Below are 56,651 nucleotides of genomic sequence, written 5' to 3' on the forward strand. Positions count from 1 at the left end.
CCTGCTTTGCCCCGAGGCGGCGACGCCGCCGCTGCACCGCGACGCCTTGCGCCAGGCGCGCGAGCTTGGCACCGTGATGACCAACGTGCTCTCCGGCCGGCCGGCGCGCGCCATGGTCAACCGCTTCGTCGCCGAGGTCGGCCCTCTGTCCGACGCTGCACCGGATTTTCCGTTGCCGATGGGCGAGCTGGCACCGCTGCGGGCCGCGGCAGAGCGGAAGGGCAGCCGCGACTTCACCCCGATCTGGGCAGGACAGGGCGCTGCGCTGGCCCGCGAGCTCCCGGCCAAGGCGCTGATGCAGACCTTGGTGAAGGAGGCCGTCGAGCGTCTGAAGCATATCAGGGGCGGCTGAGATCCGCCGCATTGGCATCACGGCGTGCGTCACGCTATGATCGTCCGTCCCTGCCAATGCAAAGAGGTCTCGCCGCGTGACGTCGTTTAGGGCTATTCGGGCGCGGGCCGAGAAGCGCAAGGGCGGCGCGAAAGCGCTGGAGAAGCTGCTGCCGCCGGCGCCGAACGCGAAATCTCTGGCTAAGCTGAAAGACGATCGCGTTCTCGCCGAGATGACGAAGCGGGTGTTCTGCGCCGGCTTTGCCTGGAGCGTGATCGACGCAAAATGGCCGGGCTTCGAGGAGGCCTTCCTCGGTTTCCAGGTGGAGAAGCTCGCCTTCGAGCCGGATGAATTCTGGGAGCGGCTCACGAGCGATGCGCGCATCGTGCGCAACGGCGCCAAGATCATGTCGGTGCGTGACAACGCCCGCTTCGTGCAGGAGATCGCGGCTGAGCACGGCAGCTTCGGCAAATTCTTGGGCGATTGGCCGTCCTCCGACGAAATCGGGCTGTTGAACCTTCTGCTCAAGCGCGGCAGCCGGCTCGGCGGCAATACCGGCCAGATCCTGCTGCGTTTCCTCGGCTGGGACGGCTTTGTCACATCAAGGGATGTCGTCGCCTGCCTGCGCGACGCCGGCCTCGATATCGCGGAAGAGGTGAAGTCGAAAGGCGATCTCGCCAAGGTGCAGGCGCAGTTCAACGCCTGGGCCAAGGAGACCGAGCTGCCTTATGTGCATCTCTCCCGCATCTGCGCGATGTCGATCGGGGAGAATTACGAGCCGGCCGAGCTCACGCGACGCATGGGCGGCGATGACTGATCAGACCACCGTCCACGGCTTCTCGCCGCTCCGCTGGGACAGCGTGAAGATCTCCACGCCATCGGCGGTCACGCCGACCGAATGTTCGAACTGTGCCGACAGCGAGCGGTCGCGCGTCACCGCGGTCCAGCCGTCGGACAGGATCTTCACATGCGGCTTGCCGAGATTGATCATCGGCTCGATGGTGAAGAACATGCCTGGCTTCAACGCCACGCCTTCGCCGGGCCGGCCGACATGGATGATGTTCGGCTCGTCGTGGAACATCCGCCCGAGACCGTGGCCGCAGAAATCGCGCACCACGCTCATGCCCTGCGGCTCGACATAGCTCTGGATCGCATGGCCGATGTCGCCGGTGGTGGCGCCGGGCTTCACCGCGGCGATGCCCCGCATCATCGCCTCATAGGTCACCTCGATCAGCCGCTCGGCTTTGCGCGCGATCGGCCCGACCGCATACATGCGGCTGGAATCGCCATACCAGCCGTCGACGATGAAGGTCACGTCGATATTGACGATGTCGCCTTCCTTCAGCGGGCGGTCGCCGGGCATGCCGTGGCAGACCACATGGTTCAGCGAGGTGCAGGTCGAATAGCGATAGCCACGATACATCAGCGTCGCCGGATAGGCGCCATGGCTGAAGGCGAACTCGCGCACGAACTGGTCGATCTTGGAGGTCGGGATCCCCGGCTTGACGATGTCGGTGAGCTCATCGAGGCATTTCGACACCAGCGCGCCCGCTTTGCGCATGCCGACAAAGCCGCTTTGTCCGTGCAGCTTGATCTGGCCGGTCTTGCGTAGGGAGGTGTCGGTTGCTTCGATATAGCTCATGTTCGGGGTCATTTGGCGGGTCTGTCGGACGGGCGATAATTCACCTAATTTAATGATCGAGGCGGCCAGCGCAAGCCAAGGTTGGGGCCGAAATGGCCTTTCCCGCCATGGATTTAGCTGGAAGTCTCGATCACGGTCTCGACCGGAAGGGCGCCGCGGACCCGAAGTTCCCGCACCGGATAGGGCACGCGGATGCCCTCGCGCTTGAAGGCGTCCCACAGCGCCAGCATCACGTCGCTTTTGACGTTGTCGAGGCCATCGGGATCGCCAATCCAGAAGGTCAGCGAGAATTTCATCCCGGCTTCGGCGAATTCGGTCAGGATGCAGTTTGGCGGCTTGCCTTTCAATGCCCGCGGCGCCGCGGCGGCGATCTCGATGGCGAGCTTGCACACCAGCCGCGGATCGGCCTCGTAATTGGTGCCGAAGGGGATTTTGACCAGCGTGTTCTTGTCGGTATAGGTCCAGTTGACGACCTTCTGCGTCACCAGGTCCTCGTTCGGGATCAGAAATTCGCGGCCGTCGCCGGCGGCTACCGAGATGTAGCGGGTTTTCATCGCGCTGATGCGCCCCGAATTGTCGCCGATGGTGACGAGGTCGCCGGGCTTCACCGACTTGTCAGCGAGCAGGATGATGCCCGAGATGAAGTTGGCGACGATCTTCTGCAGGCCGATACCGATACCGACACCGACCGCGCCGGAGAACACCGCGAGCGCTGACAGGTTGATGCCGACCGCGCTCAGCGCGATGGCGATCGCGACCACCATCAGCCCGATGCGGATGATCTTGATCAGGAGCACCTGGACCGACGGCGTCAGGTCGGTGGCGCGGTTGATGCGGCTCTCGACGAAATTGCTCGCGATGTTGGTGAGCCACAGCGCCAGGATCACCAGCGCGCCGGCTTTGATCAGGAGCAGCGGCGTCAACCGCAGGCCGCCGACCTCGATCGCGACCGAATCCAGCGTCTCGGCCGTCGCATCGAGCTGGCCGATGATGCTGAGCGCCGCGACGATCCAGGCCCCCACCGACACCAGGCGGACGATGAAGGCGTTGCGGATGACCGACGCCACCAGGGAGATGACGAGCCAGGCCAGCGCCAGCTTGGCCGAGACTACGATCAGGTAGCTGCGGCTCGGCCAGGTCGAATGCGCCATGATGATGCGCGTCGCGATCATCAGGAGCGCGAACACCGCGGTCGAGGCGCTGCCGACCAGCACGCGGATGAAATGCCTGAGCGGCAGCGGCAGGTGCGACGCCAGCGAATCCATGTCGACCCGTAGGCGGATCGCGGCGTCGGCCGCATAGGCGATGCCGGCGGCGGCCAGGATGATGCCGAACTGCAGATAGAACCAGGGCGAGGTAACCTCCGCTCCGACCGACCGTGCGGCCATCTGCAGGGTCTCGATGACGTCCTTCAGCTCCATTTCCATCGGCGAAATCTCATGAAGTGCAGATTCAAGCGAATTTGATTCGAACGGTCGGCACGATCCCACAAACGCGACGCGCGGACCATCGCCACAACTGGCGTGCGAGGTGAGGCTGGGCGCAAAACCAGAAGAAAATGGGTTGGCGTCGAACTGTGGCGACGGTAAGGATGCATTGCAACTCTTCTCTTTCCTTACGGCGTATGGCTTCTCTCGATCAGGTCAGCATAGCCATCCTGCTTGGCGCAGTTCTCGTGATGGCCGGCATCCTGTCGAGCCTTTTGGCGCTGCGCTTTGGCGCCCCCCTGCTACTGGTCTTCCTCCTGATCGGCATGCTCGCGGGCGATGCCGGTCCCGGCCACCTGCAGTTCGACGACGTCCGCACCACCTATCTGGTGGGCTCGGTGGCGCTGGCGCTGATCCTGTTCGATGGCGGCCTACGCACGCGCTTCCAAAGCATCCGTGCCGTGCTGGCGCCCTCGATGGTGCTCGCGACCGCCGGCGTGCTGTTGACCGCGCTGATCACGGCGCCGGTGGCCAAATATATGCTCGACCTCTCCTGGACCGAGGCATTGCTGGTCGGGGCCGTGGTGGCCTCGACCGACGCCGCGGCGGTATTTTTGCTGGTCCACACCCAGGGGTTGCGCCTGCGCCCGCGCGTCGGCGCCACGCTGGAGGCCGAAAGCGGCACCAACGATCCCTTCGCGATCTTCCTGACGCTGATGCTGGTGGAATTCATCTCCCTCGGAGAAAGCTCGGCGTCGCACATCGTTCTGGAGTTCGTCCGCGAGGCCGTGCTTGGGGCGATCGTGGGCGTGATCGGCGGCCGGCTGGTTGTGATCGCCATGAACCGCGTCGCTCTGCCGCAGGGCCTGCACGCGCCATTCGTGACCACGGCGGCGCTGGTGATCTTCGGCGCGGCGCAGATCGCCCATGCCTCCGGCTTTCTCGCCGTCTATCTCGCCGGCATCATCATCGGCAACCGGCCGACGCGCGCGCACAGCTCGGTGGTCGCGTTCCTCGATGCCGCGACCTGGCTCGCGCAGATCGTGATGTTCGTGCTGCTCGGGCTCCTGGTGTCGCCGCACCGCGTGCTCAGCAGCCTGGGCGCTTCGGTCGTGGTGGCGCTGGCGCTGATGCTGCTGGCGCGGCCGCTTGCCGTATTCGCCTGCATGGCGCCGTTCCGCTTCAACTGGCGGGAGAAGGTGTTCATTGCCTGGACCGGGCTGCGCGGCGCGGTTGCGATCTTCCTTGCCTCGATCCCGATGCTGGTGGGCCTGTCGAAGGCCTATCTCTATTTCGATGTCGCCTTTGTCGTCGTCATCATCTCGCTTTTGCTGCAGGGCTGGACCCTGGCGCCGGCGGCGCGTCGGCTGCACGTGGCGCTGCCGCGCGTCGACCGCGGCCCGCGGCGCGTCGAACTGGACCTGCCCGGCCAGCTCGAGCAGCAGCTCGTCGGCTATCCCGTCGGTGCGAAGAGCCTGTTTTTCCGCCGCGGATTGCTGCCGTCCTGGTCGAGGCCGACGCTGGTGATCCGCGATGAGAACATCCTCTCCCCCGCCGAGGCCGACCCGATCGCGCCCGGCGACTACCTCTATCTGCTGGCGCCGCCGGAGCGAGCGGAAGCGCTCGACCGCTTCTTTGTCGACATGCCGCCAAGCACTGCGCCGGACCCGCATCTGCTCGGCGACTTCGTGGTCTCCGGCGAGCATACGCTTGGCGAGCTTGCCGAGATCTACGGCGTGACCGTCGATGAGGACCAGAAGAAGCTGACGCTGTCGGATTATTTCGACATCCATCTCGACCGCGCGCCGAAGGAAGGCGCGGAGCTCGCGCTGGACAGCATCGTCCTGGTCGCGCGCAGCCTCGGTGGTGGCAGGGTCAATGTCGTCGGCCTGCGCCTGCCGGAGGAAGAGGAGTCGGTCGTGCCGGCGACCCGGCTGCAGCAGTTCAAGCGCAAGCTCGCCGGGATCTGGACATCGGTCGCAGGCGTCTAAAGTCGCGCCCCGAAAGAGAGCGTAGCTCCGGGTGGAGCGCCAGCGTAACCCGGGACCGCTTGCAAACCTTGATGGAGATGTCCCGGGTTGCGCTTCGCTCCACCCGGGCTATGCGGCTGTTTCGCGGGGACGGTCGTCGTGGGCTGGGAAAGGGCTTATCTTCGAAGGAAGCCCGCATCGCCCGCGAACTGCTTGATCAGTTCGTTGAGGTCGTCGTCAGCGGGCCCATCGTTTCCATCTTGCGGATTCGATTCGGTCCGAATCTGTGGTGCCGCAGGCGGCATTACAGCGATCTTCGGCGCGTGGAGTTTCACAGCGCGGCGATCCGGCTTGACCTCTGCGCGCGGCGATCTCGGCTCCCGATTTGCATCGACCGATGCCTGATGCACTTCGGGCGATGCCGCCGGCGTGGATTCCTTTCGTGCGGCCTTCGCGATGATCTCGTTGACGATCGCGCCGAGGCGGCCCTTGTCGGGCTCGGCGAGATAGCTATTGGCGAATTCATCGACATAGTCTTGTCCGTAGTCGGACAGCACCGCGGCCAGTCGCGCCAGATCGGGATCGCTCTCGACCATGCGGCGCCATACTTCCTTGTCGTAAGCGGAGGCGTCGGCGCTCGAGGTCGTTTGCGGTGCCGGCAAGGGGGGAGGTTCCGGAGTGATCGGAACAGTTTCTGCGTGGGCCGGAGGCACTTCGGCAAGTGCGGTAGCCGGCTTCGGACGCGCATCGAGGGCGGCGGACTCCGTCTTCTCGGACTTTCGCCGCTTCCGCTCGGCGACCTGCAGCGACACGAGGCCGATGCCCATCAACAGAAACCCGAGAGCGGCCCAGGCCACCGTGAGGCACAGGACGAATCCTGTGAGCAGCAAAACCCAACCAGCAATACGCATGGCACGCCTTTCTTCCGGCAACAATTTGGCGCGCTCGGGCGGATTTGGCAAATCGACAAGCTTTGTCCTTAAAGCAAACGAATCTGTGAACGAGTCGACCCGATGTCTTTTGCCGAGCACCGCGGGGAACCGTCACATTGTCGCCAATCGGCGGTCAACAAGCGGTTGCAACCCCTGCGGATCACCCAGTTTCGCTGTGAAATGGGAACCAATACGCCTCGAGGGCTGTTGGTGCCTGCCGTAACGAACCTTCACCAGGAGTGGCACATGCGAAAATTCATCCTCCCGATGATCGTGGTGATGACCCTTGGGATTGCGACGCACGCCAGGGCTTATGATTCTGGCGATCTCATATCGATGCAGAGAGCACTGGCGATCGCGACCGATCTCGGGCTCGTAACCGTATCTCACACTGAATTTGCCGGCTATGAATGGCAAATCGAGGGGCGGGATCTCGAAGGCCGGTATATGGAAGTCGATGTCGACGCCCGCACCGGTGCGGTGCTCAACGTCGATCGATAAACCTGCGAGGTGCTGCTTGATGCGCCCTCGCCCCTTGTGGGAGAGGGCTACTCCGGCGTCACTCGCTTGGGTGAGGGGTCTCTCTCCACGCGCACCGTGCCCGCGGCGACGACCCCTCATCCGGCGCTTCGCGCCACCTTCTCCCGCAAGGGGAGAAGGGAAGGCGACCGAAATCAATTCGAGCCTCCCGTCAGCACCTTTACGCCGCCGAACGCAGTCACCTCGCCACGACGCAGCATCACGATCTGGGTCGCGAGCTGGCGCAGTTCGGCGGCGTCGTGGCTGACGTAGACCATGGGTATGCCCTCGTCGCGCAGTCGGATCAGATAAGGGAGGATCTCCACCTTCCGCCCTTCGTCCAGCGAGCCCAAGGGCTCGTCGAGCAGCAACAGGCGCGGCTTCGACAACAGCGCGCGTCCGAGCGCGACGCGCTGGCGCTCGCCGCCGGAAAGTTTACCCGGACGACGGTCCATGAGATGGCCGATGTCGAGCAGGTCGGTGACGCGTTTGCGCTGCGCCGGATCATCCGGCAGGCGATTCATGCGGCGCCCGTAATCGAGGTTCTGCCGCACGTCGAGATGCGGGAACAGCCGCGCGTCCTGGAACACATAGCCGATGCGGCGCCGGTAGGGCGGCACATGCACGTGCGCTTCGGTGTCGTCGAGCGTCTCGCCATCGAGCGAGATGATGCCGCGGTCGGGCTTCAGCAGTCCCGCGATCATGTTGATCAGCGAGGTCTTGCCGGCGCCCGACGCGCCGAACAGGCCGATGACGCGGCCCTCGCTGGTGAAGGACGCAGAGAGCGTGAATTCGCCAAGGTGCTTGGTGACGTCGACACGGAGCATGGTCAGTTTCCGTGCAGCCGCTTCGTCGCGCGCCGCGCGAACCACTCTGATGCAACAAGCGCGCTCATCGCAAGAACGATGGAGATGATGACCAGCCGCGCCGCCGCAAGGTCGCCCTCGGGCGTCTGGATCAGCGAATAGATCGCCGACGAGATGGTCTGGGTCTCGCCCGGAATGTTGGAGACGAAGGTGATGGTCGCGCCGAACTCGCCGATCGCCTTGGCGAAGCCGAGCACCATTCCGGCGAGCACGCCCGGTAGCGCCAGGGGCAACGTCACGGTCAGGAACACCTGCCACGGCGCCGCGCCGAGCGTTCCGGCGGCCTGCTCCAGCCGCCGGTCGACGGCCTCGATCGACAGCCGGATCGGCCGCACGAGCAATGGAAAGGCCATCACGCCGCAGGCGAGCGCCGCACCGGTCCAGCGGAACGCGAAGACGATGCCGAGATGATCGGCAAGCCAGGCCCCGACGAGGCCGCGCCGTCCAAACGTGAGCAATAGCAGATAGCCGGTGACAACGGGCGGCAGCACCAGCGGCAGATGCACGAGCGCGTCGAGCACCGATTTGCCCCAGAAGTCACGGCGCGCAAGCAGCCACGCCAGCGCGATCCCTAGGGGGGTCGCGACCAGTGTTGCGACGATGGCGACCCGCAACGACAGCAGGATCGCCGTCCACTCGGTCGGCGAAATCTCGAACACGTGGGCTCAGATCATGCTTCCGCTTTTCCGGATCATGCTCAGGTCGTCGGCGTGATCAGGAACTTGAAGCCGTACTTCTCGAGGATCGTCTTTGCCGCCGACGATTTCAGGAAGTTGAGGTACTCGGCGGTCTCGGGTTTGGCCGTCGTCGTCGCCGCGACCGGATAGATGATCGCGGGATGGCTGTCGGCCGGGAAGGTGCCGACGATCTTGACGCCGGGCTCGACCTTGGCGTCGGTCGAATAGACGATGCCGAGCACGGCCTCGCCGCGGGCGACCAGTGTCAGCGCCGCGCGCACGCTTTCGGCCATCGCGAATTTCGGCTCGGCCGCTTGCCAGGCGCCGAGCTTCTCCAGCGCCGCCTTGGCATATTTGCCGACCGGCACGGCCTTGACGTCGCCGGTCGCGATCCTGCCGTCACCGGCGAGCTTGGCGAGGTCGAAGCCGGCGCCGATATTGACGTTGTCGATCTTGGAGTCCTTCGGCGCGATCAGCACGATGCTGTTGCCGAGCAGATTGATCCGCGTCGCCTCGTTGATGTTCTTCTGCTTGACCGCGTAGTCCATCCAGTCGGTGTCGGCGGAGACGAACACGTCGGCCGGCGCGCCCTGCTCGATCTGCTTTGCCAATGCTGAGCTGGCGGCATAGCTCGCATTGACCTTGACGCCGGTCTTGGCGGTGTAGGCGGCGTCGATGTCGTCGAGGGCGTTCTTCATCGAGGCGGCCGCGAACACGGTCAGGGTCTTTTCCTGCGCGTTCGCAGCTAAGGCGGCTGAAGACAGCGCAAGGACAAAGGCGGCGACAATTCCGGCAAGGCGGTTCATGGCAGGCGCTCCATCACGTCCGAATGCGCGCGGGCCGCGCGCACTTCGGGCGTTGGTTGAATCGGTAAGGATTGCGACAGACGGAAGCGCCGTTCCGGTGATCCCAACGGACTGACGGTCGGTCGGGGCATCGCTATGGCCAGACAATAAACAGGCCCGCGGCCCGGGTAAAGGCGACCCTTTGTGCATTTGCCCAGGCCTATTCGCCGCTCATTCCGCCGGCAGGATCGCGACCGAGATCGAATTCTCTTTGACCCCGCTGATCTGCAGCACGAATGGGCTCGCGGAAAGCTCGAATTTTACCGTCTTGCGGATACCGTCGCAGTCGGTGGCGCCGCTGAATGCCTTGGGCTTGAGGAAGTGACCATCCTGCACCACGTCCAGCCAGGCGCCGGACGACAGGCTGATCGTGTAAAGGCCGGCCTTGGGCGTAGTCTTGAAGCTGGTGAAGCCGGCAAAGGTGCCGTCCTTCGGCGCACGCTCCGGAGGCGTCGGCAGTTTTGCATCTGCCGGCGCCACCAGGGTCAGCGTGAATCCGCTTGCGGGCAAGGCTGCAAACTCGTTGCCTGAGGTCAATTGGGCGCGATCTGGCGCGGTCAGCGCGGCGCGCTCGCGATCGATCGGCCATTTGAACTTGTCGCAGCCGCTCGGTTCTTCCGCCGCAAGGGCGGGCGCACTGCCGAGCAGCAGCAACGCAGCCAGAACAGATGTCCGCCGCATGACTATTCCACCGCGATCATGACATCGGAGGCCTTGACCACCACGATCACCTTGCCGCCAACCTTGATGCCGAGATCGTCGACCGCCTCGTTGGTGATCGAGGACGTCATGACGGTGCCGCCGATATCGACGCGGACATGGGACGTGGTTGCGCCCTTCTTCACCTCGACGACGGTGCCCTTGATCTGGTTACGTGCACTGAGACGCATGATCGCTCCTCGCGATGGTTGGATGCGCGCAGTCTTGCTGCGCCTATATGGCTTTTGGTTGAAACGAGCGGGACCGTCGTCCCCGGCAGACGCCTTGCGCTTGCGGCGCTGGCCGATGCGACAATAGCCCATCAAGCCGCCGTGGGAATAGCGTCCTGACGAAGATGTTATCCTCGCGGGACAATGCGTAGCCCGGATGGAGCGTCAATCGAAGAAGATGTTACTGCTTCGCGTCCGGCGCGTTCAGCACCGCTTTGCAGGCGGCCGGCATTTGCGCCAGCGTCATTGGCGGCTTCGGCTTTGGCGGTATCGGCGGCGGCTTCGGATGCAGCACCGCATCGGAGAACCAGAAGTCGAAGTCGGAAGGCTTGCAGCCTTCATCCTCCGACTGCGACGGCTGTCCCTCGCATTCGCTGGCGCCGGCCGGGCAGCGCATGCGGATGTGGAAGTGATAGTCATGGCCCCACCACGGTCGGATCTTGGCGAGCCAGCTACGGTCGCCCTTGGCCTCGCGGCACAACGCCTTCTTGATCGCGGCATTGACGAATATCCGCTGCACGGCGGGCTCCTGCGCGGCGTCGCGCAGCACCTGCACATGGCCGGGGGTGAACACTTTGGGATCGACGTCGAGCCGGTCCGGCCGCACCATCATCACCGCCGACATGTCCTCGCGTTCTTCGCGCGACAGCCTGCGGTCGGGCATCGGCGTCAGCCAGACGTCGGCATCTAAACCGATCTGGTGGCTGGCATGGCCGCTCAGGGCGGGCCCGCCGCGCGGCTGCGCGATGTCGCCGACCAGGATACCCGGCCAGCCGGCATCCTTGTGTGCCTTTACCGACAGGCGCTTGAGCAGCGCGATCATGCCGGGATAGCCCCAGTTGCGGTTGCGCGACAGCCGCATCACTTGCCAGGTCTCGCCATTGATCGGCATCGGCGCCGCGCCCGCGAGACAGCCTTTGGAATAGGAGCCGATCACCCGCGTCGGCGTCGCCGTCGGCAGCACCTTGCGCGCGAACAATTCCTTGGCGCCGAGCTTGGGATCGTTGGGATTGGCGAGCGGCGGCAGCGGCTTCGGATTGACCGAGCCTCTGTCCTGCGCCGACGCCGCGTCGGCACCAAGCGATAGAGCTGCAAGAACCAGCAGGGTCAATATCGGGCGGGACGTCATGGGATTCACTCGAAGGGCAGTCAGCGTAACATGGATTCGATGGTCCGCGAGCCGCCGTGACATCGCAATTGGTTGATGGAGCTAAACTCCCTCTCCCGCTTGCGGGGGAGGGCCGGGGTGGGGGTATCTCCGCGATTCGGACTCTTCGTGTGGAGAGGGCCCTCACCCGGCGCTTACGCGCCGACCTCTCCCGCAAGCGGGAGAGGTGGGAAGAGCCTTCACTGCATCTCGATCTTGGCCGACTTGATCACCGTGCTCCAGCGGTCGACCTCGCTGCGCAGATATTGCGACGTCCGCTCCACCGAGCCGCCATAGATTTCCGCGGAGAGCTTTCGGAAGTTGGCCTGGATATCGGGCCGGGCCAGCACTTCGTTGACGTCGGCATTGATCTTCTCGACGATCGCTTTCGGCGTCCCTGGCGGCGCCACCATCGCAAACCAGGCGACCGCTTCGAAGCCCGGCAGCGTTTCGGCGATCGTCGGCACGTTGGGCATGGATGGCAACCGTTTGGGCGAAGCCACCGCCAGCAGCTTGAGCTTGCCGGCCGTCACCAGCGGCAGCGTGACGCCGAGATTGTCGAACATCAGGTCGACGTCGCCGGCGAGCAGGCCCTGCAGCGCCGGCACGGTGCTGCGATAGGGAATCTGGCGCAGCTTCACCTTCGCCATCGTCTCGAACAATTGGGAGCTCAGATGCGACGTTGTCCCGCTGCCGAGCGTGGCGGCTGTGAGCCCATCGGGGTTTGCGCGCAGATGATCGATCAACTCCGCCACGCTGGACGCCTTGATGCCGTTGGGGCGGACGAAGATCGCGTTCGGCACCTGCGCCATCACGACGATCGGCTCGAACCTCGCCGGATCAAAGCGGAGCTTGCGAAAAAGGTTCTGGTTGATGACGAGCGGCGGCGGTGGCGCGGAGAGAAGGGTGTAGCCGTCGGGGTCGGCATTGTAGACCTCCTCGGCCCCGACGTTGCCGGCTGAACCGATCCTGTTCTCGATTACGATCGGCTGGCCCCATTTGCGCGACAGCCAGTCCGCCACCAGCCGCGGGACCGCATCCGCGGTGCCGCCGGCAGAGAATGGCACGATGATCCTGACGGTGCGGTCCGGGTAGTCTCCGGCAGCGCCGGGACCACACGTCAGCAGCAGCGCCAGCGTCGCCGCCAAGAGAGTGCTGATGGTGAGAGATCGATTGTGCGTGCTCTGGCGCATCGGGTCCCCTCCCCAAGGCGATGCTTGCGCCTCGTCCCCTGGAGCGGAGGATAGCCTGAACCGGCAGGCGCCCGAAGCCTTTTTGGCGGCAGCAGATGCCACCGCCTCGTGATTGGTTCGATGCAAGCTCGCGGCTTAACCGGGTACTAACCCTGTCGCGTAATGACGCAATTTCGTGCGGAATACGCGCCATTGGTGCATCCGCAGCATCGCTACCCGGATCGCGGGAAAATTGGCTCCGCGCGCTTGGTTGATTTGCCCGTTGGATTTGCTTCTCAGCCCTTCGAGCCGCCCACCGGTATTCAGAGATGCGGACGTCCGCCTCCTAAACAGGCAGCTCGGAGGCCGGCTCTATTCTGGAAACCGGCGGAATACACCATTTTTTCAGACACTTATCGGAGAACCATCCGCGGCGGGAGTGCGTGTGGGCGAAAAGTCGATGCCGAAGATGCGGCCAAGAACGGCTAAGAAACTGAAGCGTAAGGCGGCGGCGAGAATTTCCGGCCGTCCCGTCAAACCCGATCCGAAGCTTGCAAGTGGCAGGCGGCGCGTTCCGTCCGAGATCGGCGAGATCGTGCGCAAGCGCGCCGAGGCTGAGGCGGCGATCGCCGATGCGCGCCGCTCCAACGAGCGCCTGCGCGAGGCGATCGACATCCTGCCGCAAGGCATCGTGTTCCTCGACGCCGAAGGCCGCTACATCCTCTGGAACAAGAAATATGCGGAGATCTATCGCCGCAGCTCCGACCAGTTCGAGCACGGCGCGCGGCTGCAGGATACGCTCCGGGTCGGCGTCGCGCGCGGCGACTATCCCGAGGCCATCGGCCGCGAGGAGGCGTGGATCGCCGAGCGGCTGAAGAAACTCTATCAGCCCGGCGAGCGGCATGAGCAGAAGCTTGCCGACGGCCGCGTCGTCCTGATCGAGGAGCGGCTGACCTCGGATGGCGGCGTCGTCGGCCTGCGCGTCGACATCACCGAATTGAAGCAGCGCGAGGCCTCGTTCCGCCTGTTGTTCGACGGCAATCCGGTGCCGATGATCGTCTGCTCGCTCGACGGTGAGCGCATCCTCTCCGTCAACGACGCCGCGGCCGAGCATTACGGCTTCAGCCGCGCCGAATTTGAGAAACTGACCATCCGCAGCCTGCAGGCATTCGATACCGAACTGCCATGGATCGGCGGCCGCGGTGGCGACGAGCAGGCGGCGCGGACCTGGAAGCATGTGCGGGCCGACGGCACGCTGATCGATCTTGCGATCTATTCGCGCGAATTGATGCATGGCAACCAGCCCGCGGTGCTGCTGGCGCTGATGGACATGACCGAGCGCAAGCGCGCCGAGGCGCGGCTTGCCTTCATGGCCCAGCATGACGGGCTCACGGGGCTGCCCAACCGCAATCTGCTCCGCCAGCAGATGGACGACATGCTGCTGCACACCCGCCGCAGCGCCGAGAAGGTCGCGGTGCTGGTGCTCGGGCTGGACAATTTCAAGGCCGTCAACGACACGCTCGGCCATGGCGTCGGCGACAAGCTCCTGCGCGGGGTCGCAAAGCGCCTGCGCTCGACCTTGCGCGAGGAAGATGCGCTGGCCCGTCTCAACTCCGATGAATTCGCGATCGTCCAGAGCGGCGTGTCGCGTCCGGAGGATGCGGTGCTGCTCGCGAAGCGCCTGCTGGAAGCGATCGGCGAACCCTATCTGCTCGACGGCCATTCCATCGTGATCGGCGCCAGCATCGGCATTGCGATGTCGCCCGGCGACGGCGACGAATCGGAGAAACTGTTGAAGAGCGCCGACATGGCGCTATCGCGCGCCAAGAGCGAATTCCGCGGCACCTTCTCCTTCTTCGAGGCCGAGATGGACGCGCGCGCCCAGACCCGCCGCAAGATCGAGATGGATTTGCGCGACGCGATCCAGAACGACGGCTTGCGGCCGTTCTACCAGCCGCTGGTCGATCTCTCGAGCGGCCGCATCACCGGCTTCGAGGCGCTGGTGCGCTGGCCGCATCCCGAGCGCGGCATGATCTCGCCCGGCGAGTTCATCCCCGTGGCGGAAGAGACCGGCCTGATCAATCCGCTCGGCGGCTTGATGCTGCGGCGCGCCTGCATGGATGCCGCGCACTGGCCCGACGATGTCCGCGTCGCCGTCAACCTGTCGCCGCTGCAATTCCGCACCGGCAATCTGTTGTCGCAGGTAACGGAAGCGCTGAAGTATTCCGGTCTGCCGGCGCGGCGGCTCGAGCTCGAGATCACCGAGACGCTGCTATTGGAAAAGAGCAGCCAGGTGCTGGCCACGCTGCACGCGCTGCGCGCGCTCGGCGTGCGCATCTCGATGGACGATTTCGGCACCGGCTATTCCAGCCTCAGCTATTTGCGCAGCTTTCCGTTCGACAAGATCAAGATCGACCAGTCGTTCGTGCGCGACCTCGGCTCCAACCGCGATGCGCAGGCGATCGTGCGTTCGATCATCAGCCTCGGCAAGGGCCTCGGCGTCACCATCACCGCGGAGGGAGTCGAGACCGAAGCCGAGCTGAGCTGCCTGCGCGCCGAAGGCTGCCACGAAGGCCAGGGTTTCCTGTTCAGCCGCGCCAGGCCCAATGCCGACATCGTCAGCCTGCTGCAGGCCCAGCGCGGCGACGCCAACGACGACGAAGCCGCGCTGGTGGCGTGACTCCAAATCTCTCAACTCCTCATTACCAGCGAAGCGAAGCAATCCATAGCGCCACGCGCTGAGACATGGATTGCTTTGCTTCGCTCGCAATGACGAATTGCTCACCGCGTCGTTGGCGATCCCGCGAGATTGCCTGAGAGGATCGCGCGGCCGGCGTCCTCGTAATTGACGTCGCGGGCCTGGATCTGCTGCGCGATCGCGTGCATGTCACGGAAGCGGCGCTCGAACTTGTTGGCGGCGAACACCGCCGTGGCGCCGGCCATGTGATAGGCGGTATCGACCACGGATGCCGATTGGTGGATGGTCCAGGTCGAGGCGACGCGCAGCGCCACGCGATGGCCTTCGGTCAGGGAAACGCCGCGTTCCAGATCGCGCCAGACGTCCGCAGCAGTCGTATAGAGATAGGCACGCGCAGCGCGCAGGCTTGCCTCGGTGCGGCCGATCAAACCCTGCACCGCATTGTTCTCGCGCATCGCCTTCAACCCTTGCGGCGTCTTGCCGCGCGAAAGCTCGATCGCCGCATCGAGCGTGGCGCGTGCCACGCCGAGCGCGGTCGCGGCAAAGCCCATGCCGAACACCATGTTGGTGGAAAGCTTGTACAGCGGGCCCCCTTCGCGCAAGGCGGAAGGATCGTCGCGCAGCGCCGCGAACTTCTCGGGGATGAACAGATTCTCCACCGAATAGGAATCGGTGCCGGTGCCCTTCAGCCCGATCACGTCCCAGACGTCGTGCATGGTGGCGCTCGCCGCCGGAAACAGGATGGTGCGGATTTCCATCGAGCCGTCCGCTTTCTTGCGGGGCGAGCCGTCCTGTTCGACCACGCGCACATGCGCGCCCAGCCAGCTCGCCTGCCGCGATCCGCTCGCGAAATCCCAGCGCGCATTGGCGAGATAGCCGCTCGGCACCGCCTTCACCTCATGCGCGATCGCGCCCCAGGCCAGAATGCCCGGCGCGACGTTGAAAATCTCGTTCGCCGCATCAGGGTCGAGATAGGCCGCGGTCATCGCGCAGACGCTGCATTGGCCGAGGCACCAGGCAGTGGAGGCATCGGCCTTGGCGACCTCCTCCTGCATCTGCATGAACGCCTCCAGCGTCGCCTCGCTGCCGCCGAAGCGTTTCGGCAGCAGCGCCCGGTACAGCCCGTTGTCGACCAGCGCCGCCGTCACCGCTCCCGTCAGCCGCCGCGTCCGCTCGATCTCGTCGGCATCTTGTGTGATCAACGGCGCCAGCGCACGCGCCTTCCCGGCAAGATCGAACCCTTCTGGCTTGCTCATGCGTTTCCTCGCTGTTGTTGTTTTGTTGAGCGGGAACGCGATGGTGGCTTATCTGTGGGGGGAGGGCAAGCTAGTCGAGGCACTCGCCGCCGTCATTCCGGGGCGCGCGTAGCGCGAGCCCGGAATCCATTTCTCCGCCCGTGCCTGTGGCCCGATGGATTCCGGGTTCTCGCTTCGCGAGCCCCGGAATGACAGCGCCTCAGCTATCCACCTTCAGCGCGGCAATGAAAGCTTCCTGCGGGATGTCGACCTTGCCGAACTGCCGCATCTTCTTTTTGCCTTCCTTCTGCTTCTCCAGAAGTTTTCGCTTACGCGTGATGTCGCCGCCGTAGCACTTGGCGGTGACGTCCTTGCGCAGCGCGCGGACGGTTTCGCGGGCGATCACCTTGCCGCCGATCGCCGCCTGGATCGGGATCTGGAACATGTGCGGCGGGATCAGTTCCTTCATCTTCTCGACCATGGCGCGGCCGCGGCCCTCGGCGCGGGTGCGGTGCACCAGCATCGACAGCGCGTCCACCGGCTCGCCATTGACCAGGATCTGCATTTTGACGAGATCGGCCGGCTTGTAGTCGGTCAGATGATAGTCGAACGAGGCATAGCCCTTGGAGACCGATTTAAGGCGGTCGTAGAAATCGAACACCACTTCGTTGAGCGGCAAATCGTATTTCACCATCGCGCGGGAGCCGACATAGGTCAGCTCCTTCTGCGAGCCGCGCCGGTCCTGGCACAGCTTCAGCACACTGCCGAGATATTCGTCCGGCGTGAGGATCGTGGCCTCGATCCAGGGCTCGTCGATCTCGGCGATCTTGACCACGTCCGGCATGTCGACCGGGTTGTGGATCTCGATCTCGCTGCCGTCGGTGAGCTTCATCTTGTAGATGACGCTCGGTGCGGTCGCGATCAAATTGAGATCGAACTCGCGCGACAGCCGCTCCTGGATGATCTCCAGGTGCAACAGCCCGAGGAAGCCGCAGCGGAAGCCGAAGCCCAGCGCGGCCGAGGTCTCCATCTCGAACGAGAAGCTGGCATCGTTGAGGCGGAGCTTGCCCATCGCCGCGCGCAGGGTTTCGAAATCGTCGGCGTCAACAGGGAACAGGCCGCAGAACACCACCGGGATCGCCGGCTTGAAGCCCGGCAGCATTTCCGACACCGGCTTCTTGTCGTCAGTGATGGTGTCGCCGACGCGGGTGTCGGCGACTTCCTTGATCGCCGCAGTGATGAAGCCGATCTCGCCGGGACCAAGTTCGTCCACCTGCTGCATCTTCGGCGTGAAGAAGCCGACGCGCTCGATGTCGTAGGCTGCGCCCGTGCCCATCATGCGGATGCGGCTGCCCTTCTTCATCACGCCGTCGACGACGCGGATCAGGACGACCACGCCGAGATAGACGTCGTACCAGCTATCGACCAAGAGCGCCTTCAAGGTGGCGTCCTTGTCGCCCTTCGGGGGCGGCAGGCGGGTGACGATCGCCTCCAGCACGTCAGGCACGCCAAGACCCGTCTTGGCCGAGATCATTACGGCGTCGGAAGCGTCGATGCCGATCACGTCCTCGATCTGCTGCTTGACCTTCTCCGGCTCGGCCGCGGGCAGGTCGACCTTGTTCAGGACCGGCACGATCTCGTGGTTGTTGTCGAGCGCCTGGTAGACATTGGCGAGCGTCTGCGCCTCGACGCCCTGGCTGGCGTCGACCACCAGCAGGGAACCTTCGCAGGCCGCCAGCGACCGCGAGACTTCGTAGGCGAAGTCGACATGGCCGGGCGTGTCCATCAGGTTGAAGATGTAATCCTTGCCGTCCTTGGCGCGGTATTTCAGCCGCACCGTCTGTGCCTTGATGGTGATGCCGCGCTCGCGCTCGATGTCCATGGAATCGAGCACCTGTTCCTTGCCCGCCATCTCGCGATCCGACAGGCCGCCGGTCATCTGGATCAGGCGGTCGGCCAGCGTCGATTTGCCATGGTCGATATGGGCGACAATGGAGAAGTTGCGGATGTTCGGAATAGGGGCGGTCGTCATGGGGCGCGAGATAGCATTCGCACCCCGAAGCGGCAACCACATTGCGGAATTTTGAGCCGGTTTTGGTTGGTTTTGGCGGGTGTTTCTGCCGATTGTGGGTCGCTGCGGCAAACGGCAGCGGCGGGGAAACTTGCGGCGCCGGTCTCCCATAGTCACGCCAAGCTGATTTCATTCGCCCGTAAAACAGGCTAGGCAGGGCCCATGGCGACTGCATCAATCCTGCCCGCGGCGGCGCGCGCAAAACGGAAGTTCTCTATCTCCCGCCTGGCGGCGTGGCTGGTGGCGCGCGCAACCGATCCCGTCACCGGATTATGGTTCGTCGCCGGCTTTGCGCTCGCCCATGCCGTGCTGTGGACGCTGATCCTGGTCAATCTGAAGTCCGCGCAGGACATCCATATGGACGTCGCGGAGGCCTTTGCCTGGGGCCAGAAATTCCAGCTCGGCTATGGCAAGCATCCGCCGCTGTCCGGCTGGGTCGCCGGCCTCTGGTTCCGCATCTTTCCGGTGACGGATTGGGCGACATATGCGCTGGCGATGGCGGTCATCGCCGTGAGCCTTATCGTCTGCTGGCTGATCGCGCTGCGTGTCGTCGACCGCCGCCGCGCCTTCTTCGTCGTGGTGACGCTCGCGCTCTATCCGATCTTCAACTTCAAGGGCTACAAGTACAACGCCGACCTGTTGCAGCTTGCAACCCTGCCGCCGGTCGTGCTGGCCTATCTCTACGCGTTCGAGAAGCGCACCGTCATTTCGGGCGTCTGGCTTGGCCTTGCCGGCGCGCTGGCGCTGATGACCAAATATTGGGTGCTGACCATGATCGGCGCCATCGGGCTTGCGGCGCTGATCCATCCCGAGCGCCTTCGCTTCCTGGCTTCGCCGGCGCCGTGGGTTGCGATCGCAACGATGATTGTGGCGATGATTCCGCATATCGTCTGGCTGAGCGAGACCCATTTTGCGCCATTGACCTATGCCGGGGATGTCTACAGCATCGACAATCGCGCGGTCAGTCTGTTTCTCGTGAAGGGCTATATCGCCCACAATATCGGATTGCTCGCCGCCTGTATCGTGCTGGCGGCGCTGGCGCTTGGGTGGGGCGCGCTGGTGCGGCGGCCGTCGACCTTGTTCACGCGCAACTGGTCGCTGGGGCCGAATCCCGGCGTCAATCTCTCGCAGGCGCTGAACGTCTGGATCATCCAGATCATCGTCGCGATCGGACCGCCGCTCGGCGCGCTGTTCTTCGAGATCTATATCAAGACCGACTGGGGCATCTCGCTGTTCTTCCTGACGCCGCTCGCGCTGGTCGCGATCCCCTGGCTGCGGATCCCCAGGATGGCGCTGTTTCGGATCAGCGCGATCTGGCTCGTGATCAGTATCGCCATGCTGTTCGCGTCGCCGACCATTGCCGAGCGCGAGCTTGCCGCCGATCCGAACAGCGTCGCGAAATACGGCGCGCGCGCCGAGCTTGCGCGCGAGCTCACGGAGGCCTGGCACCGCAAAGCCGCCTCGCGCTGGGCCGTGGTGGCGGGCACCACGGAGGTGATCATGCCGCTGGTGTTCTACAGCCCTGATCATCCAGCGCCGTTCACGCCGGGCGAGGTCTGGGGCGCGGGCCTCACCAGCGAAGCGGAAGCCAAGCGCCTCGGCTTCATCGGCGTGTTCGACCCCAATGACGGACGCCTGCCTGCGTTCGAGAGCTGGATCGACAAGAACGCGCCGCACGCCGAGCGCCTGATCATGACCACGCGCCGCTTCGTCAACGGCCACCCCGGCCCCTCCGTGAGCTGGAAGGTCTACATCGCGCCGCCGGTGCCGGATCGCCCGAAATCGTGACGTGGGTTAGCGCAGCGTAACCCACCATTCGCGTCAGCCACAAACACCGCCGTCATTCCGGGGCGTCCGAAGGACGAGCCCGGAATCCATTCAGCTACTTGCGTCGGCGGCAAAATGGATTCCGGGCTCGATGCTTCGCATCGCCCCGGAATGACAGTGTCGCCCCGTCCTTCGACGGGACGACAACGGTGCACGAAGCGTAGTCGTAATGTGAGACACACAACGCCTCCTCCACCCGCATGGCGAGTGTCCATTTGCGCTGGTTGATCGGCCGGCGTCCTCTCTCCATAGTGCATTTGCAACAGCGAGGTTCCCGGCCGGGTGCCTTGGAATGGGAACGTCGATGAGTGCCATATCCAGCGATGAGATCGCCGACGACGCGCGGGCGCGCGCCAATGTGCTGCGGCTGGCTGCGGCGCAGGCGCTGACCGGCGCCAATTCGGCCGTCATCTTCGCGACCGGCTCGATCGTCGGCGCGACACTGGCGCCCGACGTTTCGCTCGCGACCGTGCCGCTGTCGATGTATGTGCTGGGGCTTGCCGCCGGCACGCTGCCGACCGGTGCGATCTCGCGCGCCTATGGCCGCCGCACGGCGTTCATCATCGGCACCGGCTGCGGCGCGCTGACCGGCGCGCTCGGCGCCTTCGCGATCCTGCGCGGCGCATTCTGGCTGTTCTGCCTGGCGACCTTTCTCGGCGGGCTCTATGGCGCGGTGGCGCAATCCTATCGCTTCGCCGCCGCCGACGGTGCCAGCGCCGCGTTCCGGCCGAAGGCGGTGTCCTGGGTGATGGCGGGCGGCGTATTCGCCGGTGTGCTCGGTCCGCAGCTCGTGCAATGGACCATGGACATCTGGCCGCCTTATCTCTTCGCCTTCAGCTTCCTGATGCAGGCGTTCGTTGCCCTGGTTGCGATGGCGGTGCTGGTCGGCGTCGACGCGCCAAAACCCGCCGCGGTCGACCTGCATGGCGGTCGGCCGCTGCTCGAGATCGCGCGGCAGCCGCGGTTCATCGCCGCCGCGCTGTGCGGCATCATCGCCTATCCCATGATGAACCTGGTGATGACGTCGGCGCCGCTCGCCATGAAGATGTGCGGCCTTTCCGTCAGTGATTCCAATTTCGCGATCCAGTGGCACATCATCGCGATGTATGGCCCAAGCTTCTTTACGGGCTCGCTGATCGCGCGCTTCGGCGCATCGCGCATCGTCGCTCTCGGCCTGCTCCTGGAGGCGCTTGCGGCGGCGATCGGGCTCTCCGGCCTGACCGCGCTGCACTTCTGGGCGACCTTGATCGTGCTCGGCGTCGGCTGGAATTTCGGCTTTGTCGGCGCCTCCGCGCTGGTGCTGGAGACGCACCGGCCGCAGGAGCGCAACAAGGTGCAGGCGTTCAACGATTTCCTGGTGTTCGGGACGATGGCGATCGGCTCGTTCTCGTCAGGCCAATTGCTCGCCAATTACGGCTGGTCGGCGGTCAACCTCGTCGTGTTCCCGCCGGTGGCGCTGGGGCTTGTCGTGCTGTGGATCGTCTCGTTCGCGAAGCGGCGGGCGAAATTGCGTACGGTCGACGAGTTTCCGGAACCGAGTCTTTAGAGCATGATCCGGAAAAGTGGACGCCGGTTTTCCGAACAGACCATGCTCAAGACCGGGACCTGCTGACAACTGCTGACAGTTCGGTCGTGGTCGAAATGATGATCTTGTAGACCCTGCTAATAGTGTTCGTCATGGCCGGGCTTGTCCCGGCCATCCACGTCCTTGGCGGCCAGGAAGAACGTGGATGCCCGGGTCAAGCCCGGGCATGACGGCTAACGGACAAACGACAAGCAAGAATCGTGGACGCATCAACTCACACCAGCACCGACGAGGCCGCGCTCCGCTACGACGGCTGGCGCATCGTGCTGGTCTGCTTTCTGCTCGCGACGTTCGGCTGGGGCCTCGGCTTTTACGGTCAGAGCGTCTACGTTGCCGAGCTGCAGCGTCTGCATGGCTGGCCGGCGTCGCTGATTTCCTCCGGCACCACGTTCTTCTATCTCGCGGGTGCGGGTCTGGTCGTCTTCGTCGCCGAAGCGATCAAGGCGTTCGGTCCGCGGAGCTGCCTGGTCGCGGGAACGATCGCGATGGCTGCGGCGGCGGTCGCGATCGGGCAGGTGCGCGAGCCCTGGCAGCTCTATCTTGCCGACGCTGTGCTCGCCTTCGGCTGGGCCGGCACCAGCCTTGGCATGATCACCAACACGCTCGGCCTGTGGTTCGACAAGAAGCGCGGCATGGCCATCAGCCTGGCGCTGAACGGCGCGAGCTTTGGCGGCATCGTCGGCGTTCCGCTGCTGATCGCCGGCATCGGCTATTTCGGTTTCTCCGGCGCGATGACGGCGGCGGCGATCGCGATGGTCGCGCTGATGGTGCCGGTGATCCTGGTCTTCGTCGGCCGGCCGCCGGCGCATATCGGGGCGGTGGCATTGTCTGCTGCGGGAGGGCCGTCACCGACGCAGATCCGCGCCCGTGCGCTTCGCGATCTCGGTTTCCTCTCGGTCTCGATTGCATTCGCCCTGGTGCTGTTCGCCCAGGTCGGCTTCATCGTGCACCTGATCTCATTCCTGGATCAGGTGATCGGCCGCGAGCGCGCGGCGGCGGCGATGGCGCTGCTGACCGCGATGGCGGTGGTCGGGCGCGTGAGTTTCTCCTTCGTGATCGACCGGCTCAATCAGCGCTTGGCGTCGGCGCTGTCCTTCGTCAGCCAGTCCGTGGCGCTCCTCGTCATCATCAACCTGCGCAGCGATTGGGCGCTGATTGCGGCCTGTGCCGTATTCGGCTTTTCGGTCGGCAATCTGATCACGCTGCCGGCCCTGATCGTGCAGCGCGAATTCGACCCGCGCTCGTTCGGCGTATTGGTGAGCCTGGTCACCGCCATCAACCAGATCACCTATGCGTTCGGTCCAGGCGTGGTCGGCCTGCTGCGCGATGTGTCGGGCAGCTACACGCTGCCGTTCTACGGCTGCATCGTGCTCGAACTCATCGCGGCCGTGCTGATCATGCTGCGGGGACGCGCCAATGCGTAGCTACACGCACCACGCACGCCGACCTCATCCTGAGGAGCGGCCTTCAGGCCGCGTCTCGAAGGATGGGCCACGGGCGACATAGGGGCCTCATGGTTCGAGACGGCGCTGCGCGCCTCCTCACCATGAGGGGTTAGATTCCCGTTGCCGCAGCAAATCCTCGAGATCGAGCCGCTTGGTGAACATCGCAAGCTTGCCGTCCGGCGTGCGCGGCCATTGCTCTTGGGGTCGGTCCCAGTAGAGCTCGACGCCGTTCTCGTCGGGGTCGCGCAGGTACAGTGCCTCGCTGACGCCATGGTCGCTGGCGCCGTCGAGTGCGATACCAGCGCTGAGCACGCGGTGGAGCGCGTCCGCGAGCGCAGGGCGGGTGGGGTAGAGGATCGCGGTGTGGTACAGGCCGGTGGTGCCTGATGGCGGCGGGTGTCCGCCTTTGCTCTCCCAGGTGTTCAGCCCGATGTGGTGATGGTAGCCGCCCGCCGAAATGAACGCGGCACCGGAGCCCATGCGCTGCTGCAGCTCGAAGCCGAGTACGCCGCAATAGAAGCCGAGCGCGCGATCGAGATCGGCGACCTTCAGGTGCACATGCCCGATCCGTGTGCCGGCGATGATGGGAGGATTTTGCGCCATGGTGCTGCTCCGGTTAAAACAAGTATGTAGCGATGATCCGAACCGCACGGAACCGGCCTGTCCGGAAACCCTGTGTTTCCGGCGGCGCTCCTGGCTCACGCCAGCTCCGACACCTCGCCGTCGGGCAAGCCGAATTCGAACGTGTTCAGCGTCATCGACACCATCGTGTAGTAGCCGCAGAGCCCGATGATCTCGACCACGCCACGCACGCTGAGCGTCTCGACGGCTTGGTCATACAGCGCCTGCGACAGTCCATGGCCTTCGTGCAGCGATTTCGCCACGTCGTAGATCATCCTCGCCTTGGGGTCGTCGAATTCCGGCGTGCGGCGGTCGCGGATGGCATCGATGATGTTCGGGTCGAGGCCGCCCTTCAGCGCGAGGCGTTTGTGTGCCCACCATTCGTAATGCGCGGTGAAGTGGCGCGCGGTGACGAGGATCGCGATCTCCGAAAGTTTTGGCGGAAACATCGTGTTGAAGCGCAGCATTTCGCCGAGCCGCGCGCCGTGCCGCGCCATTTCCGGGCTGTTGAGCCAGGCCATCATCGGCGCCGGCGCGGAGCCGCGCTTGCCGGCGATCGCCTCGTCATAGGTCTGTTTTTGCGCCTCGTTCATTTCGCCAGGCGAAAGCAGCTTCAGCCTCATGTCCGTTTCCTCTTGTTTTTCAATCGTTAGGCCAGCAAGCGAATACACCCGTTCCGGCCTCGCGGCCACCGGCGCCAGGCGCAGGGAGATATTGAATTCCACGGTCCGGCGGCTAAGGTCGTTTCAACAATTCGTCAGATGGAAACGCGCCATGGCCGATCTTGAGAAATTCCGCAGCGAAACCCGCGCCTGGCTGGAGCAGAACTGCCCGCCGGAGATGCGCAAGCCCATGACCTCGGACGGTGACACGTTCTGGGGCGGCCGTAATGCAAAGTTCTCCTCCGAGCCGCAGCGGGTCTGGTTCGAGCGGATGCGCGACAAGGGCTGGACGGTGCCGCATTGGCCGAAGGACTATGGCGGCGGCGGACTCGATGGTGAGGAAGCCAAGATCCTGCGCCAGGAGATGACGGCGATCGGCGCGCGGCAGCCACTGACCTCGTTCGGCATCTCCATGCTCGGGCCGGCGCTCCTCAAATACGGCACGGAGGAGCAGAAGAGAGAGCATCTGCCGAAGATCACGGCCGGCCTGATCCGCTGGTGCCAGGGCTATTCCGAGCCGAACGCCGGCTCCGACCTCGCTTCGCTGCAGACGCGGGCCGAGAGCGACGGCGATGATTTCATCATCAACGGCCAGAAGATCTGGACGTCCTATGCCAACTATGCGGATTGGATCTTCTGCCTGGTGCGCACCGATCCCGCTGCGAAGAAGCATGACGGCATCAGCTTCATCCTGTTCGACATGACCTCGAAGGGCGTGTCGACCAAGCCGATCCTGTTGATCTCAGGCTATTCGCCGTTCTGCGAGACCTTCTTCGACAATGTGCGGGTGCCGAAGTCGCATGTTGTCGGCACCATCAACCGCGGCTGGGACGTTGCAAAATATCTGCTGCAGCACGAGCGCGCGATGATCTCGGGGATGGGCGAGCGCGGCGTCGGCCGTCCGCTCGGCCAGATCGCGGCTGATTCCATCGGTGCCGACGCGCAGGGACGGCTGGACGACGCGGTGCTGCGCAGCCAGATTGCGAGCTTCGAAGTCGATGAAGCAGCACTCGCTGCGGCCGCCGAGCGCGCGGTTGATCTCGCCAAAGCGGGGCAGGCGCATCCGGCATTTTCCTCGGCGATGAAATATTACGGCACCGAGCTCAACAAGCGCCGCTACGAGATCCTGATGTCGGCCGGCGGCATCGACGCGCTGGAATGGGAAAGCGAGCGCTCCCGAGGCGGCGCGCGGCCGCGCGCCTGGCTGCGCACCAAGGCCAATTCGATCGAAGGCGGCACGTCGGAGGTGATGCTCGGCATCGTCGCCAAGCGCATCCTCGACCTGCCGGGAGCTTAACTTCACCTCTCCCTGAAAGGGAGAGGTCGGCGCGCTCGGCAGCGCACTTGCGCGCCAGAGCGCGACGGGTGAGGGTCAGCCACAGACACGGAGCAAGCGGCAGACCCCCACCCAACCTCCCCCTTGCAGGGGGAGGAGTGCAACGGAAACATTCATCGTCTCAGGTTTTCGGATTCAGTCTATGGCCCTCATCCTCACCGAAGAACAATCTATGCTGCGCGACAGCGCGCGCGGCCTTATCAGCGACAAGGCGCCGGTCTCGCATTTGCGCCAATTGCGCAACAGCAAGGACGAAACCGGCTTCTCGCGCGAGCTCTGGAAGACCTTTGCCGAGATGGGCTTCTCCGGCCTGTTGGTATCAGAACAATTCGGCGGCAGCGGGCTCGGCGCGGTCGAGGCCGGGATTGTGATGGAGGAGATCGGACGCACGCTGATGCCGTCGCCGTTCCTTGCTACGTCCGTCCTCGCCGCCTCGGCGCTGTCGCGCGGCGGCAGCGAGGCGCAGAAAGCGCAGCATCTGCCCAAGATCTCCGACGGCTCGCTGCTGGCCGCGCTCGCGGTCGACGAGGGCGCCAAGCATCGCCCGCTGCAGACCAGCATACAGGCGGTACGCAGCGGCAACGGCTTCAAGCTGAATGGCGACAAGGCGCTGGTCGTCGACGGCCACACCGCGGGTCTGTTGATCGTCGCGGCCCGCACGGCCGGCAGCGCCGGGGAGAGCAACGGGGTGACGCTGTTCCTGGTCGATCCCAAGGCAAAGGGAATTGCGACCGAGCGCACCATCATGGTGGACTCGCACAACGCTGCGCGCATTGTGTTCGATAATGTCGAGGTCAACGCCGACAGCGTATTAGGGGAGGTTGATCAGGGTTATCCGCTGCTCGAAGGCGTGCTCAATATCGGCCGCGGCGCGGTCGCGTCGGAAATGGTCGGCCTGAGCGAAGAGGTGTTCGGCCGCACCGTCGCTTATCTGAAGGAGCGGAAGCAGTTCGGCAAGCCGATCGGCGAATTCCAGGCGCTGCAGCACCGGGCCGCCCAGCTCTATATCGATATCGAGATCACGCGCGCCGCGGTGCTGAAGGCGTTGCAGGCGCTCGATGCCGATGCCGCCAATGCCGGCAGCGCGGTCGCAGTTGCAAAAGCGCGCGCTGGCACCACGGCAACGCTCGCGGTGCAGGAAGGCGTGCAGATGCATGGCGGCATGGGCATGACCGATCAGTTCGACATCGGCTTCTTCGTGAAGCGCGCCCGCGTCTGCCAGGAATTGTTCGGCGACAGCAATTTCCACGCCGATCAGTTGGCGAGGGCGAAGGGGTATTGATGGAGTTACCCTCATTGCAATGAGGGCGGGAGCCAATGCTTCGGTGGGCGTTGATGTGCCCTCGCCCCTTGTGGGAGAGGGCTGCTCCGCCCTCAGCAACTGATACGCTTGGGTGAGGGGTCTCTCTCGACGCACGCCGACGTTCGCGGAGGCAACCCCTCATCCGGCGCTTCGCGCCACCTTCTCCCACAAGGGGAGAAGGGAAGCGCGAGACGTCGATGCGGTTCGGAAGCTCGCAATGACGGCGTGCGAGACCTTTACCGGATCGGAGGCGCGTATTGGATGCCGCCGGCGTTCCAGAGCTGGTTGAGGCCGCGCGGGATCTTCAGTTTCGACTCGCTGCCGACATTGCGGTCGTAGATCTCGCCGTAATTGCCGACGTGGCGGATGATGCGCACCGCCCAGTCCTTGGTCAGGCCGAGGTCCTCGCCATAGGAGCCTTCGGTGCCGACCAGCCGCATCACCTCGGGCTTCTTCGATTTCAGCGCCTCATCGATGTTCTTCGACGTGATGCCGAGCTCCTCGGCGTTGATCATCGCATACAGCGTCCATTTCACGATCATCATCCAGTCGTCGTCGCGCAGCCGCACCACGGGCGCGAGCGGCTCCTTGGAGATGATGTCGGGCAGGATGACGTGATCGTTGGGCTTGGAGAGGTTGAGCCTGAGCGCATAGAGCTGCGAGGCATCGGCGGTGATGGTGTCGCACTGCCCGCTGTCATAGGCTTTGACGACATCCTCGAGCTTTCCGAACTTCATCTCCGTAAATTTCATATTGTTGAGACGGAAATAGTCGGCGAGGTTGAGCTGCGTCGTGGTCTCCCCCTGCACGCAGACCTTGCTGCCGTTCAAGTCGAGTGCGGAGTCGATGTTGCGCGAGCGCGGCAGCATGAAGCCTTCGCCGTCGTAATAGGCGACGGCGGGGAAATAGAGGTCGTAATTGGTCTCGCGCGACATGCTCCAGGTCGAGTTGCGCGAGAGGATGTCCACCTTGCGGCTCTGCAACTCCTTGAAGCGCTCGCTGGCGTCGAGCGGGATGAATTTCGCCTTGGACGGATCGTCGAAGATCGCGGCCGCCACCGCGCGGCAGAAATCGACGTCGAAGCCGGTCCAGTTGCCCTTCTCGTCGGGGATCGAGAAGCCCGGCAGGCCCTTGTTGACGCCGCACAGCACTTCGCCGCGGCGGATGGTACGCTTCAAGGTCTTGGTGTCGTATCGCTCATAGGCGATGGCGGCGGCGCCGACCAGCACCGCAACCGCGAGCCCGATCAGCAGGCCGCCTCCAAATGTGCGCTTCATTATTTATTTCTCACCAGGTGTAGGTGTCAGGAAGGGAAAAGCGGGCGGGCAGTTACAGTTCGGGCTTCTGCCGGACGATGACCTTGGTGCCGACCGGGACGCGATCATAGAGATCGGCGACGTCGGCGTTGACCAGCCGGAAGCAGCCGGAGGAGATCGCGGTGCCGATGGTGTTGGGCTGGTTGGTGCCGTGGATGCGGTAGACGGTGGTGCCGAGATACATCGCGCGAGCGCCGAGCGGGTTGCCGGGGCCGCCGGCCATGAAGCGCGGCAGGTAGGGTTGGCGTGCGATCATTTCCGGCGGCGGCGTCCAGTCCGGCCATTCCGCTTTACGGGTGATGTTCAGGAGACCCTGCCACTGGAAGCCTTCACGGCCGACGCCGATACCGTAACGGATCGCGCGGCCGTTGCCCTGGATCAGGTAGAGATGACGCTCCTTGGTCGAAATGATGATGGTTCCCGGTGCCTCGTTGGTGCGGTAGTAGACCACCTGCTTGCGCCACTCCGGATCGAGCTCGACATTATCGTCGGGGACAAGGCCTGGCTGATCGCCGACGTCGGGCGCCTGGGCCTGGCTTTGCGAGGCCGAAAGCATCAGGCCGCCTGCCGCAATGACCATCCAGATGAGTTGACGAAGTTTCGTCATACAAAGGTCTCCTCGTTGGCCCGCGGCCAAATGCATTGATGCTCCACCCAAATCAGGAAGCATCAAATCTCAGTGGCAGCTTGATGGCAAGTTTGGGGCGGAGGAGATAGCTCGCTGGAATACCTGCGATTTCCGTCATGACCCTGTAGTGCAGCGGTCTTATTGTGGTGCGATCCAGAGCCGCAGGCCGAACGAAATCAACGCCACGGTGCCGACGCCGCTGAGCCAAAGCGCGGCGAACCACATCAGGCGCTTCGCGAGCGGGCGTGGATTCTCCTCGTGCGGCATCAGTGATACCCGCTGCCGGGCCGCACCTTGCCGCGAAACACCCAATATGCCCAACCCGTGTAGGCGAGGATCAGCGGAATCAGGATCGCGACGCCGACCAACATGAAGATCTGGCTGTTGGCGGGCGAGGCCGCCTCCCAGATCGTGATGCTCTGCGGCACGATATAGGGGTACATGCTGATGCCGAGGCCGGCATAGGACAGCAAGAACAACGCCAGCGTCAGGAAGAACGGCTGGTAGTCATATTTGTTCGCAAGGCTGCGCAATAGCAGCGCGGTGACGGCCGCCACCGCGAGCGGCACCGGCGCGGTCAGGATGATGTTCGGCCAGGTGAACCAGCGCTGGGTATATTGCACGCTGAGGAACGGGGTTGCGAGGCTGACGGCGACGATCGCACCGAGCATCGCGAACAGTAACACCCAACTCAATTGATAGGCCTTGTCGCGCAGCGCGCCCTCGGTCTTCATCACCAGCCAGGTCGCGCCCAACAGCGCGTAACCCACCAACACCGATATGCCGGTCAGCACGCTGAACGGCGTCAGCCAGTCCCACCAGCCGCCGGCATATTGGCGGGCCTCGACATGCACACCCTGCAGGATGGCGCCGAGCGCAACGCCCTGGGCCAGCGCCGCGACCAGTGACCCGCCGAAAAAGGCGATGTCCCAGCGGTTGCGTTCCCTTTGCGTGGTGCGCCAGCGGAATTCGAAGGCGACCCCGCGGAAGATCAAGCCGACCAGCATCGCGATAACGGGCGTATAGAGCGCCGGCATCAGCACGGCATAGGCGAGCGGAAACGCCGCCATCAGCCCGCCGCCGCCGAGCACCAGCCAGGTCTCGTTGCCGTCCCAGACCGGCGCCACGCTGTTCATGATGACGTCGCGATCCGCCTTCCTTGGAAACAGCGGAAACAGGATGCCAAGGCCGAGATCGAAGCCGTCCATGACGATGTAGACGAACACCGCGAAGGCGATGATGAAGGCCCAGACCGTGGCAAGGTCGACCGTGACACTCATGACGCGACCTCTGTTGCCGCGGCGGCGGCCGGGGTGATGCCGGCGGCGCGGGCGGGAACGTCACGCGGCGGTCCCGCTTCGCCGGGATGCGGCGGCGCCGCCATCAGCCGCAGCAGATAGATCACGCCCGCCGTGAACACCGCGAAATAGACGATGACGAAAGCGAGCAGCGAGGAGCCGACCGCCGGCGCAGCGAGCGGGGAGGCGGAGTCGGCCGTCCGCAGTAGGCCATAGACCGTGAATGGCTGCCGCCCGGTCTCGGTGGTGATCCAGCCCGCCAGCACCGCGATGAAGCCCGCCGGCCCCATCAGCATTGCGAAGCCGTGCAGAAAGCGCGAGGAATAGAGCTGACCGCGCCAGCGCATCCACGCGCTGAGCAGGCCGAGCCCCATCATCAGGAAGCCGAGCCCGACCATGATGCGGAACGACCAGAAGGTGATCGGTACCGGCGGCCAGTTTTCGCGCGGCACGGTGTCGAGCCCGTCCATCGGCGCGGTCGGCGAATGCTTCAGGATCACCGATCCGAGCTTGGGGATCTCGACGGCGAAGTCGACCCGGCCGGCCGTCTGGTTGGGCCATCCGAACAGGATCAGCGGCGCGCCGTCCTTGTGGCTCTGGTAGTGGCCTTCCATCGCCATGATCTTCACAGGCTGATGCTCCAGCGTGTTCAGCCCGTGCTGGTCCCCGGCCAGGATCTGGATTGGCGCCACGAAAGTCGCCATCCACATCGCCATCGAGAACATCACGCGCGGACCGGCGAGATGCTGGTCGCGCAGCAGATGATAAGCGCCGACTGCGCCGACCACGAGCGCGGTGGTCAGATAGGCCGCGAGCACCATGTGCACGAGGCGATATGGAAAGGACGGGTTGAAGATCACCTTGAGCCAGTCGGCCGCTACGAACTGGCCGTTCGCATTGATGGCGTAGCCGGTCGGCGTCTGCATCCAGGAATTGGACGAGAGGATCCAGAATGCCGAGATCAGCGTGCCGATCGCGACCATCAATGTCGCGAGAAAGTGCAGCCTGGGACCGACGCGGTTCAATCCGAACAGCATCACGCCGAGGAAGCCTGCTTCAAGGAAAAACGCGGTCAGGACCTCATAGGCCATCAGCGGTCCGATGACGGGCCCGGTCTTGTCGGAGAAGGCCGACCAGTTGGTGCCGAACTGGTAGGACATCACGATGCCCGACACCACGCCCATGCCGAATGCGACCGCGAAGATCTTCAGCCAGTAGTGAAACAGATTGATGAAGACCTCGCGCCCGGTCCAGAGCCAGAGCGCTTCGAGCACCGCAAGGTAGCTGGCGAGCCCGATCGAGAAAGCCGGGAATATGATGTGAAACGACATCGTGAAAGCAAACTGCGCCCGGGCGAGCGCAACCGCATCCCAGCCTTCGAACATGACACGCTACCCATCGTGAATTACGACGTGAGGTTATCACGCGTCCGATCGTAGTGAAAACATGTCAATATGACCAAGGCAGAGGGAGCGACCCGGCGCGGACCTTGGCGCGCCGGGTTTGACGATAGTACTTTGGTCGTCGCAGAAGCGCTCAGCTGTTGGCGTTGAGCAGCCGGGCGACGGTGCGGTCAATCTGCTCGTACTGTCCCTCGCCGTCGTGATGGAATACGATATGTCCACTCTGGTCGATGATGTACTGCGCGGGCCAATACTGGTTGCGGTAGGCATTCCAGGTCTGCGACTCATTGTCCTGCGCCACCGGATAGGTGATGCCGTGCCGTTTCAGCGCGGCCTGGACGTTGGACGCTGAGCGTTCGAACGGAAATTCCGGCGTATGGACGCCAATCACGACGAGACCTCGATTCCTGTACTTGGCGTCGAGCGCAACGACGTGGGGCAGCGTGTTGACGCAGTTCACGCAGCCATAGGTCCAGAAGTCGACCAGCACGACTTTGCCACGCAGGTCAGCGATGTCGAGCGGCTGCGAATTGAGCCATTTGGTGATGCCGGCAAAATTCGGCGCGCTCTGTTGCGCCGCCGTGACCCTTGCCGCGGGCTCCTGCGCACGAGCGATATGGGGAGCGGTGATGCCGGTCAGGCAAACAGTGACGATCAGCGCGGATATAAGTGAACGCAGGATCATGGTCATTTCCTTTGAGGTCAAAGGCCGATCTGGCCGTTGGGATAGAAGCTGGTCAGCCACGCCACGATCAGCGTGTCGTATTGGAAGTAGGAGAGGGCCGCGAACGCGATGATGATGACGCCAAAGCCCTGCTGCAGTCGCGGCGCGATCCGCGCAATGCTGCGGATGCGGGTTGTGACGGCCTGACCGCCATAGGCGATGGCGAGCATCGGAAGCGCCGCCCCGACGGCGTAGACGACGAGCTGCAAGCTGGCCCAGCCGGTATCTTTCGACGTCGCGACAATGGTCAGGATCGAGCCCAGCACGGGCCCGGCGCAGGGCGTCCATACCAGCCCGAGTGTCGTGCCGAGCACGAAGCCGCCGATCAGGCTTTGCGATGGTGTTGCATTGCCCGGCGAACCGCCCGCGGGGAGCCCGGAAATCCGGATCGTCAGCCATTCGAACGGCGCGGGCCAGATCATCAATAGCCCGAAGCCGAGCAACAGGATCGCGGCGCCGGTTCGCAGCACGTTGGGATCGAAATCGAAGGCGCGGGTGATCGCGCTCAGCAGCAACGCCACCATCGAGAACGACATCACAAAGCCGAGCGCGATCATCGCCGGCCGCGCCTTGCTGGTCTGGCCTATCGATCCGCCAAGCAGGATCGGCAGCATCGGCAGGGTGCAAGGCGCCGCGACGGTAACGACACCTGCGAGCAGCGCCAGAACAAGATTCAACATCACGATCGTCCGTCACAGCCCGGCCACGCCCAATGCCTGAGCCGGCAGTGTGATGTTGTTCGCGAAGACAAGATCAGACGTTACGTCTGCCTTATTCGGATGTGGTCACGTCTGTGTGAGGCTTCCACGGTGATTGTGCGAGCCACAAAAGCAGAGCGACCCGGCTGGGGGGCATCCCGGCCGGGTCGTTGGAGGTCGTCTTGGGAGGTTAGAACTTGAAGATGTAAGAACTCGCTATCTGATCTCGCAGACTTCCGCGGCGCTCTTGGTGCTGCAATCGATAACCTGCTCGCGCACTGGCGTTGCACCGGCATCGCGCTGCGCGCGCGGGGCGACATTCTGGCTCGACAGCGTTGCAAGCGTAGCCACTGCGCCGAGCGGGATGATGAAGAAGCGGAAGGACGGCTTCAGCATGTCGTTCTCCTGTTCGGCGTTGGCGTTGCGTTCGATGGTTAACGTATACAGGCTGAGCTTTTCCGGGTGATGTCGTCGATTGTTTCAATTGTTTCGTGGCCGCCTTCTGGCTCCGAAGACGATCCGTACAATTTCCGGCCTTCCTTACGACCTTCCGGATCGCTCCTTCACGCCGCGAGGCTTTCCACGCCGGCGCACCTCAGCAATTCGGCGAGCTGCTTGCGGGCATAGAACATGCGGGTCTTCACCGTGCTCTGGGGAATGCCGATGATCGCACCGGCCTCTTCCACTGACTTCTCGTGATAATAGACGAGGTTGATGATCTCGCGATGCGCCGGCGACAGCTTCGCGACGCAGGCGCGCAGGATCTCGCTGGTCGAGGCGCGGTCGAGCGCGGCTTCCGGCGTGTCGGCGTCGTCGACGATCTCGAGCACTTCTTCCTGCTCGATATCCTCGTGCCGGCGCTGGCGCAGCGCGGTCAACGCCTTGAAGCGGGCGATCGACAACAGCCAGGTGGAAACCTGCGAGCGGCCTTCGAACTGGTCGGCGGTACGCCAGACGTCCAGGAACACCTGGCTCACGAGATCTTCCGCCACCGTGGTGTCGCGGACCATGCGCAGGACAAAACGGTAGACTCGGACGTTGTGGCGGGAATAGAGCACGTGCATGGCTGTCCGGTCGCCTATGGCGATCTTGCCGAGCAGCATTTCGTCGGATGTCTGGCGTGCAGCGGCGATATGATCGTTGGCTGCAGCGTTGATGGCGACGACGTTCGACATGACAGGCTCCCAGTTCGCCTTGGCGGCTTTCGTTGGGAGAATTGTTAATGAGCCACGGTTTCGGGATGTCTGCGCGAAAAGCGGAAAATGGTTTCATCCGTAGGAGAATTGTTTCGTCGGGGGGCGGGCGACGAAACATTCGGGGCAAAAATGCTAGTAATTTCAATGCGAGGAAAATGGCAGGGAGGTTGCGGATAGGGCGAAACCGAACGGCTCGTTGATACGTTCTCCCGCCCCCAGCATTGGGCGGGCGGTGAAGATCAGGCCTTTTCGCCGCTCGGTGAGAACAGATAGCCGCCGCCGCGGATGGTGCGGATGACCGCGGGCTTGGTCGGATCGATTTCGATCTTGCGGCGGATGCGCATGATCCGGAGGTCGACGGCGCGGTCGAAGGCTTCGGCGTCGCGCGCATTGGCCAGTTCGAGCAGCCGCTCGCGCGACAGCACCCGTTTCGGATTGGCCGCGAACACCTTCAACAGCCCGAATTCGGATGCCGTCAGCGGATGCTCGTTCCCCTCGTCGTCGCGCAGCGCCTGCGCCTGCAGGTCGAGCCATTTGGTGCCGAAGCGGACCAATTGTTCCTTCTCGGTCTTGGCGGCCGTCGCCTCTGGCGCTGCCGCTTTGGCCGGCGTGCTCCGCCGCAGGACCGAGCGGATCCGCGCCATCAATTCGCGCAGCTCGCAGGGTTTTGCCACGTAATCGTCGGCCCCGAGCTCAAGCCCGACCACGCGGTCGATCGGGCTCGCGGTCGCCGTCAGCATGATGACCGGCACATTCATCCGGCTCTTGAGATCGCGGATGATCGACAGCCCGTCTTCCTCGGGCATGTTGAGATCGAGCACCACGAGGTCGGGATGGTTAATCTCGATCACGCTGCGCAGGCTCTTTCCGCCGTCGCACAGCGTCACGCCAAAGCCGTGCATCTTGAGATAATCACCGACCATTTCGCGGGCCGGTGCCTCGTCATCGACAATGATGATGTGCGGGCTCTGGGTCATGATGTCTCTGCTGTAGCAGGCAATGTAACCGTAAAGATCGAGCCTTGTCCGGGCCCGGGGCTCTGTGCCGTTACATGGCCGCCATGCATGTCGATGATGCGCTTGACGATCGAAAGTCCTAACCCGGTCGAACTCTCCCCTGCTGTCGGCTTGGCTGACAGCCGCTGGAACCTGCCGAACAGGCGACCCAAATCCTCCGGCGAGAGGCCGGCGCCCTCGTCGGCGATCCGGATCACCGTGTTGTCGCCCTCATGGGTGACGATCACCGTGATCTTGCCGCCGATTGGTGAGTATTTGATGGCATTGCTGACCAGATTGTCGATTGCCTCGCGAATGCGGTCGGCATCGCACATGGTCACGAAATTCGGCGGTGCGGAGACCGAGATGCTCTGCTGCTTGTTGACTGCCAGCGGCAGGTTCGCTTCAGCGACCTCGTTGATAAGAGCCGCGACATCGACCGGTTCGCGGCGGATGGTGATGTCGAAGGCGTCGGCCATCGCATCCGAGATCAGATGATCGACCATCGACGTCAGGCGCTTGGTGGCATCCCTGATGTGCTCGACCTGGGTCGCGACCGCCTCCTTTGGCGAGCCGGCGCCGATCAATTCGGTCAGCATCTCGGTGCGGCCGAGGATCACCCCGAGCGGGTTCTTGAGGTCATGGGCAACCGTGCCCAGGATCTCGTTCTTGAAGCCGTTGGCACGCTGCAATCTCAGCCATTGCGCCGAAAGCCGGCGGTTGGCCTGCATCAGCGCGCGGGTGCGCTGGGCGACGCGGTCCTCGAGCTGCGTGTTGGCCTCATGAAGCTGCTGGTACAGGATCACGTTGTCGAACGCGATCGACAGGCGGCTACTGAAGATCTCGACCAGCGCACGGTCGGTGTCGGAGAGCTGGCGCTCCGCCTGCAGGAGCACCACGACTTCGCGGCCGCTGCCGGTGCGCAAATAGAGCACGCTGCGGTGGTCGGCGAATTCGTTCTTGCGACGCTGGAAGGCGGCTTCCACCATGTCGCGCAGATCAGGGTCGAGCGACTTCGAGCTGGTGGTGCCGATGAAACGGCTGTAGCAGCCGGAGCCTGCCAGCACCGACAATTCGCTGCCGGCGCCGTCATCGCGCAGCACCAGGATGCCGGCGCACTCGACATTGAGCAGCGAGGCGAGCTGGGTCAGCACGCCCTCGGCAAGCCGCTGCATCGATTTGAAGTCGTAGAGCGTGGAGGCGGCGTCGATGATGATCTCGAGCCCGCGCCTTGTCTGCACCATGCGCTCGAGCTGCTGATAGCTGCGCAGCGCCGCCGTCAACGAGGTGAACAGCTTGTCGGCGGTGAGCTCGGTCTTGGCCTTGTAGTCGTTGATGTCGTATTGGACGATCACGCGCCGCTCCGGCGCCTGTCCCGGCTGTCCGGTGCGCAGGATGATGCGGACGGTCTCGTTCTTGATCTCGTTGCGGATATATTCGACGAGCTCGAGCCCTGCGACGTCGGTCTCCATGATGACGTCGAGCAGCACGGCGGCGATGTCCGGATGCTCCCGCATCAGCTTGCGACCTTCCGCCGCAGAATAGGCCGACAGGATTTCCAGGGTGGCCCCGTTCAGGCTGTAGTCGGACAGCGCGAAGCGGGTCCCTTCATGCACTGCAGCATCGTCGTCGATGACTGCCACTTTCCATTTGCGTGCGGACGAATCTTCCGGTGCGAGCCCGGTGTCGTCGATCAGGTGGAGGACATCGTCCTGTTCGGCCATTGAGCAGTTCCGTCATTGGCTTGGTCCGCGATCGTGGGCTCGCCCGTAGGCTGCCCCTTGGCGATTCTCGGCATGATAATGCGAAAAGTGGTGCCTTGTCCCACCCTTGACTCCAGCACCATGCGACCGCCGAGCTGCTGGGTGACAAGATTATAGACAATATGCAAGCCCAGCCCGGTGCCGCCTTCGTTGCGCCGCGTGGTGAAGAATGGATCGAACGCCTGGCGCTGCACGTCCGGCGTCATGCCGGCGCCGTTGTCGGCGAAGATGATCTCGATGTCGTCGCTGCCGCGGGCCCGCGCTGAAATCGTGATCGTCCCCGATCGCCGGTCGGCGAACGCATGATTGACGGCGTTAAGGAAAAGATTAGTTAAAATTTGTCCGTAGGAACCGGGATAGCCGTCGATCATCAGGCCTTCCGGCACGTCGACGGTGAGGGCGATCGCGGCTTTCTTCAGCACCGGCCGCAGGCTGGCGACGATCTGGTCAGTCGCTTCGCTCAAGGAAAACTGGCGGCGCTCGGCATGTGAGCGGTCGACTGCCACCTGCTTGAATGACTGGATCAGTTCGCCCGCACGCTGCAGGTTGGCGACGAGCTGCTGCGCGGCATCGCGCGAGCTTTTCACGAATTCGTCGAGCTTGGAGCGGCGGAGCTGGTCCGATTTCAGCTCGTGCTCGAATATCTCGGTGCGGCGCGCGAAGCTCGAGGCCACCGTCAGGCTGATGCCGATAGGGTTGTTCACCTCATGGGCGACACCGGCGACAAGACCGCCGAGCGCCGCCAGCCGCTCGGCATCGATCAGGTTCTGCTGCGCCGTATTGAGTTCGAGCAGCGCGCTCTCCGCCCGTTCCTTGGCGGCGCGCAATTCGTCCTCGGCCTGGCGCTTGGCGATCGCGTTCTCGCGGAACACTTCCACCGCGCGCGCCATCGCGCCGACCTCGTCCTTGGCGTCGGTGCCCAGCACGTGGCGATCGTAACTGCCCGACGTGATGGCGTGCATCGAGGCCATGATCTGCTGCAGCGGCAGGCGGATCGAGAGCGCGATCAGGACGCCCGCGGAAACGATGATGCCGAGGAAGATCACCGCGATCGAGAGCACGCGGCGCGAAATGTCCGACAGCGTCCGGTCGAAGGTCTCCTGCGCCTTCTGCTCGCGCTGGCGCATGTTGATCGAGAGATCGTCGATGACGCCGATGGCGTCGGCCTGGCTGGCGTCGATGGTGTTGCGGAGCAGCTCGGTGCGGCTGGCGAGCTGCTCGGTCAACTTGCCCAATCCCTCGCGCAACGCTTCGGTTCGCTTGTTGAGCCGCGCCAGCGCCAGGCGCTGCAGGTCGTTGTCGGCGAGGTCGATCATGACCGGGATCGTCTTCTCGATCGTCTCGGTGTTGCGGCGGGCCTCTTCGGCGGATGCGCTCGAGAGCGACAGATAATAGGCGTTCGCCGCCACCAGCATCGCGGTGAAAGCCTCGCGGGATTTGCCGAGCGATGGCCAGATCAGCGCGTCGCGATGGCCGGTGGCGCCTTCGATGATGGAGTAGAGACCGGCCATGTCCTTGGCCGGCCCGAGCACCTGCTCCTCATAGGTCTTGGTGATCTTTGCCTGCACGGCGCGCAATTCGCCGAAGCCGTCCAGGAAGCGGCTGGTGACGCGCTCGAGCTGCTCCACCGACCCCGACAGCATCGGATCGGTGGCGGCGCGCGTGGTCAGCGTGCCGAGCACGGCTTCGCGGAGCAGCAGGATCTCGGCGAAAAGCTCCGGGCTCGGCTGGTTGATGTAGCGGTGGATCAGGTTCTGCAGCCGGCTGGTCTCGGTCTCGAGCTTGGCCAGGATCTTGTCGGACTCCCGGACCTGCCGGACATCCTCCCACGCCGAGCGAAGCACGGTGGCGCCGTTCCAGATCAACGCCGCCAGCACCACCACGACCGCCGAGTTCAACAGCGCGATCGACAGGATGCGCCAGCGGATCGGCACCGCCCGGAGCATCTGGACGATCTGCACGCGGCCGCGCGCGGCGAGGCTCGCCTGCCGTCCCACTGCTCCATCCTGTGCGGGTGTTGCCAAGCTTGCTTCACTCCACCTTGCGGATGCGCGCGATCAATGACGCGATCGCGCCGTCGCGCTGCGCTTTGGCATAGAGCCCTGCCATCGCCGCCTCGAACGGCCCGCGGTCGAAATCGCTGACGATCTTCACGCCCGCGGCTTCCGCGCGCTGGCGCGAGCGCTCGTCGAGGTCCTTCCACTTCTCGCGCATGAAGGTGCTGGAGCGCTTCGCGGCTTCGCGGAAAAGCGCCTGGTCTTCGACCGACAGGCTCGCCCACGCCTTTTGCGACATCACCAGCACTTCCGGGCTCATCGTATGTTGTGTCAGCGTATAGAAGCCTGCGAACTTGTAGTGATCGGCGGTGATGAAAGACGGCCAGTTGTTCTCGGCGCCGTCGATCAATCCGGTGGCAAGTCCGGTCTTCACCTGACCGTAGGGCAGTTCGATCGGTTCGGCGCCGAGCGCGCGGATCATGTCCGACATCTGCTGCGACTGCTGGACCCGAATCCGCAGGCCCTTGAAGTCGTCGAGCGAACGGATCGGACGAGCGCTGTTGTAGATCGAGCGTGCGCCTGAATCATAGAAGGCCAAGCCGACGAATCCGTAGGCCTCGAATGAGTTAAGGATCTCGTTGCCAATGGGGCCATCCAGCACCTTCTGCAAATGTTCGACCGAGCGGAACAGGAAGGGCAGCGCCAGCACGTTGGCCGCGGGCACCATGGTGCCGATCAGCGCCACATTGGTGCGGTTGATGTCGATCGCACCCGCCCGCGTCTGCTCCAGCGTTTCTTTTTCCTCGCCAAGCTGCCGCGAATGAAACACCCGCACATGATGACGGCCACCGCTTCGCTCCTCCACCAGGCTGCCCATGTAACGCAACGCCTGGACGGTCGGATAGTCCTCGCTCTGGGTATCGGACGCCCGAAACTCGCGCGCAGCCGCACCCGTTGCGACCGCCGTCAGCAGCAGCGCGATAACAAGCGTCATGGTCCGCGAAAGGCCGGCGCGGCGGTACACAGGCTACAAATCCCCTTGTGATATGGTCTGTGGCAGGAAGAAAAGGTTCAATACTTTTTAGCAGAAGCCTGAAAGATAGCTATCCGACGATCTACGGTTAATCGGCCATTCCGACGCATTGTCGGATTGCAACCGTAACGATGCAGCCTTAATCAGGGGCAAAAGTCATTTTGCTTCTCAAGCGCGAAAGCCTGGATTGGCGCACCGTGACATTGTTTATGAGATTCCTATACCCAGCGGTGCTTGCGACCACTCTCCTCGGATCTCCAGCGCATGCCGCGACCGAGATCATGTGGTGGCACGCGATGTCGGGAGAACTCGGCAAGCAGGTCGAGAAGCTCGCTGCCGATTTCAACGCGTCCCAGTCCGACTACCGGATCGTGCCGAGCTACAAGGGCAACTATACCGAGACGGTCACGGCGGCGATCTTCGCCTTCCGCTCGCGCAGCCAGCCCGCCATCGTCCAGGTCAACGAGATCGCCACCGCCACCATGATGGCGGCTCGCGGCGCGATCTATCCGGTGTTCGAGCTGATGCGCGATCAGTCCGAGCCGTTCCTGCCGTCGGCCTATCTGCCGACCGTGACCAGCTATTACGCCGATCTCAGCGGCAATCTGCTGTCGTTTCCGTTCAACGCCTCGACGCTGATCCTCTATTACAACAAGGATCTGTTTCGCGCCGCCGGCCTCGATCCCGAGGTGGCGCCGAAGACCTGGCCCGAGCTCGGTGCGGCGGCAAAGCGGCTGCGCGCGGCGGGTGCTCCGTGCGGATTCACCACGTCGTGGCCGTCCTGGATCAATGTCGAGAATTTCTCCGCCTTCCACAATGTGCCGATCGCGACCAAATCCAACGGCTTCGGCGGGCTTGATGCGGAGCTCATCTTCAACAATCCGCTGATGGTGAAGCACATCGCCCAGCTCGTGGAATGGCAAGCCACCAAGGTGTTCGACTATAGCGGCCGCGGGCAGTCGGCCGAGCCGCGCTTCCAGAAGGGCGAATGCGGCATTTTCATCGGCTCGTCCGGCACCAGCGCCGATATCAAGGCCAACTCGAAATTCGAGGTCGGCTACGGCATGCTGCCCTATTGGCCAGATGTCGCCGGCGCGCCGCAGAACAGCATCATCGGCGGCGCCACGCTATGGGTGCTGCGCGATCGCCCGCGGCCGGAATATGCCGGGGTTGCGAAGTTCTTCGCCTATCTATCGAAGCCCGAGGTGCAGGCCGCCTGGCACCAGGCGACAGGCTATCTGCCGATCACCCGCGCAGCTTATGAGCTCACCCGCTCGCAGGGCTTCTACGACCACAACCCCGGCGCGGCGATCGGGATCGAGCAACTGACGCTGAAGCCGCCGACTGAGAATTCGAAAGGTATCCGGCTCGGCTCCTTCGTGCTGATCCGCGGCGTCATCGAGGAGGAGCTCGAGCAGGCCTTTTCCGGCAAGCAGTCGCCGCAGGCCGCGCTCGATCTGGCCGTCGAACGCGGTAACCGGCTGCTGCGCCAGTTCGAGCGCGCCAATCCGGACAGGTAGAAATTGCCGTTGCCAGGCGTCATTGCGAGGAGCGCAGCGACGAAGCAATCCATGTCGACGCTTGTGGCGCTATGGATTGCTTCGCTTCGCTCGCAATGACGCCTATGGCCCAACTGCCCACCTTCACCGACTACGAAGCCTTTCGCGCCTGGCGTGCTGACCCATCGCGCTGGCTGCCGGTCGCGATGGATATCGCCCGCAGTCACGGAATTGCGTCCACGCCGCCTCACGTCTTCACGACCGGCACCAACCTCGTCGTCGGAGTCGGTGATGATCTCATCCTGAAGTTATTCCCACCGCTGCTGCGGGCGCAGTTCGTATCCGAGCGCGGATCGCTCGCGCAGCTTGGCGGACGGCTCAAGATTCCGATTCCGGAGATCGTCGCCGAAGGCGAGCGCGACCGCTGGCCCTATCTCATCATCACGCGCATGTCGGGTATCCTGGGTGCGGAGGTGTGGCCCTCGCTACCCGAAGCGGACAAGGAGCGCGTGCTCGCCGAGATCGCCGAGACCATTGCCGATGTTCAGCGCGTGCCGCCAGGCCCACTGCTTGACATCGAGCCGCGCTGGAACGTGTTCATGCAGAGCCAGATAGAAGGCTGTCGTGCCAGGCACGAACGGCTGGGGCTGGCGCGAAAATTCCTAGACGGGCTCGGTGATCTCCTGCGCGACGCCGCCGAGCTGATCCCGATGCACGAACCGCCGGTCATCCTCACCGGCGAGTACATCCCGCAAAACTTCATGCTGACGCAGCGGGGCGGCCGCTGGCACCTTTGCGGATTGATCGATTTCGGCGATGTGCTGGCAGGATGGCGCGACTACGATCTGCTCGGCCCCGGCGCATTCATGGCCGCGGGCCGGCCGGGCCGCGTGCTGAGCCTGCTCGAAGGCTTTGGATATTCCCGCAGCGACATCGATTTCACGCTGAAGCGGCGGCTGATGGCCTTGATGCTGTTGCACCGCGCAAGCGACCTCAACCGGCACATCTGCATCGAGGGCTGGCAAGCGAAGGCCGACGATCTCCTGCAACTGCAGGAGCTGATATGGGCCACGTAAAAATGACTCGCCTAACAATCGGGCGTTCAAAAATATCCGCCTAATCAATAGGCAAAAACACTGGTTTGTATGCAACGTGGTGTCTGCCAATTGTAGCGTTTGACCCTGCTGCTCTCGATATTCCGAAGTGTTATCAATGCCTTGGGTCTGCGCCAACGCTCCGTTGAGGCTTGGCACAAACCTTGCGAACTCCTTCCACGCCATTTCCCAGGGGCGTTGGAGCATCACTCATGAAACGTCGCGATTTCCTCAGATCCGTGTCCGGATTGGCCGCAAGCGCGATGGTGCCTGCGCCGGCGATCTGGTCGCCCGCCAAGGCCGATGCGCGCTCGGAGACGCTTCTGATCGTCTCCGAGGGCGGCCCGAACAATCTCGATATCCATGGCGTCGGCACCAATGTGCCCGGCTATGAAGTGTCGTGGAATTGCTATGATCGCCTGATCACCCACGAGATGAAGAGCGGCCCGGGCGGCGTACCCTATTACGACCGCGACAAGTTCAAGGGCGAACTCGCCGACGACATGAATGTCGGCGAAATGTCCGTCACCTTCAAACTGAAGAAGAACGCCAAATTCCACGACGGCACGCCGGTGACGGCAAAGGACGTCAAATGGTCGCTCGATCGCGCGGTCAGCGTCGGCGGCTTCCCGACCTTCCAGATGAGCGCGGGCTCGCTGACCAAGCCCGAGCAGTTCGTCATCGTCGATGACTCCACGGTGCGGGTCGATTTCGCCACCAAGGACCGCCTCACGATTCCAGATCTCGCCGTGATCGTGCCCTGCGTCGTCAATTCGGAACTGGTCAAGAAGAACGCGTCCGAAAAGGACCCCTGGGGCCTCGAATACACCAAGCAGCAGACCGCCGGCTCCGGCGCCTACAAGGTTACGAAGTGGACCGCGGGCACCGAAGTGATCATGGAGCGCAACGACGCCTGGATCGGCGGCCCCGTGCCGAAGATCAAGCGCGTGATCTGGCGCATGGTGCCGCAGGCGGGCAATCGCCGTGCGCTGCTCGAGCGCGGCGACGCCGATATCTCCTACGAGCTGCCGTTCAAGGATTTCCAGGAGATGAAGGCGAACGGCAAGCTCGACGTGGTGTCGCTGCCGTTCTCCAACGGCATCCAGTATATCGGCATGAACGTCACCAAGCCGCCGTTCGACAATCTGAAAGTCCGTCAGGCGGTGGCTTACGCCATTCCCTATCAGAAGATCATCGACGCCGTGCTGTTCGGGCTCGCCAATCCGATGTTCGGCGCGAAGGACAAGCCGACCGATGTCGCCTGGCCGCAGCCGCACAAATATTACACCGATATCGAGAAGGCCAAGGCGCTGATGGCGGAGGCCGGCTATCCGAACGGCTTTGAGACCACGATCTCGTTCGACCTCAATTTCGCAGGGGTCAACGAGCCGCTCTGCGTGCTGGTGCAGGAGAGCCTGGCGCAGATCGGCATCAAGACCACCATCAACAAGGTGCCCGGCGCCAACTGGCGCACCGAGTTGACCAAGAAGGAAATGCCGCTATTCACCAATGTATTCTCGGGCTGGCTCGATTACCCCGAATACTTCTTCTATTGGTGCTATCACGGCAACAATTCGATCTTTAACACGATGAGCTACAAGTCGCCGGAGATGGACAAGTTCATCGACGGCGCGCGCAAAGCTGCCGCGCTCGGCGACGCTGCCGCCTACGATGCCGACATCAAAAGCTTCGTCGATCTCGCCTTCACCGACATCCCGCGCATTCCGCTGTATCAGCCGTTCGTCAACGTGGCGATGCAGAAGAACATCTCCGGCTATCAGTACTGGTTCCATCGCCGCCTAGACTATCGCGCGATGGCGAAGGGGTAGCGAACGAACAGTGGAGGGCGCGCGATGCTGACGATGATTGGCAAGCGGCTGATGTTCGCGATCCCGAGTCTGATCGGGGTCGTCATTGTCACTTTCCTCCTGACGCGCGCGCTGCCGGGCGATCCGGCCGCGTATTTCGCCGGTCCCGCCGCGACCAAGGAGGCGGTCGAGCAGATCCGCAAGAAACTCGGTTTCGACCGGCCGCTGATCGAGCAGTTCTTCCGTTACACCAGCGATCTCGCTCATGGCGATTTCGGCACCTCGCTCACGACCGGCCAGCCGGTCGCGACCGAACTCCGCAATCGCCTGCCGGCGTCCGCCGAATTGACGCTGCTTGGCCTTTTGGTGTCGGTCGCGATCGCGATCCCACTCGGCGTGCTCGCAGCGACGCGCCCTGGTTCCTGGATCGACCATCTCTGTCGCGTCACGACGACGGCAGGCGTCTCGCTTCCGGTGTTCTTCACCGGCCTCGTGTTGGTCTACGTCTTCTATTTCCGGCTTGGCTGGTCGCCGGCGCCGCTGGGGCGGCTCGACGTGTTCTACAGCGCGCCGCCGACCGTGACCGGCTTCTATCTGATCGACACGCTGATCGCCCGCGATTTCGAAGCGTTCCGCTCGGCGCTCAGCCAGCTCGTCCTTCCGGCGACGACGCTTGCGATCTTCTCGCTGGCGCCGATCGCGCGCATGACCCGCGCCTCGATGCTGGCGGTGCTCGCCTCCGACTTCGTGCGCACCGCGCGCGCCAGCGGCCTGTCGCCAGGCACTGTGATCGTCACCTACGCGTTCCGCAACGCGATGCTGCCGGTCATCACCACGCTCAGCATGGTGTTCTCGTTCCTGCTCGGCGCCAACGTGCTGGTCGAAAAAGTGTTCGCCTGGCCCGGCATCGGCTCCTACGCGGTGGAAGCGCTGATATCGTCGGACTTCGCGCCGGTGCAGGGCTTCGTGCTGACCATGGCGGTCATGTATGTGCTGCTCAATCTCGTCATCGACATTCTCTACGGCGTCATCGATCCACGCGTACGACTGGAAGGGTAGGGGTGAAGCATGAGCACCGTTGCGCCTGTCGTTGAGCCCGTCGGTCCGGCGCGGACCTCGGGACTATCGGCCGTTTTCGAGCACACGCGCTATGTGCTCAGCGAGAACAAGGTCACCGGTTTTGCCTTTGCGCTGCTGATCTTGATCCTGTTCGCCGCGCTGTTCGGCCCCTATGTCGTGCCTTACGATCCGCTCGCCAGCGATACGGCGGCGGCGCTGAAACCGCCGTCGGCGGCGCACTGGTTCGGCACCGATCAATTGGGTCGCGACATCTTCAGCCGCGTCATCGTGGCAACCCGGCTCGACACCTTCATCGCGGTCGCTTCCGTCGTGCTGGTGTTCCTGATGGGCGGGCTCGCCGGCATCGCGGCCGGTTATTTCGGCGGCTGGACCGATCGCATCGTCGGCCGCATCGCCGACACCATCATGGCATTCCCGCTGTTCGTGCTGGCGATGGGCATCGTCGCGGCGCTCGGCAACACCGTGCAAAACATCATCATCGCCACCGCGATCGTGAATTTCCCGCTCTATGCCCGTGTCGCCCGCGCCGAGGCCAATGTCCGCCGCAATGCCGGCTTCGTTCAGGCGGCGCGGCTCTCCGGCAATGGCGAATACCGCATCCTGCTGGTGCATATCCTGCCCAACATCATGCCGATCATGATCGTGCAGATGTCGCTCACCATGGGCTACGCGATCCTGAACGCCGCCGGCCTTTCCTTTATCGGCCTCGGCGTCCGCCCGCCGACCGCCGAATGGGGCATCATGGTCGCCGAAGGCGCCGGCTTCATGGTGTCAGGCGAATGGTGGATCGCGCTGTTCCCTGGGCTCGCGTTGATGATCGCCGTGTTCTGTTTCAACCTGCTCGGCGACGGCCTGCGCGACATCGTCGATCCGCAGCGGAGGACGTAATGGCCGCACTCTTTCAGTTGATCGTCATTGCCGGGCTTGACCCGGCAATCCATCGCGCGAAGCGCAGCGTTGACTCTCCGATGGATGCGCGGGTCAAGCCCGCGCATGACGAGCTGAGAATGAGGCGCTCGTCATGAGCGCGCAGCCGCTGCTTGACGTCAAGGACCTCACAGTCGAGTTCACCACGCGGCGTGGCATCGTCAAGGCGGTGCAGCATGTCAGTATTTCCGTGGCGAAAGGCGAGACGCTTGGGATTGTCGGCGAATCCGGCTCGGGCAAATCGGTGACCTCATATGCGGTGATGCGCATCCTCGATCGCGCTGGGAATATCGCCGAGGGCTCGGTGATGTTCTCCGGCATCGACGTCAAGGCCGCGACCGAGACGCAGATGCGCGACCTGCGCGGCCGCGAGGTCTCGATGATCTTCCAGAACCCGCGCGCCGCGCTCAATCCGATCCGCAAAGTGGGCGACCAGATCGAGGACGTGCTGCGTCAGCACGTTCAGCAGTCGACGGTGGCCGATCGCGGTGAGAAGGCGATCGAGGCGCTTGAGCAGGTCAAGATCGCCCGGCCGCGTGAGCGTTATCACGCCTATCCGTTTGAGCTTTCGGGGGGCATGTGCCAGCGCGTCGTGATCGCGCTTGCGCTGGCCTGCAATCCGCAGCTCCTGATCGCGGACGAGCCCACCACCGGTCTCGACGTCACCACGCAGAAGGCGGTGATGGAGCTGATCGTCGAATTGACGAAGCGTCGTTCGATGTCGACGATCCTGATCACGCATGATCTTGGCCTCGCCGCCGCTTATTGCGACCGCGTGGTGGTGATGGAGAAAGGCCGCGTGGTCGAGACCGCCAGGTCGGCCGATATTTTCGCCAAGCCCGAGCATCCCTATACCAAGAAGCTGATGCGCGCGACGCCGCGGATCGGCGTGTCGCTGCGCGATCTGCTGCCGGAAGAGGATGCGAAGCCCGTCATGGCCGGGCTTGACCCGGCCATCCATCAGTCTTCGAAAAACTCTTCTCCTGAAGGGATGGACCCCCGGGTCAAGCCCGGGGGTGACGAGAAGACAGAGCCGCTCCTCCTCGTCGAAAAGCTCGTCAAGGAATACCCGCGCCAGGGCGCAGGCGCGGTGCTGTCGAAACTGTTCGGCCGCAAGCCGCCGGTGGAACAGGAGGTGTTCCGCGCCGTCGACGGCATCAGTTTCCATGTCGGCCATGGCGAGAGCGTCGGCCTGGTCGGCGAATCCGGCTGCGGCAAATCGACCACGTCGATGATGGTGATGCGGCTCCTGGACCAGACCTCCGGCCGTATCGCCTTTGATGGTGAAGAAATCGGCGAGATCAAGCCGCCATCCTTTGCGCGATTGCCGCTGCGCAGCCGGATCCAGATGGTGTTCCAGGATCCGACCGACAGCCTCAATCCCCGCTTCACCGCTGCGCGCGCGATCGCCGATCCGCTTCTGCAACTCGGCGACATCAGGGGACGGGACGCGTTGCGGGCCCGCTGCGAGGAACTCGCCACGCTGGTCGGTCTTCCCGTCAATCTCCTCGACCGCTTCCCGCATCAACTGTCCGGCGGCCAGAAGGCGCGCGTCGGCATCGCGCGGGCGATTGCGCTGCATCCAAAGCTTGTCATCCTCGATGAGCCGACGGCCGCGCTCGATGTCTCGGTGCAGGCGGTGGTGCTGAACCTGTTGCAGGATCTCAAGCAGTCGATGGGGATGAGCTATCTTTTCGTATCACACGATCTCAACGTCGTGCGCCTGTTGTGCGACCGCGTCATCGTGATGCGCAGCGGCAAGATCGTCGAACAGGGGAGTTCCGAAAAGGTCTTGGGCGATCCGCAGGAAGCTTATACAAAGGAGCTGCTGACGGCGATCCCGCATCCGCCGTTGCCTGTTCATTGAGCAGCCTCCGGAAAGAAAACAGGCACGCAGGCTTTCCCGGCGCTCGATAAAACAGATGAGGTTGTGATTCGATCCAAGTCATCGGATCGTGGTTGAGTTGAGATCGTCGGATGGGAGAGTCATGGCTGCCGACAAGCTGGATGACTATATCGACGCCGTCGCAACGGCGATGGGGCTGCCGGTTGAGGACGCCTGGCGGCCGGCGGTTCGTGCCAATCTCGAGGTCTCGCTGAGACTGGCACGGATGGTGGACGAATTCCCGCTGCCTGACGAGACCGAGCCGGCCAGTGTCTACTCCGCCTGATAGCGCAATGACCGATCAATCCTTGTCCGCCGCCGACATCGCGCAGGCCGTCGCCGCGCGAAAGCTCTCCGCGCTGGAAGCAACCGAGGCGGCGCTCGCCCGCATCGCCAAGCACGACTCCGTGCTCAACGCCTTCACCGATATCACCGCCGATCGCGCCCGCACCAAGGCCAAAGCCCTTGATGCTGCGATTGCGGCCGGCCAGACCGTCGGCCCGCTCGCGGGCGTGCCCTTCGCGGTGAAGAACCTGTTCGACGTGCAGGGCCTCTCCACGCGCGCCGGATCGAAGATCAATCGCGATCTGCCGCCGGCCGCGCGCGATGCGACGCTGATCGAGCGGATGGAAGCGGCCGGCGCCGTGCTGGTCGGCGCGCTCAACATGGGCGAATACGCCTATGACTTCACCGGCGAGAACGTGCATGACGGTCCGTCGCGCAATCCGCACGATCCGACGCGGATGACGGGCGGCTCCTCGGGCGGCTCCGGCAGTGCGGTCGGCGGCGCTCTGGTGCCGATCGCGCTCGGCTCCGACACCAATGGCTCCATCCGCGTGCCGTCGTCCTTCTGCGGTATCTTCGGTCTGAAGCCGACCTATGGCCGGCTGTCGCGCGCGCGCTCTTTTCCGTTCGTCGCGAGCTTTGATCATCTCGGGCCGCTGGCGCGAAGCGCAGGTGACCTCGCATTATCCTATGATGCGATGCAAGGACTGGATCCTGATGATGCCGCCTGCAGCCCGCGGCCGGTCGAGCCGGTTGTGCCACAGCTTGCGCAAGGCATCCGTGATCTCCGCATCGCCATTGCCGGCGGCTATTTCCAGCAGAACGTCTTTCCGGAGGCGGTTGAAGCCGTCGGCCGCATCGCCAAGGCGCTCAACGCGACGCGTACGGTCGAAATTCCGGAAGCCGCGCGGGCCCGCTCGGCGGCCTACGTCATCACGACAACGGAAGGTGCTTCGCTGCATCTCGATCGCCTGCGCAAGCGGCCCAATGATTTCGATCCCGCGGTACGCGATCGCCTGATTGCCGGCGCGATGATCCCGGCGCCTTATGTCGACAAGGCGCAAAAGTTCCGCCGCTGGTACCGCGAAAAGGTGCTGGAGCTGTTCAAGACGGTCGACGTGATCCTGGCGCCGGCGACGCCCTGCGTGGCGCCGAAGCTTGGCCAGGTGAACTTCACGCTCGATGGCGTCGAACTGCCGGTGCGCGCCAATATCGGCATCCACACCCAGCCGATTTCGTTCATCGGCCTGCCGGTGGTGGCGGTGCCGGTTCCGCTCGAGCCGATGCCGATCGGCGTGCAGATCATCGCCGCGCCCTGGCGTGAGGACATCGCGCTGCGGGTTGCCTACGCTCTGGAGCAAATGGGCGCGGCCGCCGCGCCGTCGCCGCGAGGAATCTAGCGAATGGAAATCGATCTGCCCGACGTGCTTGCCGAAGTGACCGCGCAGTTTGAGCGCTACGAGAAGGCGCTGGTGTCGAACGACGTCGCCGTGCTGGATGAGCTGTTCCGCAACGACAAGCGCACGCTGCGCTACGGCATGGGCGAGAATCTCTATGGCTATGAGGCGATCATGGCGTTCCGCGCCGGGCGCTCGCCGGCCGGGCTCAATCGCCGGACCGAGAAGACGGTGATATCGACCTACGGTCGCGACACCGCGGTCGCCTCGACGCTGTTCTATCGCGACTCCGCACCTAGCAAGGTGGGACGGCAGATGCAGACGTGGATACGCTTCCCCGAGGGCTGGAGAATCGTCGCCGCCCATGTCAGCATCATCGACGAACCGAAGGATCCGAAGACATGAGTCTGGACGACCTTCCGCGTCGCCCTGCCGCCGCCGGACCGGAAATGCTGGTTCGTCGCGTCGACCGTCCGTCTCCGCAACAGTCCAAGATCACGCGCGCCGAGGAGCTGCGCCTGCAGCTCGCTGACGAGATCGTGCGCGGTGCGCTCGGACCGGGTTCGCCGCTCGACGAATCCGATATTGCGCGTCGCTTCAATGTCTCGCGCACGCCAGTGCGTGAGGCGCTGCGCCAGCTTGCCGCAAGTGGTCTGGTCGAAGCGCGCGCCCATCGCGGTGCGGTGGTGGCGCAGCCCTCGATCGAACGGCTCACCGGCATGTTCGAGGCGATGGCGGAATTGGAAGCGCTGTGCGCGGGGCTCGCCGCCGAGCGGATGACGGCTTCCGACCGGCATGCGCTCGAAGCCGTGCATGAGGAATTGCGCGTGCTCAGCTACACCGGAAATCCCGAGCGCTTTCACGAGGTCAACGAGCGCTTCCACAACACGATCTATGCCGGGTCGCACAACGATTATATCGCCGAGATGACACTGGCGACGCGGGTCCGCGTGCAGCCGTTCCGCCGCGCCCAGTTCCGCAATCTCGGCCGCTTGGCAAAATCGCATGCCGAGCACGATCGCGTGGTGGTCGCGATCCTGCGCGGCGACAAGGCCGGCGCCGCCGCCGCCATGCGCGCCCACATCACATTGGTACGCGGCGAATACGAGATCTACGCGGTCTCGGTATAACCACGCGGGCTATCCATCGTTCGTCATTCCGGGGCGCGCGAAGCGCGAGCCCGGAATCCATTCATCCACGTCGTCTGCGGCCCGATGGATTCCGGGCCTGCGCCTTCGGCGCATCCCGGAATGACGGCTGTTATGTGGTAGGCGTCTCCGCCACGAACGCACGCCAGCCGCCGAAGGCGGAGATGTCGCGGGCGCCGTTGATCGCCGCCGGCTCCACGATAAAGCCCTTCACCTCGCGGCCGTCGGCGAGGCGGATGGTGCCGATCGAGAGCGGCGGCGGGATCGCGGCGACGAACTTGCCGAAGGATGACGGCGAGAGCGCCCAGAGTTCGAGCTCGATCGATGCGCCGCTGCCCGCTTCGACGCGCAGCATCCCGGGTTTCGGCGGCGTGGTGCCGAGCGCATAGAGCTTGTAGTCCGGCGCGGTCGCGGTCTCCTCGAGCAAACGTCCGTCGAGCGCGCGCAACTCGCCGTTCAGCGCCATGCCGGACAGGTGCGCGCCGACCACAGCAATCGGAATGTCTTCGCCGCTTGACGGCGGTAGCGGAGCGAGCAGCGGCTGCGGCAGCGACTTCGCGCCGATCGACAGCTTTGTATCGGCATGGAAGACGCGGCCGATGCTGGCAAGCAGCGCGTCGCGGCCCGCCGGCGCCAGCAGCGTGATGCCGAACGGCGCGCCGTCAGGCCGCATCGCCGAGGGCAGCGCGAGGCCGCAGAGGTCGAGCAGGTTGACGAAATTGGTATAGGTGCCGAGCCGGCTGTTGAGCTCGATCGGATTGGCCAGCACCTGCGCCGTTGAATAGACCGTCGGCGCCGTCGGCAGCACGATCGCCTCCATCGAGGCGAAGGCGCGCTCGGCGGTCCGGCGCAGTGCCTGCAGCCGATAGAGCGCGGCAAAGGTTTCGGCGGCGGTGAGCCGCGCGCCGGCCGCGGTGATCTCGCGCGTGACCGGGTGGATCGACTCCGGCGACGAGGCGAGCAGATCGCGGATCACCAGATAGCGCTCGGCAACCCACGGGCCTTCGTAGAGCAGCCGCGCGGTCTCGTAGAACGGCTCGAGGTCGAATTCGACCAGCGTCGCGCCGAGCGCGGCCCAGCGCTCGATCGCCTCAGCATAAAGCTGCTCCGACTGGCGGTCGCCGAAGAAGATCAACTGCCCTTTGCGGGGGACACCGAGCCGAAGCTTGGCCGGCAACTCCGTCATCTTGCCAAGCGGTCGCTCGCGCGAGAAAGGATCGGCGCCATCAGTGCCGGCCATCACCTTCAGCGCCGTCATGGCGTCGTCGACGGTGAGCGAGAACACCGAGATGCAATCGAGCGTACGGCAGGCCGGCACCACGCCGGCGGTCGAGATCAATCCGAGGCTTGGCTTCAGTCCCACGATGTTGTTGAGCATCGCCGGCACGCGGCCGCTTCCCGCGGTATCCGTGCCCAGCGCCAGCGGCACCAGTCCGGCGGAGACCGCAACCGCCGATCCCGAGCTCGATCCGCCCGGAATGAGGTCGTTGCGGACTGGATTTTTCGGGATCCCGTAGGGCGAGCGCACGCCGACTAGGCCGGTCGCGAACTGGTCGAGATTGGTCTTGCCGATGATGATGGCGCCGGCCGCGCGCAACCGCGCGATGGCAGTCGCGTCATGCGTCGGCATGGAGGAGAAGGCGGGACAGGCCGCCGTGGTCGGCATCCCCAGCGCGTCGATATTGTCCTTCACCGCGACCGGCACGCCATAGAGCGGCAGCCGCGCGGCGTCCTTGCCGGCCAGCGCCTCGGCTTCGGCTTGCGCGTCTCTCTCATCGCGCAGGGTGATGAAGATGGCGGGATCGCCATGGTCGCGGATGCGCTGAAAACTGCGCGCGACCGTTTCCGCAGGCGTCATGGTGCCGGCGCGGTGCGCAGCAAGGATCTCAGCGACGGTTTCAGTCACGTGGTGCCTCGTCCATTTGGTCGGCCGATCTCCGTCACAATCGACGGCGCCCGGCCTGACAAAACCCAAGCCCACCGAAGCAAGCGATGTGCCATTGTGTACATTTGCAGTATTGGGGTGCTTGCGAAAATCGGGCTGTAATCTCCGTGACTTAAGTCTCTCGCGGAGAACTGGCAGAAGCGCGCAACGACGACCGGTTGCGATGCTCTGCCCAATTTTTGGGCGCAGTACCGCAAGCTTTGCGATCCTCTATCCGCGGCGTGCGGCGACATTGCCTGATGGCGGGATAGTCGCGTAGAGCAGAGCCAGCCCCAGCAAAGAGGGCGTGTGAGGAAGCCCCAATGACCTTAGCCGTCGCCCGCCGCGATGATCCCGAAATGCTGTTTGCCGTGCCCGCGATCGTTGCCGACCGGCGGGGCGACGGCACCATCATCGTGAAATCGACCGTGCCCTTGCGCGAAGGCGCGCGCTGCGTCGGCGATTGGCTGGAGCATTGGGCGCGGCTGACGCCGGACCGGGTCTTCCTCGCCGAGCGCGCCGATGTCGAGGCGCCCTGGACCACCATCAGCTATGCCGATGCCCTGCGGCAGGTGCGTTCGCTTGCCTCCTGCATCCTTGGGCAGGGTCTCGGCGTCGAACGTCCGGTGATGATCCTCTCCGATAACAGCATCGACCATGCGCTGCTCGCGCTCGCCGCCCAGCATGTTGGCGTGCCCTCGGCGGCGATCTCGCCGGCCTATTCGCTGATGTCGAAAGATTTCGACAAGCTGAAGCGCATGGTCCGGCTGCTCGAGCCCGGCGCGATCTATGTTTCCGCCACCAGGCCGTTCGCGGCGGCGCTTGCCGCGGTCAAGCCGCTGCATACCGCGAGCATCATCAGCGGTAATGCCGACGACAGCGACGCCATTTCGTTCAGTGCCATCGCGGCTACGCCGGAGACCGCGGACGTGGAAAAAGCCTTCGCTGCGGTGACGCCGGACACCATTGCAAAATTCCTGTTCACCTCGGGGTCGACGGGCGCGCCGAAGGCCGTGATCAACACCCAGCGCATGCTGACCTCGAGCCAGCAGGCCAAGGCCCAGACCTGGACCTTCCTCGATGCTGACAGCGACGATCTCGTGATCCTGGACTGGCTGCCCTGGAGCCATACCTTCGGCGCCAACCACAATTTCAACCTGGTGCTGCGCAACGGCGGCACGCTTTATATCGACGGCGGCAAGCCGGCGCCCGGCCTGTTCGCGACGTCGCTCGCCAATCTGCGCAGCGTGGTGCCGACGGTCTATTTCAACGTGCCGCGCGGTTTCGACATGCTGATCGCGACGCTTCGGGGCGATGACGCGTTGCGCCGGAAATTCTTCGGCGAGGTGAAGTTCGCCTTCTATGCTGGCGCGGCGCTGCCGCAAAATCTCTGGGACGCGCTGGAAGAATTGTCCATGAAGACGGTCGGCCGTCGGTTTCCGATGGTGTCGGCCTGGGGCTCGACCGAGACGTCGCCGCTCGCGACCGACTGCCATTTCCTGGCGGAGCGTTCCGGCAATATCGGCGTGCCGGTCCCGGGCACCGAATTGAAGCTCGTCGCCTCCGGCGACAAGCTGGAGGTGCGCGTGCGCGGCCCCAATGTCACGCCGGGCTACTGGAAGGCGCCGGAGCTGACCGCGCAGGCGTTCGACGAGGAGGGCTTTTACCGGATTGGCGATGCCGTGAAGTTTGCCGATCCGGAAAAGCCTGAGCGCGGGCTGTTCTTCGACGGCCGCGTTGCCGAGGATTTCAAGCTTAATTCCGGCACCTGGGTCAGCGTCGGCACGCTGCGCGTCGCCGGCATCGCCGCACTGGCGCCGCTCGCGCAGGACATCGTCGTCACCGGTCATGGAGGCGACGAGGTGCGCTTCCTGGTCTTCCCCAACGTCGCCGCCTGCCGCGCGCGGGCCGGGTTGCCTGACGGCGCCGATGTTTCCGATGTGATCGGCCATGAAATGATCCGCGGCGCGATCGGGCAGGGTCTTGCAAGACTGAAGGCGCAGAGCGGCAACTCCTCCGGCCATGCCACGCGCGCGCTGTTGCTTGCGGAGCCCGCCTCCGTCGACGGCGGCGAGATCACCGACAAGGGCTACATCAACCAGCGCGCGGTGCTGACGCGCCGCGCGGCCGCGGTAGCGGTACTGGACGATGATGCTTCGCGTGAATGGATCGCCTGCGCCGGCTGACACCGGGCCTGGAGTCAGGAGCCGGTCCGGCCGGTGACGGCGCCGAGATTATTGTGCAGCCGCCGCAACAGATCGATCAACACCTCCCGCTCGTCCTTGCGCAGGCAGGACAACAGCCGACGCTCGCGATCGAGCGCGGCGACGATGACCTTGTCATGGATCGCGCGGCCTCTGGCCGTCAGCGTGATCGAATGGCTGCGGCCGTCATTCGGGTTGGCGCGGATCGCGACCAGCCCGCGCTTTTGCAACAGCGCCAGCGTCCGGCTCACTGGTCCCTTGTCGAAGCCGATGATGTGGCAGATGCGGGAGGCCGGGATGCCCGGCTCGATCGCGAGCTGCGACATGATCCGCCACTCGGTGACGTTGACGCCGAAATGACGCTGGTAGAGCGTGGTGGCGCTGTTCGAGAGCTTGTTCGCAATGAAGGTGACGAAGCCCGGCACGTAGCGGTCGAGATCGAGCGTTGGGCCGGAATTGACAGAAGCAGCTTGCGCGGCTCTCGGCCGGCGCGGCTTCCTGGGGGAGATTTGAGTGCTCATATTTCCAATCATCGCTGCGGGAGCGCGGCCCGCAATAAGGACGTTCCAGCGGTTCTTTTTGGTTAAAGTTATCGCGCCACCTTGCTGCTGCCTTGCGTGATCAGCCGGGCCGCGCGCTGGTCGCGGGCGTGAATCCAGAGCCAGCTCAGCGCGACGCTGAGGCGGTGTCGGATACCGATCAGAAAGTAGATGTGGGCGATGCCCCAGATCCACCAGGCGATGGCGCCGCGCAGCTTGAGCCAGCCGAAATCGATCACGGCGAGCCGCTTGCCGATCTGGGCGAGGCTGCCCTGGTGCTTGTAGCGGAATGGCGGCAGCGTGCGGCCCTCGAGCCGCGCCCTGATCAGCGATGCGACATAACGCCCTTCCTGCTTCGCCGCCGGCGCGATGCCGGGCACCGGCTTGCCGTCGGGGCCGGCGATCGTGATGGTGTCGCCGATCGCAAAGATGTCGGGATGGCCGGGGACGGTGAGGTCGGGATTGACCTGCAGCCGGTAGGCGCGGTCGGCGGGGGCGTTCAGCCATTCGGCGGCCCGCGAAGCGCGCACGCCGGCGGCCCAGATGATGGTCCGTGCGTCCAGCCTCTTG

General features: G+C 64.1%; 51 protein-coding genes (2 of these 51 cut by a window edge). 21 read left to right on the plus strand and 30 right to left on the minus strand.

Translation table 11 applies throughout. The annotated features are described in order from the left end of the window. A protein-coding gene (locus AC5ZG1_RS15575; RefSeq protein ID WP_496133401.1) for an NAD(P)H-dependent flavin oxidoreductase crosses the window boundary here: on the plus strand, nt 1-352 show its 3' end. 740 nt of this gene lie to the left of the window's left edge; 352 of the gene's 1,092 nt are visible here — the last part of the coding sequence; its start codon lies beyond the left edge, outside the window; it ends in the stop codon at nt 350-352. A 76-nt stretch (nt 353-428) separates the two neighbouring features. Further along, nucleotides 429-1,148, plus strand: a complete 720-nt coding sequence (locus AC5ZG1_RS15580) for a DNA-3-methyladenine glycosylase I (protein WP_456640620.1) — start codon at nt 429-431, stop codon at nt 1,146-1,148. Here AC5ZG1_RS15580 and map read toward each other — a convergent pair whose 3' ends face one another. Together map and AC5ZG1_RS15590 are read right to left on the minus strand one after the other, a co-directional pair. Beyond that, entirely contained in the window at nt 1,149-1,973 is an 825-nt protein-coding gene (map, locus tag AC5ZG1_RS15585; RefSeq protein WP_028163378.1) for a type I methionyl aminopeptidase, read from the minus strand. Between the two features lie 113 nt (nt 1,974-2,086). After that, nucleotides 2,087-3,400 carry a mechanosensitive ion channel family protein gene (locus AC5ZG1_RS15590; protein WP_028163379.1) on the minus strand — a complete coding sequence of 438 codons (1,314 nt, stop codon included), beginning with the start codon at nt 3,398-3,400 and terminating at the stop codon, nt 2,087-2,089. A 197-nt stretch (nt 3,401-3,597) separates the two neighbouring features. Between AC5ZG1_RS15590 and AC5ZG1_RS15595 the strand changes: the two genes are divergently transcribed. Next, the gene (locus AC5ZG1_RS15595) at nt 3,598-5,391 is read left to right on the plus strand and encodes a potassium/proton antiporter (protein WP_456640621.1); all 1,794 of its coding nucleotides are present in this window, start codon (nt 3,598-3,600) and stop codon (nt 5,389-5,391) included. Between the two features lie 155 nt (nt 5,392-5,546). On the opposite strand, the gene AC5ZG1_RS15600 is transcribed toward AC5ZG1_RS15595, so the two are convergent. Continuing rightward, nucleotides 5,547-6,281 carry a hypothetical protein gene (locus tag AC5ZG1_RS15600; protein ID WP_456640622.1) on the minus strand — a complete coding sequence of 245 codons (735 nt, stop codon included), beginning with the start codon at nt 6,279-6,281 and terminating at the stop codon, nt 5,547-5,549. Between the two features lie 102 nt (nt 6,282-6,383). Between AC5ZG1_RS15600 and AC5ZG1_RS15605 the strand changes: the two genes are divergently transcribed. Beyond that, the gene (locus AC5ZG1_RS15605) at nt 6,384-6,803 is read left to right on the plus strand and encodes a PepSY domain-containing protein (RefSeq protein ID WP_456640623.1); all 420 of its coding nucleotides are present in this window, start codon (nt 6,384-6,386) and stop codon (nt 6,801-6,803) included. 173 nt (nt 6,804-6,976) lie between these two features. Here AC5ZG1_RS15605 and modC read toward each other — a convergent pair whose 3' ends face one another. From modC to AC5ZG1_RS15640, 7 genes are all read right to left on the minus strand, one after another. Further along, the gene (gene modC, locus AC5ZG1_RS15610; protein WP_130229469.1) at nt 6,977-7,648 is read right to left on the minus strand and encodes a molybdenum ABC transporter ATP-binding protein; all 672 of its coding nucleotides are present in this window, start codon (nt 7,646-7,648) and stop codon (nt 6,977-6,979) included. Between the two features lie 2 nt (nt 7,649-7,650). Further along, the gene (modB, locus tag AC5ZG1_RS15615) at nt 7,651-8,346 is read right to left on the minus strand and encodes a molybdate ABC transporter permease subunit (protein ID WP_028163384.1); all 696 of its coding nucleotides are present in this window, start codon (nt 8,344-8,346) and stop codon (nt 7,651-7,653) included. A 38-nt stretch (nt 8,347-8,384) separates the two neighbouring features. Further along, nucleotides 8,385-9,170: a molybdate ABC transporter substrate-binding protein gene (gene modA, locus AC5ZG1_RS15620; RefSeq protein ID WP_496133402.1), complete on the minus strand. Its 786-nt coding sequence runs from the start codon at nt 9,168-9,170 to the stop codon at nt 8,385-8,387. Between the two features lie 210 nt (nt 9,171-9,380). Further along, nucleotides 9,381-9,890, minus strand: coding sequence for a hypothetical protein (locus AC5ZG1_RS15625; RefSeq protein ID WP_496133403.1), 510 nt, complete (start codon nt 9,888-9,890; stop codon nt 9,381-9,383). Between the two features lie 2 nt (nt 9,891-9,892). After that, a complete protein-coding gene (locus AC5ZG1_RS15630; RefSeq protein WP_028163387.1) occupies nt 9,893-10,099 on the minus strand; it encodes a TOBE domain-containing protein in 207 nt (68 codons plus the stop codon). A gap of 220 nt (nt 10,100-10,319) precedes the next feature. Then, entirely contained in the window at nt 10,320-11,267 is a 948-nt protein-coding gene (mepA, locus tag AC5ZG1_RS15635; protein WP_496133404.1) for a penicillin-insensitive murein endopeptidase, read from the minus strand. A gap of 218 nt (nt 11,268-11,485) precedes the next feature. Next, complete coding sequence (locus AC5ZG1_RS15640) at nt 11,486-12,478, minus strand: Bug family tripartite tricarboxylate transporter substrate binding protein (RefSeq protein ID WP_035689921.1); 993 nt, start codon at nt 12,476-12,478, stop codon at nt 11,486-11,488. Between the two features lie 439 nt (nt 12,479-12,917). Between AC5ZG1_RS15640 and AC5ZG1_RS15645 the strand changes: the two genes are divergently transcribed. Then, nucleotides 12,918-15,137 carry a putative bifunctional diguanylate cyclase/phosphodiesterase gene (locus AC5ZG1_RS15645; RefSeq protein ID WP_496133405.1) on the plus strand — a complete coding sequence of 740 codons (2,220 nt, stop codon included), beginning with the start codon at nt 12,918-12,920 and terminating at the stop codon, nt 15,135-15,137. Between the two features lie 101 nt (nt 15,138-15,238). On the opposite strand, the gene AC5ZG1_RS15650 is transcribed toward AC5ZG1_RS15645, so the two are convergent. Then, nucleotides 15,239-16,411, minus strand: a complete 1,173-nt coding sequence (locus tag AC5ZG1_RS15650; RefSeq protein ID WP_496133406.1) for an acyl-CoA dehydrogenase family protein — start codon at nt 16,409-16,411, stop codon at nt 15,239-15,241. A 199-nt stretch (nt 16,412-16,610) separates the two neighbouring features. Beyond that, nucleotides 16,611-18,422: a translation elongation factor 4 gene (lepA, locus tag AC5ZG1_RS15655; RefSeq protein WP_028163392.1), complete on the minus strand. Its 1,812-nt coding sequence runs from the start codon at nt 18,420-18,422 to the stop codon at nt 16,611-16,613. Between the two features lie 201 nt (nt 18,423-18,623). Between lepA and AC5ZG1_RS15660 the strand changes: the two genes are divergently transcribed. The 3 genes from AC5ZG1_RS15660 (at nt 18,624) to AC5ZG1_RS15670 (ending at nt 23,297) form a co-directional block, all read left to right on the plus strand. Continuing rightward, complete coding sequence (locus AC5ZG1_RS15660) at nt 18,624-20,249, plus strand: glycosyltransferase family 39 protein (RefSeq protein WP_496133407.1); 1,626 nt, start codon at nt 18,624-18,626, stop codon at nt 20,247-20,249. A 343-nt stretch (nt 20,250-20,592) separates the two neighbouring features. Further along, complete coding sequence (locus tag AC5ZG1_RS15665; protein WP_456640631.1) at nt 20,593-21,834, plus strand: MFS transporter; 1,242 nt, start codon at nt 20,593-20,595, stop codon at nt 21,832-21,834. Between the two features lie 239 nt (nt 21,835-22,073). Beyond that, on the plus strand, nt 22,074-23,297 hold the full coding sequence (locus AC5ZG1_RS15670) for an MFS transporter (RefSeq protein ID WP_456640632.1): 1,224 nt from the start codon (nt 22,074-22,076) through the stop codon (nt 23,295-23,297). Nucleotides 23,298-23,414: 117 nt separating this feature from the next. Here the strand turns inward: AC5ZG1_RS15670 and AC5ZG1_RS15675 are convergent, their stop codons facing one another. Further along, entirely contained in the window at nt 23,415-23,921 is a 507-nt protein-coding gene (locus AC5ZG1_RS15675; RefSeq protein ID WP_496133408.1) for a VOC family protein, read from the minus strand. 95 nt (nt 23,922-24,016) lie between these two features. Further along, complete coding sequence (locus AC5ZG1_RS15680) at nt 24,017-24,562, minus strand: carboxymuconolactone decarboxylase family protein (RefSeq protein WP_456640634.1); 546 nt, start codon at nt 24,560-24,562, stop codon at nt 24,017-24,019. Nucleotides 24,563-24,713: 151 nt separating this feature from the next. On the opposite strand from AC5ZG1_RS15680, the gene AC5ZG1_RS15685 reads away from it, so the two are divergent. Both AC5ZG1_RS15685 and AC5ZG1_RS15690 read left to right on the plus strand, forming a co-directional pair. Next, a complete protein-coding gene (locus AC5ZG1_RS15685) occupies nt 24,714-25,898 on the plus strand; it encodes an acyl-CoA dehydrogenase family protein (RefSeq protein ID WP_456640635.1) in 1,185 nt (394 codons plus the stop codon). A gap of 181 nt (nt 25,899-26,079) precedes the next feature. After that, on the plus strand, nt 26,080-27,219 hold the full coding sequence (locus tag AC5ZG1_RS15690) for an acyl-CoA dehydrogenase family protein (protein WP_496133409.1): 1,140 nt from the start codon (nt 26,080-26,082) through the stop codon (nt 27,217-27,219). Nucleotides 27,220-27,476: 257 nt separating this feature from the next. On the opposite strand, the gene AC5ZG1_RS15695 is transcribed toward AC5ZG1_RS15690, so the two are convergent. The 13 genes from AC5ZG1_RS15695 to AC5ZG1_RS15755 all read right to left on the minus strand — a co-directional run bounded on the left by AC5ZG1_RS15695 (nt 27,477) and on the right by AC5ZG1_RS15755 (nt 40,252). Continuing rightward, entirely contained in the window at nt 27,477-28,517 is a 1,041-nt protein-coding gene (locus tag AC5ZG1_RS15695; RefSeq protein WP_496133410.1) for an amino acid ABC transporter substrate-binding protein, read from the minus strand. A gap of 52 nt (nt 28,518-28,569) precedes the next feature. Beyond that, nucleotides 28,570-29,163: a L,D-transpeptidase gene (locus tag AC5ZG1_RS15700; protein ID WP_130226671.1), complete on the minus strand. Its 594-nt coding sequence runs from the start codon at nt 29,161-29,163 to the stop codon at nt 28,570-28,572. Between the two features lie 159 nt (nt 29,164-29,322). After that, complete coding sequence (locus tag AC5ZG1_RS15705) at nt 29,323-29,451, minus strand: DUF2474 domain-containing protein (RefSeq protein ID WP_130226670.1); 129 nt, start codon at nt 29,449-29,451, stop codon at nt 29,323-29,325. Further along, nucleotides 29,451-30,464, minus strand: a complete 1,014-nt coding sequence (cydB, locus tag AC5ZG1_RS15710; protein WP_496133411.1) for a cytochrome d ubiquinol oxidase subunit II — start codon at nt 30,462-30,464, stop codon at nt 29,451-29,453. Before cydB ends, AC5ZG1_RS15705 begins: the two co-directional genes overlap by 1 nt. Then, on the minus strand, nt 30,461-31,867 hold the full coding sequence (locus AC5ZG1_RS15715) for a cytochrome ubiquinol oxidase subunit I (RefSeq protein ID WP_456640639.1): 1,407 nt from the start codon (nt 31,865-31,867) through the stop codon (nt 30,461-30,463). Before AC5ZG1_RS15715 ends, cydB begins: the two co-directional genes overlap by 4 nt. 151 nt (nt 31,868-32,018) lie before the next feature. Then, the gene (locus AC5ZG1_RS15720; protein ID WP_496133462.1) at nt 32,019-32,576 is read right to left on the minus strand and encodes a thioredoxin family protein; all 558 of its coding nucleotides are present in this window, start codon (nt 32,574-32,576) and stop codon (nt 32,019-32,021) included. A gap of 11 nt (nt 32,577-32,587) precedes the next feature. Further along, on the minus strand, nt 32,588-33,289 hold the full coding sequence (locus AC5ZG1_RS15725; RefSeq protein ID WP_496133412.1) for a cytochrome c biogenesis CcdA family protein: 702 nt from the start codon (nt 33,287-33,289) through the stop codon (nt 32,588-32,590). A 234-nt stretch (nt 33,290-33,523) separates the two neighbouring features. Continuing rightward, the gene (locus tag AC5ZG1_RS15730) at nt 33,524-33,703 is read right to left on the minus strand and encodes a hypothetical protein (protein ID WP_130226666.1); all 180 of its coding nucleotides are present in this window, start codon (nt 33,701-33,703) and stop codon (nt 33,524-33,526) included. Nucleotides 33,704-33,870: 167 nt separating this feature from the next. Then, nucleotides 33,871-34,482 (minus strand): sigma-70 family RNA polymerase sigma factor, encoded by a 612-nt coding sequence (locus AC5ZG1_RS15735; RefSeq protein WP_130226665.1) that lies wholly within the window; start codon nt 34,480-34,482, stop codon nt 33,871-33,873. Nucleotides 34,483-34,742: 260 nt separating this feature from the next. Next, nucleotides 34,743-35,480 (minus strand): response regulator, encoded by a 738-nt coding sequence (locus AC5ZG1_RS15740; RefSeq protein ID WP_496133413.1) that lies wholly within the window; start codon nt 35,478-35,480, stop codon nt 34,743-34,745. Further along, nucleotides 35,477-37,222 carry an ATP-binding response regulator gene (locus AC5ZG1_RS15745; RefSeq protein ID WP_456640641.1) on the minus strand — a complete coding sequence of 582 codons (1,746 nt, stop codon included), beginning with the start codon at nt 37,220-37,222 and terminating at the stop codon, nt 35,477-35,479. The genes AC5ZG1_RS15740 and AC5ZG1_RS15745 overlap by 4 nt, the downstream gene beginning before the upstream one ends. After that, entirely contained in the window at nt 37,192-39,207 is a 2,016-nt protein-coding gene (locus tag AC5ZG1_RS15750) for a sensor histidine kinase (protein WP_035689953.1), read from the minus strand. The genes AC5ZG1_RS15745 and AC5ZG1_RS15750 overlap by 31 nt, the downstream gene beginning before the upstream one ends. Before the next feature lie 85 nt (nt 39,208-39,292). Beyond that, entirely contained in the window at nt 39,293-40,252 is a 960-nt protein-coding gene (locus tag AC5ZG1_RS15755) for a TRAP transporter substrate-binding protein (RefSeq protein WP_496133414.1), read from the minus strand. A 248-nt stretch (nt 40,253-40,500) separates the two neighbouring features. Here AC5ZG1_RS15755 and ugpB point away from each other — a divergent pair, with 248 nt between their 5' ends. The 10 genes from ugpB (at nt 40,501) to AC5ZG1_RS15805 (ending at nt 51,396) form a co-directional block, all read left to right on the plus strand. Beyond that, nucleotides 40,501-41,811: a sn-glycerol-3-phosphate ABC transporter substrate-binding protein UgpB gene (ugpB, locus tag AC5ZG1_RS15760; RefSeq protein ID WP_496133415.1), complete on the plus strand. Its 1,311-nt coding sequence runs from the start codon at nt 40,501-40,503 to the stop codon at nt 41,809-41,811. Nucleotides 41,812-41,915: 104 nt separating this feature from the next. Beyond that, the gene (locus AC5ZG1_RS15765; protein ID WP_496133416.1) at nt 41,916-42,866 is read left to right on the plus strand and encodes an aminoglycoside phosphotransferase family protein; all 951 of its coding nucleotides are present in this window, start codon (nt 41,916-41,918) and stop codon (nt 42,864-42,866) included. A gap of 230 nt (nt 42,867-43,096) precedes the next feature. After that, entirely contained in the window at nt 43,097-44,713 is a 1,617-nt protein-coding gene (locus AC5ZG1_RS15770) for an ABC transporter substrate-binding protein (protein ID WP_496133417.1), read from the plus strand. Between the two features lie 24 nt (nt 44,714-44,737). Beyond that, entirely contained in the window at nt 44,738-45,751 is a 1,014-nt protein-coding gene (locus AC5ZG1_RS15775; RefSeq protein WP_028163415.1) for an ABC transporter permease, read from the plus strand. Nucleotides 45,752-45,760: 9 nt separating this feature from the next. Continuing rightward, on the plus strand, nt 45,761-46,660 hold the full coding sequence (locus AC5ZG1_RS15780) for an ABC transporter permease (RefSeq protein WP_496133418.1): 900 nt from the start codon (nt 45,761-45,763) through the stop codon (nt 46,658-46,660). Nucleotides 46,661-46,793: 133 nt separating this feature from the next. Next, on the plus strand, nt 46,794-48,566 hold the full coding sequence (locus AC5ZG1_RS15785; RefSeq protein ID WP_496133419.1) for a dipeptide ABC transporter ATP-binding protein: 1,773 nt from the start codon (nt 46,794-46,796) through the stop codon (nt 48,564-48,566). A 121-nt stretch (nt 48,567-48,687) separates the two neighbouring features. Then, nucleotides 48,688-48,870, plus strand: coding sequence for a DUF4089 domain-containing protein (locus AC5ZG1_RS15790; protein WP_028163418.1), 183 nt, complete (start codon nt 48,688-48,690; stop codon nt 48,868-48,870). A gap of 7 nt (nt 48,871-48,877) precedes the next feature. Continuing rightward, nucleotides 48,878-50,269: an AtzE family amidohydrolase gene (locus tag AC5ZG1_RS15795; RefSeq protein WP_496133420.1), complete on the plus strand. Its 1,392-nt coding sequence runs from the start codon at nt 48,878-48,880 to the stop codon at nt 50,267-50,269. Between the two features lie 3 nt (nt 50,270-50,272). Further along, nucleotides 50,273-50,671 (plus strand): oxalurate catabolism protein HpxZ, encoded by a 399-nt coding sequence (gene hpxZ / locus AC5ZG1_RS15800; RefSeq protein WP_496133421.1) that lies wholly within the window; start codon nt 50,273-50,275, stop codon nt 50,669-50,671. Further along, nucleotides 50,668-51,396 carry a GntR family transcriptional regulator gene (locus tag AC5ZG1_RS15805; protein ID WP_496133422.1) on the plus strand — a complete coding sequence of 243 codons (729 nt, stop codon included), beginning with the start codon at nt 50,668-50,670 and terminating at the stop codon, nt 51,394-51,396. Before hpxZ ends, AC5ZG1_RS15805 begins: the two co-directional genes overlap by 4 nt. A gap of 130 nt (nt 51,397-51,526) precedes the next feature. On the opposite strand, the gene atzF is transcribed toward AC5ZG1_RS15805, so the two are convergent. Then, nucleotides 51,527-53,320 carry an allophanate hydrolase gene (atzF, locus tag AC5ZG1_RS15810; protein ID WP_496133423.1) on the minus strand — a complete coding sequence of 598 codons (1,794 nt, stop codon included), beginning with the start codon at nt 53,318-53,320 and terminating at the stop codon, nt 51,527-51,529. Nucleotides 53,321-53,661: 341 nt separating this feature from the next. On the opposite strand from atzF, the gene AC5ZG1_RS15815 reads away from it, so the two are divergent. After that, a complete protein-coding gene (locus AC5ZG1_RS15815; protein WP_496133424.1) occupies nt 53,662-55,524 on the plus strand; it encodes a feruloyl-CoA synthase in 1,863 nt (620 codons plus the stop codon). A 14-nt stretch (nt 55,525-55,538) separates the two neighbouring features. Here AC5ZG1_RS15815 and AC5ZG1_RS15820 read toward each other — a convergent pair whose 3' ends face one another. Both AC5ZG1_RS15820 and AC5ZG1_RS15825 read right to left on the minus strand, forming a co-directional pair. Beyond that, nucleotides 55,539-56,063, minus strand: a complete 525-nt coding sequence (locus tag AC5ZG1_RS15820) for a MarR family winged helix-turn-helix transcriptional regulator (RefSeq protein ID WP_496133425.1) — start codon at nt 56,061-56,063, stop codon at nt 55,539-55,541. 68 nt (nt 56,064-56,131) lie between these two features. Beyond that, nucleotides 56,132-56,651 carry the 3' end of an NAD(P)/FAD-dependent oxidoreductase gene (locus AC5ZG1_RS15825; RefSeq protein WP_130226650.1) on the minus strand. It continues 755 nt past the right edge of the window, so 520 of the gene's 1,275 nt are visible here — the last part of the coding sequence; the start codon falls outside the window, past its right edge; the stop codon is at nt 56,132-56,134.

The organism is Bradyrhizobium sp. Leo78 (assembly GCF_059512425.1).

Bases quoted from the DNA above. Each gene is read 5' to 3' on its own strand.
- modC (WP_130229469.1), bottom strand. From the start codon at position 7,648: ATGCTCCGTGTCGACGTCACCAAGCACCTTGGCGAATTCACGCTCTCT.
- AC5ZG1_RS15795 (WP_496133420.1), top strand. From the start codon at position 48,878: ATGACCGATCAATCCTTGTCCGCCGCCGACATCGCGCAGGCCGTCGCC.
- AC5ZG1_RS15790 (WP_028163418.1), top strand. From the start codon at position 48,688: ATGGCTGCCGACAAGCTGGATGACTATATCGACGCCGTCGCAACGGCG.
- AC5ZG1_RS15780 (WP_496133418.1), top strand. From the start codon at position 45,761: ATGAGCACCGTTGCGCCTGTCGTTGAGCCCGTCGGTCCGGCGCGGACC.
- AC5ZG1_RS15645 (WP_496133405.1), top strand. From the start codon at position 12,918: ATGCCGAAGATGCGGCCAAGAACGGCTAAGAAACTGAAGCGTAAGGCG.
- AC5ZG1_RS15665 (WP_456640631.1), top strand. From the start codon at position 20,593: ATGAGTGCCATATCCAGCGATGAGATCGCCGACGACGCGCGGGCGCGC.
- AC5ZG1_RS15605 (WP_456640623.1), top strand. From the start codon at position 6,384: ATGTCTTTTGCCGAGCACCGCGGGGAACCGTCACATTGTCGCCAATCG.
- AC5ZG1_RS15720 (WP_496133462.1), bottom strand. From the start codon at position 32,576: ATGACCATGATCCTGCGTTCACTTATATCCGCGCTGATCGTCACTGTT.
- AC5ZG1_RS15730 (WP_130226666.1), bottom strand. From the start codon at position 33,703: ATGCTGAAGCCGTCCTTCCGCTTCTTCATCATCCCGCTCGGCGCAGTG.
- AC5ZG1_RS15715 (WP_456640639.1), bottom strand. From the start codon at position 31,867: ATGTTCGAAGGCTGGGATGCGGTTGCGCTCGCCCGGGCGCAGTTTGCT.
- ugpB (WP_496133415.1), top strand. From the start codon at position 40,501: ATGAGATTCCTATACCCAGCGGTGCTTGCGACCACTCTCCTCGGATCT.
- AC5ZG1_RS15785 (WP_496133419.1), top strand. From the start codon at position 46,794: ATGAGCGCGCAGCCGCTGCTTGACGTCAAGGACCTCACAGTCGAGTTC.
- AC5ZG1_RS15630 (WP_028163387.1), bottom strand. From the start codon at position 10,099: ATGCGTCTCAGTGCACGTAACCAGATCAAGGGCACCGTCGTCGAGGTG.
- AC5ZG1_RS15815 (WP_496133424.1), top strand. From the start codon at position 53,662: ATGACCTTAGCCGTCGCCCGCCGCGATGATCCCGAAATGCTGTTTGCC.
- AC5ZG1_RS15805 (WP_496133422.1), top strand. From the start codon at position 50,668: ATGAGTCTGGACGACCTTCCGCGTCGCCCTGCCGCCGCCGGACCGGAA.
- AC5ZG1_RS15685 (WP_456640635.1), top strand. From the start codon at position 24,714: ATGGCCGATCTTGAGAAATTCCGCAGCGAAACCCGCGCCTGGCTGGAG.
- AC5ZG1_RS15675 (WP_496133408.1), bottom strand. From the start codon at position 23,921: ATGGCGCAAAATCCTCCCATCATCGCCGGCACACGGATCGGGCATGTG.
- AC5ZG1_RS15735 (WP_130226665.1), bottom strand. From the start codon at position 34,482: ATGTCGAACGTCGTCGCCATCAACGCTGCAGCCAACGATCATATCGCC.
- AC5ZG1_RS15590 (WP_028163379.1), bottom strand. From the start codon at position 3,400: ATGGAAATGGAGCTGAAGGACGTCATCGAGACCCTGCAGATGGCCGCA.
- AC5ZG1_RS15770 (WP_496133417.1), top strand. From the start codon at position 43,097: ATGAAACGTCGCGATTTCCTCAGATCCGTGTCCGGATTGGCCGCAAGC.
- AC5ZG1_RS15695 (WP_496133410.1), bottom strand. From the start codon at position 28,517: ATGAAGCGCACATTTGGAGGCGGCCTGCTGATCGGGCTCGCGGTTGCG.
- cydB (WP_496133411.1), bottom strand. From the start codon at position 30,464: ATGAGTGTCACGGTCGACCTTGCCACGGTCTGGGCCTTCATCATCGCC.
- AC5ZG1_RS15600 (WP_456640622.1), bottom strand. From the start codon at position 6,281: ATGCGTATTGCTGGTTGGGTTTTGCTGCTCACAGGATTCGTCCTGTGC.
- AC5ZG1_RS15725 (WP_496133412.1), bottom strand. From the start codon at position 33,289: ATGTTGAATCTTGTTCTGGCGCTGCTCGCAGGTGTCGTTACCGTCGCG.
- mepA (WP_496133404.1), bottom strand. From the start codon at position 11,267: ATGACGTCCCGCCCGATATTGACCCTGCTGGTTCTTGCAGCTCTATCG.
- AC5ZG1_RS15750 (WP_035689953.1), bottom strand. From the start codon at position 39,207: ATGCTCCGGGCGGTGCCGATCCGCTGGCGCATCCTGTCGATCGCGCTG.
- AC5ZG1_RS15595 (WP_456640621.1), top strand. From the start codon at position 3,598: ATGGCTTCTCTCGATCAGGTCAGCATAGCCATCCTGCTTGGCGCAGTT.
- AC5ZG1_RS15820 (WP_496133425.1), bottom strand. From the start codon at position 56,063: ATGAGCACTCAAATCTCCCCCAGGAAGCCGCGCCGGCCGAGAGCCGCG.
- AC5ZG1_RS15680 (WP_456640634.1), bottom strand. From the start codon at position 24,562: ATGAGGCTGAAGCTGCTTTCGCCTGGCGAAATGAACGAGGCGCAAAAA.
- AC5ZG1_RS15775 (WP_028163415.1), top strand. From the start codon at position 44,738: ATGCTGACGATGATTGGCAAGCGGCTGATGTTCGCGATCCCGAGTCTG.
- AC5ZG1_RS15650 (WP_496133406.1), bottom strand. From the start codon at position 16,411: ATGAGCAAGCCAGAAGGGTTCGATCTTGCCGGGAAGGCGCGTGCGCTG.
- AC5ZG1_RS15755 (WP_496133414.1), bottom strand. From the start codon at position 40,252: ATGACGCTTGTTATCGCGCTGCTGCTGACGGCGGTCGCAACGGGTGCG.
- lepA (WP_028163392.1), bottom strand. From the start codon at position 18,422: ATGACGACCGCCCCTATTCCGAACATCCGCAACTTCTCCATTGTCGCC.
- AC5ZG1_RS15745 (WP_456640641.1), bottom strand. From the start codon at position 37,222: ATGGCCGAACAGGACGATGTCCTCCACCTGATCGACGACACCGGGCTC.
- AC5ZG1_RS15640 (WP_035689921.1), bottom strand. From the start codon at position 12,478: ATGCGCCAGAGCACGCACAATCGATCTCTCACCATCAGCACTCTCTTG.
- hpxZ (WP_496133421.1), top strand. From the start codon at position 50,273: ATGGAAATCGATCTGCCCGACGTGCTTGCCGAAGTGACCGCGCAGTTT.
- AC5ZG1_RS15690 (WP_496133409.1), top strand. From the start codon at position 26,080: ATGGCCCTCATCCTCACCGAAGAACAATCTATGCTGCGCGACAGCGCG.
- AC5ZG1_RS15700 (WP_130226671.1), bottom strand. From the start codon at position 29,163: ATGACGAAACTTCGTCAACTCATCTGGATGGTCATTGCGGCAGGCGGC.
- AC5ZG1_RS15765 (WP_496133416.1), top strand. From the start codon at position 41,916: ATGGCCCAACTGCCCACCTTCACCGACTACGAAGCCTTTCGCGCCTGG.
- AC5ZG1_RS15740 (WP_496133413.1), bottom strand. From the start codon at position 35,480: ATGACCCAGAGCCCGCACATCATCATTGTCGATGACGAGGCACCGGCC.
- AC5ZG1_RS15705 (WP_130226670.1), bottom strand. From the start codon at position 29,451: ATGCCGCACGAGGAGAATCCACGCCCGCTCGCGAAGCGCCTGATGTGG.
- AC5ZG1_RS15625 (WP_496133403.1), bottom strand. From the start codon at position 9,890: ATGCGGCGGACATCTGTTCTGGCTGCGTTGCTGCTGCTCGGCAGTGCG.
- AC5ZG1_RS15660 (WP_496133407.1), top strand. From the start codon at position 18,624: ATGGCGACTGCATCAATCCTGCCCGCGGCGGCGCGCGCAAAACGGAAG.
- map (WP_028163378.1), bottom strand. From the start codon at position 1,973: ATGAGCTATATCGAAGCAACCGACACCTCCCTACGCAAGACCGGCCAG.
- modA (WP_496133402.1), bottom strand. From the start codon at position 9,170: ATGAACCGCCTTGCCGGAATTGTCGCCGCCTTTGTCCTTGCGCTGTCT.